Source organism: Cupriavidus sp. 291-E7 (assembly GCF_057798835.1).
In genome coordinates this window covers 114,225-171,291 of sequence record NZ_JBYOJV010000014.1, presented here as the reverse complement: position 1 = coordinate 171,291, position 57,067 = coordinate 114,225, and the positions used below count along the sequence as shown (strand labels likewise).

At 64.8% G+C, this 57,067-nt stretch carries 49 protein-coding genes (2 of these 49 only partly in view); 35 read left to right on the top strand and 14 right to left on the bottom strand.

Translation table 11 applies throughout. The features are described from left to right. The 3 genes from guaB to guaA form a co-directional block, all read left to right on the top strand. Positions 1-1,418: the 3' portion of an IMP dehydrogenase gene (gene guaB / locus AC3FLX_RS23410; protein ID WP_488699713.1), read on the top strand. The gene continues 46 nt to the left of window position 1, outside the view; only the last 1,418 of its 1,464 coding nucleotides appear in the window; its start codon lies off the left edge, out of view; its stop codon occupies positions 1,416-1,418. Between the two features lie 81 nt (positions 1,419-1,499). Continuing rightward, complete coding sequence (locus AC3FLX_RS23405) at positions 1,500-2,174, top strand: hypothetical protein (RefSeq protein ID WP_488699712.1); 675 nt, start codon at positions 1,500-1,502, stop codon at positions 2,172-2,174. Then, complete coding sequence (gene guaA, locus AC3FLX_RS23400; protein WP_488699711.1) at positions 2,149-3,768, top strand: glutamine-hydrolyzing GMP synthase; 1,620 nt, start codon at positions 2,149-2,151, stop codon at positions 3,766-3,768. The genes AC3FLX_RS23405 and guaA overlap by 26 nt, the downstream gene beginning before the upstream one ends. A 92-nt stretch (positions 3,769-3,860) precedes the next feature. On the opposite strand, the gene AC3FLX_RS23395 is transcribed toward guaA, so the two are convergent. Continuing rightward, positions 3,861-5,036 (bottom strand): GGDEF domain-containing protein, encoded by a 1,176-nt coding sequence (locus tag AC3FLX_RS23395; RefSeq protein WP_488699710.1) that lies wholly within the window; start codon positions 5,034-5,036, stop codon positions 3,861-3,863. Positions 5,037-5,308: 272 nt separating this feature from the next. On the opposite strand from AC3FLX_RS23395, the gene AC3FLX_RS23390 reads away from it, so the two are divergent. Continuing rightward, positions 5,309-5,818 (top strand): DUF1993 domain-containing protein, encoded by a 510-nt coding sequence (locus AC3FLX_RS23390; protein ID WP_488699709.1) that lies wholly within the window; start codon positions 5,309-5,311, stop codon positions 5,816-5,818. A gap of 70 nt (positions 5,819-5,888) precedes the next feature. On the opposite strand, the gene AC3FLX_RS23385 is transcribed toward AC3FLX_RS23390, so the two are convergent. Further along, the gene (locus AC3FLX_RS23385) at positions 5,889-7,097 is read right to left on the bottom strand and encodes an MFS transporter (protein WP_488699708.1); all 1,209 of its coding nucleotides are present in this window, start codon (positions 7,095-7,097) and stop codon (positions 5,889-5,891) included. 235 nt (positions 7,098-7,332) lie between these two features. On the opposite strand from AC3FLX_RS23385, the gene queE reads away from it, so the two are divergent. From queE to creD, 8 genes are all read left to right on the top strand, one after another. Beyond that, positions 7,333-7,968, top strand: coding sequence for a 7-carboxy-7-deazaguanine synthase (gene queE, locus AC3FLX_RS23380; RefSeq protein ID WP_488699707.1), 636 nt, complete (start codon positions 7,333-7,335; stop codon positions 7,966-7,968). A 3-nt stretch (positions 7,969-7,971) separates the two neighbouring features. Next, positions 7,972-8,448, top strand: a complete 477-nt coding sequence (locus tag AC3FLX_RS23375; RefSeq protein ID WP_488699706.1) for a 6-pyruvoyl trahydropterin synthase family protein — start codon at positions 7,972-7,974, stop codon at positions 8,446-8,448. A 7-nt stretch (positions 8,449-8,455) separates the two neighbouring features. Further along, positions 8,456-9,007, top strand: coding sequence for a tRNA adenosine(34) deaminase TadA (tadA, locus tag AC3FLX_RS23370; RefSeq protein WP_488699704.1), 552 nt, complete (start codon positions 8,456-8,458; stop codon positions 9,005-9,007). A 45-nt stretch (positions 9,008-9,052) separates the two neighbouring features. Then, positions 9,053-9,973: a muramoyltetrapeptide carboxypeptidase gene (gene ldcA / locus AC3FLX_RS23365; RefSeq protein WP_488699703.1), complete on the top strand. Its 921-nt coding sequence runs from the start codon at positions 9,053-9,055 to the stop codon at positions 9,971-9,973. 159 nt (positions 9,974-10,132) lie between these two features. Continuing rightward, entirely contained in the window at positions 10,133-11,755 is a 1,623-nt protein-coding gene (locus tag AC3FLX_RS23360) for an ABC-F family ATPase (protein ID WP_488699702.1), read from the top strand. Between the two features lie 277 nt (positions 11,756-12,032). After that, positions 12,033-12,734: a two-component system response regulator CreB gene (creB, locus tag AC3FLX_RS23355; RefSeq protein WP_488699701.1), complete on the top strand. Its 702-nt coding sequence runs from the start codon at positions 12,033-12,035 to the stop codon at positions 12,732-12,734. Positions 12,735-12,755: 21 nt separating this feature from the next. Further along, a complete protein-coding gene (gene creC / locus AC3FLX_RS23350) occupies positions 12,756-14,186 on the top strand; it encodes a two-component system sensor histidine kinase CreC (protein ID WP_488699700.1) in 1,431 nt (476 codons plus the stop codon). Between the two features lie 114 nt (positions 14,187-14,300). After that, positions 14,301-15,674, top strand: a complete 1,374-nt coding sequence (creD, locus tag AC3FLX_RS23345; RefSeq protein WP_488699699.1) for a cell envelope integrity protein CreD — start codon at positions 14,301-14,303, stop codon at positions 15,672-15,674. Positions 15,675-15,743: 69 nt separating this feature from the next. Here the strand turns inward: creD and AC3FLX_RS23340 are convergent, their stop codons facing one another. Further along, positions 15,744-16,418: a hypothetical protein gene (locus tag AC3FLX_RS23340; protein WP_488699698.1), complete on the bottom strand. Its 675-nt coding sequence runs from the start codon at positions 16,416-16,418 to the stop codon at positions 15,744-15,746. 200 nt (positions 16,419-16,618) lie between these two features. On the opposite strand from AC3FLX_RS23340, the gene AC3FLX_RS23335 reads away from it, so the two are divergent. The 4 genes from AC3FLX_RS23335 (at position 16,619) to AC3FLX_RS23320 (ending at position 22,115) form a co-directional block, all read left to right on the top strand. Continuing rightward, entirely contained in the window at positions 16,619-18,049 is a 1,431-nt protein-coding gene (locus tag AC3FLX_RS23335) for an aldehyde dehydrogenase family protein (protein ID WP_488699697.1), read from the top strand. Between the two features lie 103 nt (positions 18,050-18,152). Continuing rightward, a complete protein-coding gene (locus AC3FLX_RS23330) occupies positions 18,153-20,618 on the top strand; it encodes a penicillin acylase family protein (RefSeq protein WP_488699739.1) in 2,466 nt (821 codons plus the stop codon). A 67-nt stretch (positions 20,619-20,685) separates the two neighbouring features. Then, positions 20,686-21,405, top strand: coding sequence for a glutamine amidotransferase (locus AC3FLX_RS23325; RefSeq protein WP_488699696.1), 720 nt, complete (start codon positions 20,686-20,688; stop codon positions 21,403-21,405). Beyond that, on the top strand, positions 21,402-22,115 hold the full coding sequence (locus AC3FLX_RS23320) for an MOSC domain-containing protein (protein WP_488699695.1): 714 nt from the start codon (positions 21,402-21,404) through the stop codon (positions 22,113-22,115). The genes AC3FLX_RS23325 and AC3FLX_RS23320 overlap by 4 nt, the downstream gene beginning before the upstream one ends. Before the next feature lie 15 nt (positions 22,116-22,130). On the opposite strand, the gene AC3FLX_RS23315 is transcribed toward AC3FLX_RS23320, so the two are convergent. Then, positions 22,131-22,385 (bottom strand): DUF1289 domain-containing protein, encoded by a 255-nt coding sequence (locus tag AC3FLX_RS23315; protein WP_488699694.1) that lies wholly within the window; start codon positions 22,383-22,385, stop codon positions 22,131-22,133. Positions 22,386-22,575: 190 nt separating this feature from the next. Between AC3FLX_RS23315 and AC3FLX_RS23310 the strand changes: the two genes are divergently transcribed. Continuing rightward, positions 22,576-23,010 (top strand): PaaI family thioesterase, encoded by a 435-nt coding sequence (locus AC3FLX_RS23310; RefSeq protein WP_488699693.1) that lies wholly within the window; start codon positions 22,576-22,578, stop codon positions 23,008-23,010. A 13-nt stretch (positions 23,011-23,023) separates the two neighbouring features. Here the strand turns inward: AC3FLX_RS23310 and AC3FLX_RS23305 are convergent, their stop codons facing one another. The 5 genes from AC3FLX_RS23305 to prpB all read right to left on the bottom strand — a co-directional run bounded on the left by AC3FLX_RS23305 (position 23,024) and on the right by prpB (position 30,463). Next, complete coding sequence (locus AC3FLX_RS23305) at positions 23,024-24,145, bottom strand: asparaginase (RefSeq protein WP_488699692.1); 1,122 nt, start codon at positions 24,143-24,145, stop codon at positions 23,024-23,026. 246 nt (positions 24,146-24,391) lie between these two features. Continuing rightward, positions 24,392-25,585, bottom strand: coding sequence for a 2-methylaconitate cis-trans isomerase PrpF (gene prpF, locus AC3FLX_RS23300; RefSeq protein WP_488699691.1), 1,194 nt, complete (start codon positions 25,583-25,585; stop codon positions 24,392-24,394). A gap of 13 nt (positions 25,586-25,598) precedes the next feature. Continuing rightward, a complete protein-coding gene (gene acnD / locus AC3FLX_RS23295) occupies positions 25,599-28,196 on the bottom strand; it encodes a Fe/S-dependent 2-methylisocitrate dehydratase AcnD (protein ID WP_488699690.1) in 2,598 nt (865 codons plus the stop codon). A gap of 81 nt (positions 28,197-28,277) precedes the next feature. Then, entirely contained in the window at positions 28,278-29,435 is a 1,158-nt protein-coding gene (gene prpC, locus AC3FLX_RS23290; protein WP_488699689.1) for a bifunctional 2-methylcitrate synthase/citrate synthase, read from the bottom strand. Positions 29,436-29,554: 119 nt separating this feature from the next. Continuing rightward, positions 29,555-30,463, bottom strand: coding sequence for a methylisocitrate lyase (prpB, locus tag AC3FLX_RS23285; protein ID WP_488699688.1), 909 nt, complete (start codon positions 30,461-30,463; stop codon positions 29,555-29,557). Positions 30,464-30,832: 369 nt separating this feature from the next. On the opposite strand from prpB, the gene prpR reads away from it, so the two are divergent. Together prpR and AC3FLX_RS23275 are read left to right on the top strand one after the other, a co-directional pair. Further along, positions 30,833-32,755, top strand: coding sequence for a propionate catabolism operon regulatory protein PrpR (gene prpR / locus AC3FLX_RS23280; RefSeq protein ID WP_488699738.1), 1,923 nt, complete (start codon positions 30,833-30,835; stop codon positions 32,753-32,755). A gap of 269 nt (positions 32,756-33,024) precedes the next feature. Further along, a complete protein-coding gene (locus AC3FLX_RS23275; protein ID WP_488699687.1) occupies positions 33,025-34,173 on the top strand; it encodes a Fic family protein in 1,149 nt (382 codons plus the stop codon). Positions 34,174-34,208: 35 nt separating this feature from the next. Here AC3FLX_RS23275 and egtB read toward each other — a convergent pair whose 3' ends face one another. Both egtB and AC3FLX_RS23265 read right to left on the bottom strand, forming a co-directional pair. Continuing rightward, on the bottom strand, positions 34,209-35,504 hold the full coding sequence (egtB, locus tag AC3FLX_RS23270) for an ergothioneine biosynthesis protein EgtB (protein ID WP_488699686.1): 1,296 nt from the start codon (positions 35,502-35,504) through the stop codon (positions 34,209-34,211). A gap of 248 nt (positions 35,505-35,752) precedes the next feature. Then, positions 35,753-36,373, bottom strand: a complete 621-nt coding sequence (locus AC3FLX_RS23265) for an FMN-dependent NADH-azoreductase (RefSeq protein ID WP_488699685.1) — start codon at positions 36,371-36,373, stop codon at positions 35,753-35,755. Between the two features lie 114 nt (positions 36,374-36,487). Here AC3FLX_RS23265 and AC3FLX_RS23260 point away from each other — a divergent pair, with 114 nt between their 5' ends. The 8 genes from AC3FLX_RS23260 (at position 36,488) to AC3FLX_RS23225 (ending at position 47,194) form a co-directional block, all read left to right on the top strand. Continuing rightward, positions 36,488-37,483 (top strand): LysR substrate-binding domain-containing protein, encoded by a 996-nt coding sequence (locus AC3FLX_RS23260; RefSeq protein ID WP_488699684.1) that lies wholly within the window; start codon positions 36,488-36,490, stop codon positions 37,481-37,483. Positions 37,484-37,595: 112 nt separating this feature from the next. Next, complete coding sequence (locus tag AC3FLX_RS23255; protein WP_488699683.1) at positions 37,596-38,009, top strand: DoxX family protein; 414 nt, start codon at positions 37,596-37,598, stop codon at positions 38,007-38,009. Between the two features lie 10 nt (positions 38,010-38,019). Beyond that, positions 38,020-38,628, top strand: a complete 609-nt coding sequence (locus AC3FLX_RS23250; protein ID WP_488699682.1) for a DUF4136 domain-containing protein — start codon at positions 38,020-38,022, stop codon at positions 38,626-38,628. 98 nt (positions 38,629-38,726) lie between these two features. Then, positions 38,727-42,017 (top strand): FtsK/SpoIIIE family DNA translocase, encoded by a 3,291-nt coding sequence (locus tag AC3FLX_RS23245; protein ID WP_488699681.1) that lies wholly within the window; start codon positions 38,727-38,729, stop codon positions 42,015-42,017. Positions 42,018-42,039: 22 nt separating this feature from the next. After that, positions 42,040-42,396, top strand: coding sequence for a cupin domain-containing protein (locus AC3FLX_RS23240; protein ID WP_488699680.1), 357 nt, complete (start codon positions 42,040-42,042; stop codon positions 42,394-42,396). A 127-nt stretch (positions 42,397-42,523) separates the two neighbouring features. Further along, the gene (locus AC3FLX_RS23235; RefSeq protein ID WP_488699737.1) at positions 42,524-44,035 is read left to right on the top strand and encodes an ABC transporter permease/substrate-binding protein; all 1,512 of its coding nucleotides are present in this window, start codon (positions 42,524-42,526) and stop codon (positions 44,033-44,035) included. 67 nt (positions 44,036-44,102) lie between these two features. Continuing rightward, positions 44,103-45,359: a cytochrome c gene (locus tag AC3FLX_RS23230; protein ID WP_488699736.1), complete on the top strand. Its 1,257-nt coding sequence runs from the start codon at positions 44,103-44,105 to the stop codon at positions 45,357-45,359. Then, on the top strand, positions 45,356-47,194 hold the full coding sequence (locus AC3FLX_RS23225) for an NAD(P)/FAD-dependent oxidoreductase (RefSeq protein ID WP_488699679.1): 1,839 nt from the start codon (positions 45,356-45,358) through the stop codon (positions 47,192-47,194). Before AC3FLX_RS23230 ends, AC3FLX_RS23225 begins: the two co-directional genes overlap by 4 nt. Positions 47,195-47,315: 121 nt before the next feature. Here the strand turns inward: AC3FLX_RS23225 and AC3FLX_RS23220 are convergent, their stop codons facing one another. Beyond that, entirely contained in the window at positions 47,316-47,756 is a 441-nt protein-coding gene (locus AC3FLX_RS23220) for a MarR family winged helix-turn-helix transcriptional regulator (protein WP_488699735.1), read from the bottom strand. A gap of 454 nt (positions 47,757-48,210) precedes the next feature. On the opposite strand from AC3FLX_RS23220, the gene AC3FLX_RS23215 reads away from it, so the two are divergent. Together AC3FLX_RS23215 and AC3FLX_RS23210 are read left to right on the top strand one after the other, a co-directional pair. Then, entirely contained in the window at positions 48,211-49,008 is a 798-nt protein-coding gene (locus tag AC3FLX_RS23215) for a hypothetical protein (protein WP_488699678.1), read from the top strand. Beyond that, positions 49,005-50,222, top strand: coding sequence for a BamA/TamA family outer membrane protein (locus AC3FLX_RS23210; RefSeq protein ID WP_488699677.1), 1,218 nt, complete (start codon positions 49,005-49,007; stop codon positions 50,220-50,222). Before AC3FLX_RS23215 ends, AC3FLX_RS23210 begins: the two co-directional genes overlap by 4 nt. Positions 50,223-50,239: 17 nt before the next feature. Here the strand turns inward: AC3FLX_RS23210 and AC3FLX_RS23205 are convergent, their stop codons facing one another. Next, positions 50,240-50,782: a carboxymuconolactone decarboxylase family protein gene (locus tag AC3FLX_RS23205; protein ID WP_488699676.1), complete on the bottom strand. Its 543-nt coding sequence runs from the start codon at positions 50,780-50,782 to the stop codon at positions 50,240-50,242. 154 nt (positions 50,783-50,936) lie between these two features. Between AC3FLX_RS23205 and AC3FLX_RS23200 the strand changes: the two genes are divergently transcribed. The 6 genes from AC3FLX_RS23200 (at position 50,937) to AC3FLX_RS23175 (ending at position 55,929) form a co-directional block, all read left to right on the top strand. After that, complete coding sequence (locus tag AC3FLX_RS23200) at positions 50,937-51,896, top strand: helix-turn-helix domain-containing protein (RefSeq protein ID WP_488699675.1); 960 nt, start codon at positions 50,937-50,939, stop codon at positions 51,894-51,896. Then, the gene (locus AC3FLX_RS23195) at positions 51,893-52,831 is read left to right on the top strand and encodes a LysR family transcriptional regulator (RefSeq protein ID WP_488699674.1); all 939 of its coding nucleotides are present in this window, start codon (positions 51,893-51,895) and stop codon (positions 52,829-52,831) included. Before AC3FLX_RS23200 ends, AC3FLX_RS23195 begins: the two co-directional genes overlap by 4 nt. A gap of 107 nt (positions 52,832-52,938) precedes the next feature. After that, entirely contained in the window at positions 52,939-53,373 is a 435-nt protein-coding gene (locus AC3FLX_RS23190) for a CidA/LrgA family protein (RefSeq protein WP_488699673.1), read from the top strand. Positions 53,374-53,376: 3 nt separating this feature from the next. Beyond that, positions 53,377-54,066 carry an LrgB family protein gene (locus tag AC3FLX_RS23185; RefSeq protein ID WP_488699672.1) on the top strand — a complete coding sequence of 230 codons (690 nt, stop codon included), beginning with the start codon at positions 53,377-53,379 and terminating at the stop codon, positions 54,064-54,066. 117 nt (positions 54,067-54,183) lie between these two features. Then, the gene (gene ku, locus AC3FLX_RS23180) at positions 54,184-55,095 is read left to right on the top strand and encodes a non-homologous end joining protein Ku (RefSeq protein WP_488699671.1); all 912 of its coding nucleotides are present in this window, start codon (positions 54,184-54,186) and stop codon (positions 55,093-55,095) included. Between the two features lie 3 nt (positions 55,096-55,098). Further along, the gene (locus AC3FLX_RS23175; protein ID WP_488699670.1) at positions 55,099-55,929 is read left to right on the top strand and encodes a tetratricopeptide repeat protein; all 831 of its coding nucleotides are present in this window, start codon (positions 55,099-55,101) and stop codon (positions 55,927-55,929) included. 38 nt (positions 55,930-55,967) lie between these two features. On the opposite strand, the gene AC3FLX_RS23170 is transcribed toward AC3FLX_RS23175, so the two are convergent. Beyond that, on the bottom strand, positions 55,968-57,067 hold the 3' portion of the coding sequence (locus AC3FLX_RS23170; RefSeq protein WP_488699669.1) for an Nramp family divalent metal transporter. It continues 196 nt past the right edge of the window; the window shows 1,100 of its 1,296 coding nt (coding positions 197-1,296); its start codon lies beyond the right edge, outside the window; the stop codon is at positions 55,968-55,970.

The following is a 57,067-nucleotide window of genomic DNA, read 5'->3' as shown; positions in this document are numbered from 1 at the left end:
TCCCGGCCTATTCGGCCGTCCTGCCCCGGGATGTTTCCCTCCGCACCAGCCTGACCCGTTCGATCGAACTCAATATTCCGCTGCTGTCCGCTGCTATGGATACAGTGACGGAAGCCCGCTTGGCCATTGCAATGGCGCAGGCAGGCGGTATCGGTATCGTCCACAAGAACCTGAAGCCCGCCGACCAGGCGCGTGAAGTGGCGCGCGTGAAGCGCTACGAGTCGGGTGTACTGCGTGATCCGATCACCATTTCGCCGGACATGAAAGTGCGCGATGTGATCGCGCTGTCGCAGCAGCACGGCATTTCGGGCTTCCCGGTGCTCGAAGGCAAGACGGTAGTCGGCATCATCACCAATCGTGACCTGCGTTTCGAGGAAGAACTCGACGCACCGGTGCGCGCCAAGATGACCCCGCGCGAAAAGCTCGTGACCGTGGCCGAAGGCGCGCCGCTGGACGAAGCCAAACGCCTGATGAACCGCCACCGCCTGGAGCGTGTGCTGGTGGTCAACGGCGCGTTCGAACTGCGTGGCCTGATCACGGTGAAGGACATCCAGAAGGCCGTGGATAACCCGCTGGCCAGCAAGGATGCTCACGGCCAACTGCGCGTAGGCGCCGCGGTGGGTGTTGGTCCGGACAATGACGAGCGCGTGGAACTGCTGGTCAAGGCCGGCGTCGACGTGATCGTGGTCGATACGGCGCATGGCCACAGCCAGGGCGTGCTGGATCGCGTTCGCTGGGTCAAGCAGAACTTCCCGCAGGTACAGGTGATCGGCGGCAACATCGCCACCGGCGCCGCCGCGCTGGCCCTGGTCGAACATGGCGCCGACGGCGTCAAGGTCGGCATCGGCCCCGGTTCGATCTGCACCACGCGTATCGTCGCGGGTGTGGGCGTGCCCCAGATTACGGCCGTGTCGAACGTGGCCGAAGCGCTCAAGGGCACTGGCGTGCCGCTGATCGCCGATGGCGGCGTCCGCTACTCGGGCGACGTGGCCAAGGCGCTGGCCGCTGGCGCGCACACCGTCATGATGGGCGGCATGTTCTCGGGTACCGAGGAAGCCCCGGGCGAAGTGTTCCTGTTCCAGGGCCGCTCGTTCAAGAGCTACCGCGGCATGGGTTCGGTCGGTGCGATGAAGGATGGCGCCGCGGATCGTTACTTCCAGGAAGACAACACCGCCAACGTCGACAAGCTCGTGCCGGAAGGCATCGAGGGCCGCGTGGCGTACAAGGGTCCGGTGCAGGCGATCATTCACCAGCTGACCGGCGGTATCCGTGCCTCGATGGGCTATTGCGGTGCCAGCTCGATTCCGCAGTGGCATGACACGGCCGAGTTCGTGCAGATTACCGCCGCCGGCATGCGCGAATCGCACGTCCACGATGTGCAGATCACCAAGGAAGCGCCGAACTACCATATCGATTGATTTCGAAATGGTCGGTACCACGGCCGCGCCGGTTCCGTTTAGCAACGGGGCGGCGCGGCCGCGTCGTAACAAGGAGCGCCCATGAAGGTTTTGCTTCGAGCCGTGCTGTTCTTCGATGCCGTGCTCGATCTGCTGCTTGGCCTGCTGCTGCTGATGTCGCCGTTCACCACGCTGTACGCCGCGCTGCAAGTGCCGGTGCCGGAGCCGGCGCTGTTCGGCCAGTTGCTGGGCGTGGCAACGCTGGGCATGTCGTGGCTGCTGTTCACGGCCACGTTCAATGGACATATGACGGTGCCCGTGGCCCGCGTCGCCGGATTGATGAACCTGGCCAGCGCGATACTGGTTGCGGCCTGGACGCTGTTCCTGGACATGCCCGTCCAGGCGGCCGGCAAGGTCTGGTTGCTGACGCTGGCCGCGATGCTGCTGTTCTTTGCCATCGTGCAGATCCCGTCGGCAAAGAAGGTGCGGCTGCGCGAACGCGCACTGGCCGAACAGGCAAGGGCTGACCGCGAAGCGCGTGAAGCCGGTGTCTACAATTCGAATAACGTAACTGACGTAAGCGACGTGACGGACGTTGGCGAAAGCGGCACTGGCCGCCCGGTCCGCCCGGCTACGTCCCCCGCATCCCCCGAATACCGGCGCGAGCCGGTCATCACGCCGCCGCCTGGCTATGGCCCGGGCACGGAGGTGATGCCCGAACCCGATCCGGACGCACTGCCCACTGCCAATCATGCACGACAAAATCCTCATTCTTGATTTCGGTTCGCAAGTCACGCAGCTGATCGCGCGCCGCGTTCGCGAAGCACACGTCTACTGCGAGATCCATCCGAACGACGTTACTGACGAATTCGTGCGCGAGTACGCGCCGAAGGGCGTCATCCTGTCCGGCAGCCATGCCAGCACCTACGAGGACCACCAGCTGCGCGCCCCGCAGGCCGTGTGGGATCTCGGCGTGCCCGTGCTGGGCATCTGCTACGGCATGCAGACGATGGCCGTGCAACTGGGCGGCAAGGTGGAGTGGAGCGATTCGCGCGAATTCGGCTATGCCGAAGTGCGGGCCCACGGCCACACGAACCTGCTGAAGGGTATCGAGGACTTCTCCACGCCCGAAGGCCACGGCATGCTCAAGGTCTGGATGAGCCACGGTGACAAGGTCACCGCGCTGCCGGACGGCTTCAAGCTGATGGCCTCCACGCCGAGCTGCCCGATCGCCGGCATGGCCGACGAGGCCCGCGGCTACTACGCCGTGCAGTTCCACCCGGAAGTCACGCACACGTCGAAGGGCCGCGAGATGCTCGAGCGCTTCGTGCTGGAGATCTGCGGCACCAAGGCTGACTGGGTCATGCGCGACCACATCGCCGAAGCCGTGGCAAAGATCCGCGAGCAGGTGGGCGATGAAGAGGTGATCCTGGGTCTGTCTGGCGGTGTCGATTCGTCGGTGGCCGCGGCGCTGATCCATCGCGCCATCGGCGACCAGCTGACCTGCGTGTTCGTCGACCACGGCCTGCTGCGTCTGGACGAAGGCAAGATGGTGATGGAGATGTTCGCGGGCCGCCTGCATGCGAAGGTCGTTCACATCGACGCTTCGGAGCAGTTCCTTGGCCATCTGACGGGCGTTACCGACCCGGAGCAGAAGCGCAAGATCATTGGCCGCGAATTCGTGGAAGTTTTCCAGGCCGAGGCGAAGAAGCTGACCAACGCCAAGTGGCTGGCGCAGGGCACGATCTACCCGGACGTGGTGGAATCGGGCGGCACCAAGACCAAGAAGGCGACCACGATCAAGAGCCACCACAACGTGGGCGGCCTGCCGGAAACGCTGGGTCTGAAGCTGCTGGAACCGCTGCGCGACCTGTTCAAGGACGAAGTGCGCGAGTTGGGCGTGGCGCTGGGCCTGCCGCCGGAAATGGTCTACCGCCATCCGTTCCCTGGCCCGGGCCTGGGCGTGCGTATCCTGGGCGAAGTCAAGCGCGACTATGCAGACCTGCTGCGCCGCGCCGACGCGATCTTTATCGAGGAACTGCGCAAGACCATCGCCACGGAGCAGGATGCTGCCGCCGGCATGTGCGAGCCGCATCAGGTTGGCAAGAGCTGGTACGACCTGACGAGCCAGGCTTTTGCGGTGTTCCTGCCGGTGAAGTCGGTGGGCGTGATGGGCGATGGCCGCACGTACGACTACGTGGTGGCGCTGCGTGCCGTGCAAACGACGGACTTCATGACCGCACACTGGGCACACCTGCCGTATTCGCTGCTGGGCCGCTGCTCGAACCGCATCATCAATGAGGTGCGTGGCCTGAATCGCGTGGTGTACGACGTGTCGGGCAAGCCGCCTGCCACGATCGAGTGGGAATAATCGAACGCCCGATGTCGTTCACATGCAAGGCGCCCCTGGGGCGCCTTGTTTTTTGCCCGTGGCAGTCGACCACGGCGCATGACGGCTGAACGTCAAGCGACCACCGCCGGCGCTTCAGCGGCCGTTACCTCCAGCCGGTTGCCCCCCAACGCCTTGGCGCGATACAGCGCCCGATCCGCCGCGGCAAGCCCGTCGCCCAGGGTAGGCACGCCATCCTCATACTGGGCCAGGCCGATACTGACCGTCGCCGGAATGCCGACACTGCCGATCCGGCTGGAGATATTCTCGGCAAATTGTCGTGCCACGGTTTCCCCGAGGGTCTTGGCCCGGCTGGCGTCGTCGCCGGAAAGCAGGGCAGCGAATTCCTCCCCGCCGATCCGTGCAAGCAACGTCTCGGGCCCCATCACGCGCCGGGCGATGGCCGCGAACGACTTCAGTACCTCGTCACCCGTCTGATGACCGTAGCGGTCGTTGATGGCCTTGAACTGGTCGAGGTCGAAAGCCAGCACGGCAATCGGCCCGCGTCGCGCGTCGGCGCCGAGGATGCGATTGCCTTGTTCGAAAAACCACCGGCGGTTGCCAAGGCGTGTCAGGTAATCGGTCTGCGATTCCTTCAGCAGCTGACCGTGGGTTTCCTCCCGAATCAGCTTCAGGATGGTCATCGGCAGGATCACCGAATACAGCACGCCCTCGTACATCGTGATCTTGCTGGCCATCGACTGGATCGCCGGCCCATACGCGCTCACGATCGACGGCAGGATGAAGGCACGGCCGACATAGAGCAGCGCGTGGATCCCGGTGACAGCCACGACGATATGCCGCGCGAAGAACGGCTTCATGGCATCACAGCGCAGCATTTCGCGCGTTGTCATGGCGCTGACGAGTGCGATCGGGAACGCGCTGATGTGGTTCCAGACCAGGTCCTGCCAACGAGCGCCGGATACGGCCCATACCAATGCCATGCCAGCGATCACGACGGCGGCACTGACGCGATACCGCCTGCCGCTTAGTGCGGCAACGCCGTTAAGAACCAGGAAGTAGCCACAGAGCATGACCAGGTTGCAGATCGCCGAGCCGATTGCGCCCGGCACGGCGCGGCGGAACAACACGCCCGCACAAGCGAGCGCCAGCGTGGTAAATCCCGCTGCGAGTATGCGCAGCGCCTTGCTGTGCCTGGGGTTGGCACGATGCTCCCAGAACATCATGCCGGCACTGGCAAGTAGAGTTCCGATCGCAAGTAGGTAAAGGGTGAGGAGATCGACGTACATCCAAATGTAAAGACAATGCGCCGATGCATCGGATCGGCTGTCGAATTCTACGTTGGAATTACGGTAGGTCGAAGGTGGTTTCAAAGATCTGCCGATGGCGTCCCGGTGCCTTTTTCAGCAGGCTTGGCGCTGCCAACGCCTTGCCAAGCAGTCCAGACCGTTCCGGTCTATGCTCTCGGCTGCGACACCGGCAGGCGTTATCGCATGGCTATCAGGCGCCGCCGGACGACGCAGACGCGCAAGACATTCCACGACCCATCCAAGGAACCCTCATGGCCCTCTCGATGTACGACGTATCGATCCCGGTGTTCATCCGGGCGTTGACGAACCTGTCCGCCATTCTCGAAAAAGGCGCGGCTCATGCGAAAGGCCAGGGCACGGACGCCGCGGAGCTGATCCAGACGCGACTGATCGCCGATATGGATCCCCTGTCTGCCCAGATCCAGCGTGCCAGCGATTCGGCCAAGGGTTGCGCTGCGCGACTGGCAGGCGTCGATATTCCCTCGTACCCGGATACCGAAGCGACGTTTCCCGAGTTGCAGGAACGGATCACCAAGACGATCGGCTTTCTGAAGGCGATCCGTCCCGAACAGCTCGAAGGCAGCGAAACGCGCGTGGTCGAACTGAAGCTGCGTGGCGGCCCGGTGACGTTCGATGGCAAGAGCTATCTGCTCGGGTTTGCGCTGCCGAACTTCTACTTCCACGTGACGACCGCGTACGACATCCTGCGCCATAAGGGCGTGCAGATCGGCAAGCTGGACTACCTGGGCGTGCCGCGCTGATTGACGCACTTGCCGCGATACAAAAACGGGCCAATCGGCCTGTTTTTTCATGCTGCGCGCACCGGCGGATTTAGTGCTGGAGGGCGCTGGCAGGCATGCCGCCAGCACGAACATCGATGCCCGCGGCGCGATCGAGCCGGCCGCTCAGTTCGGTCAGACCCCATGCCACCAGCACGACCAGGGCGCCAATCCACGGCGTCTGCATCAGGCCGAAGTGCTCGACGATGAGACCCCCCGCCCAGGCGGCACCGGCGATGCCGAGGTTGAACGCGGCAATGTTGAGGCCCGATGCCACGTCGATGGCCTGTGGCGTGTGATGCTCGGCCTGCTTCACGACGTAGACCTGCAGGCCGGGCACGTTACCGAAGGCAACGGCACCCCAGGCCAGGACGGTGGCCACCACCAGCCAGCGATGCGGCGCGGTGAACGTCAGTACGAACAGCACGGCGGCCAGCAGCAGGAAGACGATGCGCAACGCGGCAATCGGTCCGTGCCGGTCCGCCAGGCGGCCACCCCAGATATTGCCGATGGCCACCGACACCCCATAAACCAGCATCACCAGGCTGACGGCGCCAGCGCTGAAGCCAGAGACGTCTTGCAGGATCGGCGCCAGGAACGTGAAGGGAATGAACGAGCCGCCGTAGCCGATGGCCGTCTTTGCGTACACCAGCAACAGCCGGGGTTCGGCCAGCACTCGCGCCTGCTGCAACAGCGAAGCCGGTGCCTTGTGCGGGATCGATGACGGCACGAACAGCAGGCTCCCGACGAAGGCGATCACGCCCAGCGCGGAGACGGCCAGGAACGTTTCACGCCAGCCGAAATGCTGGCCGATGAAAGTACCCAGCGGCACGCCGGTGACCAGTGCGACGGTCAGGCCGGTGAACATGATCGCGATGGCGCTGGCGGCCTTGTCCCTGGGCACCAGGCTCGTGGCGATCGTCGATCCGATCGAGAAGAACACACCATGCGCCAGGCCGGTCAGCACGCGGGCAGCCACCAGTGATTCGTAGCTCGGTGCCTGCCAGGCCAGCAGGTTGCCGGCGGTGAACAGTGCCATCAGCGACAGCAGCAATGCCTTGCGTGGCAGGCGTCCGGTCAGGGCGGTCAGTACTGGTGCGCCAATCGCCACGCCCAGTGCGTAGAGACTGACGAGCAGTCCCGCGGACGGCACGCTGATGTGCAGGTCGGCGGCAATGGTGGGAATCAGGCCGACGATCACGAATTCGGTTGTTCCGATGGCAAAGGCGCTGATTGTGAGCGCCAGCAGGGCAATGGGCATGAGATGCTCCGGTATTCAGATTGGAGCGCAGTGTGCCAGTGCATTTGTTGCCGAAAAAGCGCGTGATGAACAGAAGATATTTGATTAAAAATCAAGAGATGGCGGGTGGTCGGCCCTGAAGTCGGGGTCTTAGCGGAAACCCTAGGTTCTTGATACAATCGCCGGTTGCTCACGCCTCGGCTATTGCCTATTTTTTGAGCAGGAACTTCCCACGCATCACAAACGTCGCATACGCATGACTTACGCCGTCAAGGAAATCTTCTATACGCTGCAGGGCGAAGGCGCCAACGCCGGCCGCGCCGCGGTGTTCTGCCGTTTCTCGGGTTGCAACCTGTGGACCGGCCGTGAGGAAGATCGTGCCCGCGCGGTATGCCAGTTCTGCGATACGGATTTCGTGGGCACCGACGGCACGCGCGGCGGCAAATACAAGACGGCCGACGAGCTGGCGGCCGTGGTCGCGTCCGAATGGCCGCAAGGCGCTGGCGGCAAGCCGCTGGTGGTGTGCACGGGCGGTGAGCCGCTGCTGCAGCTCGATGGGCCGCTGATCGACGCGCTGCATGCGCAAGGCTTCGAGATCGCCATCGAGACCAATGGCACGATCGCGGTGCCCGACGGTATCGACTGGGTTTGCGTGAGCCCGAAGATGGGCTCGGAGCTCGTGGTGAAGAAGGGCGACGAACTCAAGGTTGTGATTCCGCAGGAAGGCCAGGACTTTGCGGCATACGAGCAACTGGATTTCCAATATTTCCTGGTGCAGGCAATGGACGGCCCGCTGGCGCGGCAGAATACGGCCGCGGCGGTTGATTTCTGCCAGCGGCATCCGCGCTGGCGCCTGTCGCTGCAGACCCACAAGCTGCTGGGCATTCGCTGACACATGAGCAAACAAGTTTCCATCACGCGCCGGCTGGAATTCGACGCCGGCCACCGCATCCCCAGCCACGGCGGCCAGTGCCGCAACATCCACGGCCATCGTTATCGCCTGGATTTGACGCTGTCCGGCGAAGTCCTGCGTCAGGAAGGCGCCTCCGACGACGGCATGATCCTTGACTTCGGCGACATCAAATCGCTGGCCAACGAGCATCTGGTGTCGAAGTGGGACCATGCGTTCCTGATCTACCGTGGCGATACCGCGCTGCTGAACTTCCTGCAGTCGATGGATAACCACAAGACCGTGGTCATCGATAGCATCCCGACCGTCGAAAATCTGGCGCAGGAAGCGTTCGACATCCTTGCGCCCGTGTTCAAGGACTGCTTCGGCCATCACCTTCAGCTGACGAAGCTCGTGTTGTTCGAAACGCCGAACTGCTGGGCCGAAGTCAGCGCGCCGCTGTCGCTGCCGGCGCAGGACTGATCCACCCATGTCCGGCACGCCGATGTTCGACGACGATGCCGCGCGCGACCGCTTCTACATGACGGCCGCGCTGGAAGAAGCGCGCCTGGCCGAAGCGGCCGGCGAGGTGCCCGTCGGCGCGGTGGTGGTCTGGAACGACCAGATCATCGCGCGCGGCCATAACCTGCCGATCCGCTCCGTCGATCCGTCCGCGCATGCGGAAATGCAGGCGTTACGCGCGGCCGCGAAGATACTGGGCAACTACCGCATGCCCGAGTGCGAGCTATACGTGACGCTGGAGCCGTGCGCCATGTGCAGCGGCGCCATTCTTCATGCCCGGCTCAAGCACGTGGTGTTTGGCGCCACCGACCCGAAGACCGGCGCCGCCGGCAGCGTGGTCGACCTCTTCGCGCAGGCCACGCTCAATCACCAGACCACACTGACACGTGGCGTGCTGGCCGACGAATGCGGACAGATGCTGCGCGATTTCTTTGGCGCCCGCCGCCGCGCACAGAAGGCTGCGCAGAAGGCCGCAAGGGAAGAGCAGGGCACGCCGCCCTCGCCACCGCCAGCCGATTAGGCGAGAATCAGTGCTTCCGAGTCGACGCATAGATCCATCCGAAGCATGAGCCAGCCCATCGAAGTCCGCCTGATTGCCTCTTCCGGTTACCCGCACGACGTGGCCATTGCCGCGCGCGGCTGCGCCTGGCTCAAGCATCACGGTTACCACGTCGGCAATCCAGACGTCCTGGCGCGCCGCTATCTGCGTTTCGGCGGCACCGATGCGGAACGGCTGGCCGACCTGCATGCCATCGGCACGGGTCCCTCCCGTGAGCTGACCCTCGCGGTGCGCGGTGGCTACGGATTGGCCCGGCTGCTCGACAAGATCGATTTCACGCGCATTGCCGACCAGGCCCGCGCCAGCGGCACGCCGATCGTCGGCCATAGTGATTTCACGGCGTTCCAGCTGGCCTATCTGGCTGCCACTGGCGGTGTGACGTTTGCCGGCCCCATGCTCCTGGCTGACTTTGGCGAGGAACACGTCGATCCGTTCATGTGGGAGCACTTCGAGGCCATCCTGCGCAATCCGGCTTACCGGATCGAGGTGGCGGCGCCGCAGACGGGCGTTTCCGGGGCGGTGGAGGGCGTGCTCTGGGGTGGCAACCTGGCCATGCTCTGCAGCCTGCTCGGCACGCCGTACATGCCCAGGGTGGATGGCGGCATCCTGTTCCTGGAAGACATCAACGAGCCGCCGTACCGCGTGGAACGCATGCTGCTGCAACTGCTGCAGGCGGGCGTGCTGGCGACGCAGCAGGCCATCGTGCTCGGTGATTTCTCGAACTACCGTACCACCGACTACGACAACGGCTACAACATGGACGCCGTATTCGACTATATGCGCGACCTGCTGCGCATTCCGGTGCTGACGGGCCTGCCATTCGGCCACTGCCCGCGCAAGCTGACGCTGCCCGTGGGCGCGCAGGCGCGGCTGGAATCCAGTGGCGACGGCTTCACGCTGGCATTGTCGGGATACCCCACGCTCTAACGGTACACGGCTGACGGAGGCTCCCGCGAGTGGTAAAATCGCGGGTTATTTCCTCATTTTCGCTGCGCCGGGCACGCCAATCAGGTGCGTGCCGCGAAAAACCGGCCGCCAGCAGGTGGTGCCCACAGGGCGCTCCCACATTCCAGACAAGGTTCAGACGTGCTTTCTACCGCAAACATCACCATGCAGTTCGGCCCCAAGCCGTTGTTCGAGAACATCTCGGTCAAGTTCGGCGAGGGCAACCGCTACGGCCTGATCGGCGCGAACGGATGCGGCAAGTCCACCTTCATGAAGATTCTGGGTGCCGATCTGGAACAGTCGGCGGGCACCGTCATGCTGGAGCCGGGCATCCGCCTGGGCAAGCTGCGCCAGGACCAGTTCGCGTATGAAGACAACCGCGTGCTCGACGTGGTGATGATGGGCCACACCGAAATGTGGGCCGCCGCCAGCGAGCGTGACGCCATCTACGCGAACCCCGAGGCCACCGACGAGGATTACATGAAGGCGGCCGACCTCGAAGCCAAGTACGCTGAGTACGACGGCTACACGGCCGAAGCGCGTGCCGGCGAGCTGCTGCTGGGCGTCGGTATCCCGACCGACCAGCACCAGGGTCCGATGAGCGATATCGCGCCGGGCTGGAAGCTGCGTGTGCTGCTGGCGCAGGCGCTGTTCTCGAATCCGGACGTCCTGCTGCTGGACGAGCCGACCAACAACCTGGACATCAACACGATCCGCTGGCTGGAAGACGTGCTCAACGAGCGCAACTCCACCATGATCATCATCTCCCACGACCGCCACTTCCTGAACTCCGTGTGCACGCACATGGCCGACATGGACTACGGCACGCTGAAGGTCTACCCGGGCAACTACGACGACTACATGCAGGCGTCGATGCAGGCGCGCGAGCGCCAGATGGCCGCCAACGCGCGCGCCAAGGAACGCATCACCGAACTGCAGGACTTCGTGCGCCGCTTCTCGGCCAACAAGTCGAAGGCCCGCCAGGCCACGTCGCGCGCCAAGCAGATCGACAAGATCAAGGTCGAGGACATCAAGCCGTCCTCGCGCCAGAACCCGTTCGTGCGTTTCGAGTTCGAAAAGAAGCTGCACAACCTGGCCGTGGAAGCCGACAGCGTCACCAAGACGTACGACCGCAAGATCATCAACAACCTGTCGATGGCGGTGCAGGCCGGCGAGCGCGTGGCGATCATCGGCGAGAACGGCGCGGGCAAGACCACGCTGCTGCGCAGCCTGCTGAACAACGTGGTGGAAACCGGCGTGCAGCGCGGCGTGGAAGTGGACCGTGGCACGATCAAGTGGGCGGAAAACGCCAACGTTGGCTACATGCCGCAGGACACGTACGAGGAATTCCCGAAGGACGTGAACGTGATGGACTGGATGAGCCAGTGGACGCAGGCCGGCGACGACGACCAGTCGCTGCGCGGCACGCTGGGCCGTCTGCTGTTCTCGGCCGACGACATCAAGAAGAACGTCAAGGTGCTGTCCGGCGGTGAGAAGGGCCGCATGATCTGGGGCAAGCTGATGCTGGGCCGCCATAACGTGCTGGCAATGGACGAGCCGACCAACCACATGGACATGGAGTCGATCGAATCGCTGCAGATCGCACTGGACAAGTTCCCCGGCACGCTGATCTTCGTCTCGCACGACCGTGAACTGATCAACGGCCTGGCGACGCGCGTGATCGAAGTGCGCACCGACGGCACGATCACCGACTATCTGGGTACGTACGACGAGTACCTGGCTTCGCAAGGCATCGAAGCCTGATCGGTTGTGGTTTATCCCCTTTCCCGCGCTAGCGGGAGAGGGGAGTATCTCCCGCATCCCGCGTCCCGCCCCCCGTCTTCCCTTCACACCCGCCTCACCGTCCCTTCACTGATCGCCGCGATACTGGCCGCTCCATGCCACCGGAGCCCGACCATGAGACGCCTTCGCCCGATCGACATCCAGGCATTTCTTCGCCGCGTCCGCCAGTTACTGGATGTGCCCGAACCGCAGCGCGATGGCGGATAATACGCAGCGCCAACTCAGCCGTGCCGCGTCCATGAAACAACCGTCCATTCTGGTGGTGGAAGACGAGTCCGCCATTGCCGACACTATCCTCTATGCCCTGCGTACCGACGGCATGCAGGCCGAGCATTGCGTGCTCGGGGGCGACGCCCTGTCGCGGCTGCGTACGCAACGGCCCGATCTGGTGGTGCTCGACGTGGGTCTGCCAGACATCAACGGCTTCGAGGTTTGCCGTACCCTGCGCACGTTTTCAGACGTTCCGGTGATATTCCTGACCGCGCGCCACGAGGAAATCGACCGCATCGTTGGGCTGGAAATCGGTGCCGACGACTACGTGGTCAAACCGTTTTCGCCAAGGGAACTGGCAGCGCGGGTGAGGGTGATTTTGCGGCGCGCCCGCGCGGGTGCGACGACGTCCGCTGAGTCCGTGGCGGTGCCAGCCACGCCCGCGACCGGCTTCCATCACGATGCCGATGGCGCGCGGCTGTCCTATCAGGGCAAATGGCTGGAACTGACCCGTTACGAATATCGGTTGCTGGCGCTGCTGGTGCAGCATCCGGGGCGCATTTACGCCAGGGCGCAACTGATGGATCTGGTCTGGCACGATGCGCTCGATACCGTCGACCGCACGGTCGACACGCATATCAAGACCCTGCGCGCGAAGCTGCGCGAGGTGGACCCAGTGGGCGACCCGATCCGCACGCATCGCGGCATGGGTTATTCGCTCGAAGCCTGAGCGATCTGACGCCCGCCATCCATGCACATCGGTCTGCGCATCTTCTTTGGGTTTTTCCTGGTGGTCGGGCTGGCCGCCTTCCTGACGCTGCGCGTGTTTGTCCAGGAGGTCAAGCCGGGCGTGCGCCAGGCGATGGAGGATACGCTGGTGGACACCGCCAACGTTCTGGCCGTGCTGGCCGCCGACGATTTCAAGAGTGGCCATCTAGCGGACGGTAACTTCGCCCGGCGGCTCGCGCGTCTGCAGGACAGCCCCGTCGACGCCAGCGTCTGGGGCATGCACAAGGGCGCGATCGGGTACCGCATCTACATCACCGACGACCGTGGCATCGTGCGCTTCGACTCCACCGGCGAGGCGCTGGGGGCCGATTATTCGCGCTGGAACGACGTCTACCGGACGTTGCAGGGCAAATATGGCGCGCGTAGTACGCGTTCGGACCCCAATGATGAAAACAGCACGGTGATGTATGTGGCGGCGCCTATCCGCGATGGCGACCGCATCGTCGGCGTGCTGACCGTGGCCAAGCCCAATCAGACGGTCGCGCCGTTCATCGCGCGCAGCCAGGGCAAGATCCTGACCTACGGCCTGCTGCTGATTGGCGGCGCGGCAGTGATTGGCGTGGTCTGCACCTTGTGGCTCGTTTTCGGCCTGCGCAAGTTGCAGCGCTATGCGCGATCGGTGGCGGCTGGCGAGCGCGCGGAGATGCCGCTGCGTGGCGCCAGCGAGCTGGCCGAACTGGGTCGCGCGGTGGAGACCATGCGGCTGCGGCTGGAAGACAAGCAGTACGTGGAGCACTACATCCACACGCTCACGCACGAGATGAAAAGCCCGCTCGCGGCTATCGGCGGCGCGGCGGAACTGTTGCAGGAAGACATGCCCGCGGCGGATCGCCAGCGCTTTGTCGGCAATATCCGTGGCCAGGCGCAACGGCTTGACGAGTTGATTCGCAAGCTGCTGACACTGGCCGAGGTCGAGCAGCGCCAGCAACTGGAAAAGCGCGAGCCGGTGCGGATTGCCGACGAGATCGGCAATCTGGTCGCGGACCTGGAGCCGCGTGCTCGTCAGCGCGGGGTGACGCTGCACTGGCAGCCGCCATCGGCGGCATCGTGCGTGGTGAAGGGCGACGTGTTCCTGTTGCGGCAGGCGATTGTCAACCTGCTGGAGAACGCGCTGGATTTCGCGCCGTCCGGCACGGTGATCGACGTGGGCCTGGCGCGGTCGGGCGACAGGATCGCCGTGACCGTCGAGGATCACGGGCCAGGTATTCCCGATTTTGCGAGCGCGCGGGTGTTCGAGCGTTTCTACTCGCTGCCACGACCCGGCGGCGATCGCAGCACCGGGCTGGGGCTTTGCCTTGTCAGGGAGGTCGCGCTGTTGCACCACGGAGCGGCCAGCGTTGGCAATCGGGCGGGCGGTGGCGCCCGTGCCGAACTCGTGCTGCCGGCTGCCTGACGGCCGCCTCACTGACGGTCGCCTCACGATCGCTTCACCGTCACTTCATGCCGGCCACGCGCGCCGCACACAGTCGGACCCGAGTCTTGCCGCATCTCCACTCGCAAGACTGTCATGAACAAGGCCCTGTTTTACCGAATCGTCATCATTGCCGGCGTGATCCTGATGCTGTGGATCGCCCTGCAGATGGTGCTTGGTATCGTCCGTGAGCGCAGCCAGTACCGCGACGGCGCCGAACGCAGCATCTGGCAAAGCTATGCCGGCCCGCAGACGCTGAGCGGCCCGATCATTGTCGTGCCGTACAAGGAAGTGCTCGCCGTGGCGGACGCCGTACCGCCGCGGAACCGCGAGGAAAGCCGGCGCTTGCTGGCGTTTCCGAAGACGCTGCAGGTCCAGGCGCAATTGACGCCCGGCGAACGCTACCGGGGCATTCACAAGGCAATCGTTTATGAAACGGCCACCCAGTGGTCTGGCACGATCGCGCTGCCGGACCTGAAGTCCGCCGATGACATGCCCAAGTCTCCCGGCCACGTCCGCTTTGAGATGGGGCAGCCCTATGTGGTGCTTGGCGTGGGCGACATGCGCGGCCTGATCTCGCAGCCCGTGCTGCAACTGGGCGGCAAATCCATTCCGCTGGAGCAGGGCACCCGGCTCGAAAGCCTGCCGCAGGGTTTGCATGCGCGGATCGACGCAAGCGGCGCGGCGGGCAAGCCGCTGGATGCGCGCGTCGTTCCGTTCAGCCTGACGCTGTCGGTGCTGGGCGCGAGGTCGATGGCGCTGGCGCCCGTGGCGGACCACAACCAGTTCACGATGCGCTCGCCGTGGCCGCATCCGAGTTTCGACGGTGACTTCCTGCCGCGCCAACGTACCGTGAAAAACGATGGCTTTGTCGCGGAGTGGTCCGTTACCGCGTTCAATACCCGTGTGCGCGACCAGCTGGCCGGCAATCCCGGGCCGGGCAATCTGCTGACAATGCAGGCGGCGTCCGTCACGCTGATGGAGCCCGTCAACATCTATGTCAAAGCCGAGCGCGCCGTGAAATACGGGCTGCTGTTCGTGCTGCTGACGTTCGCCGGTCTCTATATGTTCGAACTCGTCAAGACGCTGCGCATCCATCCGGTGCAGTACCTGCTGGCGGGGCTGGCACTGGCGCTGTTCTTCCTGCTGCTGGTGAGCCTTTCGGAACATGCGCCATTCCTGGTCGCGTACCTGACGGCCAGCGCTGGTTGCATCGGACTGCTGGGCTTCTACCTGACATTCGTGCTGCGCAGCTGGCAACGGGGCGCGGGCTTTGCGGCACTGCTGACGGCGCTGTACGGCGCGCTCTACGGCCTGCTGGTGTCCGAGGACAACGCGCTGGTGCTGGGATCGCTGCTGCTGTTCGTTATGCTGGCCTGCATCATGGCCATCACGCGCAAGGTGGATTGGTACACGGTGGGGAATGCTGTGGGAAATGCGGCGCAGTCGAATGAGGAGTCGGCTGTCTAGCGGTGCGGTCGGCGGGTTTTCTTCCCTGTCCCGTGGCCGGGACAGGGGCAAGACTGGGCTTCCAGGCGTCTACCGGGCCGGTGCCACGCCCATTTCCGCCAGCAGGTCGTCGAGCTGGTCGATGATCGCGTGGGCGGTGATTTCGCCCTTGGCTTTCTGCAGCGCGGCGCCAAGCGTGTCGCGCAGCGCGGCCAGTTCCACCACTGTGGCGGCCTTTTCCACCTTGACCTGCAGCACGTAGCCGCGCAGCCCCAGGTGGTTGCCGATTACGTCGGTATAGAAGTGATAGAGCCGCTGGTAGCCGTCCGCGCCGGCAGAGGCCGGTGCGGTGCCCGAAGCGGCCGGCGCCAGGGCGGGCGCGATCGTGGTATCGGCCAGGACGTCCCGGTCATCGACCCGATCATCGATACCTTTGCCGCCCGCCGAGTTGAAGCCCGAATACGCGGCAAACAGGTTGGTGTCGGTTGGCTTGGCCGGCTTGGCCGTCGCGGCCGGCCGGGCGGCGGCGGGTGCCGATACCGGCTTGGCGGGGTCGGCCTGCGGCTCGATCATGCCAAGCGCCAGCAGCGTATCGAATGCCTCCTCGGCCACGCCCAGACCCGCCACTTGCGCCAGCAATGCCGATTTGGTCCGTTCCCCATTCACGATCAGCAATAGCGCGCGCACCTTTTGGTCCAGCTTGCGCGCGCGCGTGCGGATTTCCTCCTGACCAGCCTCCGTCTTGTGATAGATCGGATCGACCATGTCTCGCTCCTTTGTTATGGATCGGCCGCCCGCGGCGAGGCCCTCGGGTCAGTTGTTGCGCGGCCGATTATCGCCATCTTGTTGTCCGGACCGGCGCGCGGCGAAAGAAAAGCGAATCCGCAAACCGGCCTACAATGTGGTGCACCATAAAAGTAACAAAGAATTGCACTCCGCCGATCCACCTGATGAGGGCTGTGGCCATGCAACAACGAGACAAACTATTTATCAATGGCAAGTGGGTGACGCCCCACGGTACGGGCAGTATCGAAGTCATCCATTCCGCCACCGAAGCGGTGATGGGTACGATTCCCGAGGGACATGCCCGCGACGCCGAGGACGCCATCTCCGCCGCACGGGCGGCATTTGATGGCTGGGCCGCGACGCCGGCCGCCGAGCGCGCCGTCTATATCCGCAAGATCGCAGAAGGACTGAAAGACCGCACCGAAGAACTGGCGCAACTGATTGCCGGCGAAGTCGGCATGCCGATCAAGCTCGCGCGCGCCATCCAGGTGGGCGGGCCGGTGTACAACTGGGGCCAGGCTGCCGCGCTGCTGGAAGCCTTCAAGTTCGAGGAGCAGGTCGGCAATTCGCTGGTCGTGCGCGAGCCGGTGGGCGTGGTGGCGGCGATCACGCCGTGGAACTATCCGCTGAACCAGATCACGCTGAAGGTCGCCCCCGCGCTGGCGGCGGGCTGCACCGTGGTGCTCAAGCCGTCGGAAGTGGCGCCGCTCAACGCCTTTGTGCTGGCGGAAGTGATCGAGGCTGCCGGGTTGCCTCCCGGCGTGTTCAATCTGGTGACCGGCTATGGCCCGGTAGTGGGCGAGGTGCTGGCCAGCCATCCGGAAGTCGACATGGTGTCGTTTACGGGATCGACCCGTGCCGGTAAGCGTGTGTCGGAGCTGGCCGCGCAGTCGGTCAAGCGGGTGGCGCTGGAACTTGGTGGAAAGTCGGCCTCGGTGATCCTGGACGACGCCGACCTGCCGGTGGCGGTCAAGGGCACGATCAGCGCCTGCTTCCTGAATTCGGGCCAGACCTGCTCGGCGCACACCCGCATGCTGGTGCCGCGCAGCCGCTACGACGAGGTCAAGGCCATTGCGGCCAAGGTCGTGGAAGGCTTTGCCGTGGGCGATCCGCTGGCCGACACCACGCGCCTGGGACCGCTGATTTCCGCCGTGCAGAAGGAGCGCGTGACCGGTTATATCCGTCGCGGTCTGGAGGAGGGCGCCGAACTGGTGGCCGGTGGCCCCGATACCCCGGCCGGTTTCGACCGGGGCTTCTTTGTGAAACCGACGGTGCTCGGTAACGTCGATCCCAAGGCGACCGTCGCGCAGGAGGAAATCTTCGGCCCGGTGCTGTCCGTGATCTGCTACGACACCGAGGACGACGCGATCCGTATTGCCAACGACAGCGTCTACGGGCTGGGCGGCGGCGTGTGGTCGGGGGATGAAGCGCGCGCGATCCGCGTGGCGCGCCGCATCCGCACCGGCCAGGTCGATATCAACGGTGGCCCGTTCAACATGAATGCGCCGTTCGGCGGCTTCAAGCAGTCTGGCAACGGCCGGGAAGGCGGCAAATTCGGGCTGGAGGAGTTCCTCGAATACAAGTCACTGCAGTTGAAGAAGCCCGCCTGACCGGGCTTACAGTCTGAGTCGCAGCAATGCCCGGCTAGCCCGGGCATTCTTGTCTGCGCGGAAATCTGCCATGCTTGCGTTTTTCCACGGGGGGAACGTTCCGATGCGCTGGTTCAAACGGCTGGGCTGGATGGTGTTTGCCGTGATGGTCATTGGCCTGACGGGCGCCATCGGCGGCTATATCTGGTATCGCCAGGCATCGCAGCCCGATACGGCCGGCACGCTGCAGCTGCCGGGCATGCGTGATCGCGTGGTGGTGGTGCGTGACCGGAATGCCGTGCCGCACATCCAGGCGGCCAATGCACTGGACGCCTACTATGCGCTTGGCTACGTCCATGCGCAGGACAGGCTCTGGCAGATGCAGATGAACAAGCGCATCGTTGCCGGGCGGCTGGCCGAGATACTCGGCCCGAGCGCGCTCGAAACGGATCGCTTCCTGCGCACGCTCGGTGTGCGCCGCAATGCCGAAGCGATATTCGCCCGGACTTCGCCCGAAATCCGGGCCGTGCTCCAGGCCTATGCGGATGGCGTGAATGCGTTCATCGATACACGCAAGGTGGCGCTGCCTCCCGAATTCCTGATTCTCGGCACCCGGCCCGAGCACTGGGACCCGGTCGATACGCTGGGATGGCAGACCATGATGGCCTGGGACCTCGGCGGCAACTGGACGCAGGAAGTGCTGCGGATGGGGCTGGCCCAGCAGCTGCCGACCGCCCGCATTGCCGAAATCCTGGCGCCGTATCCGGGTGATAAGCCGCTGCGCACGATGGACTATGCGAGCTTCTATCGCCAGCTCGCACCGGTGGCCACGGCCCTGGCACAGGTGGTGGAGCACGCGCCATCGGGCTATGTGGAAGGGATGGGTTCGAACAACTGGGTGGTGTCGGGCGCCCATACGCGCAGCGGCAAGCCGCTGCTGGCCAACGATCCGCACCTTGGGCTGCAGGCGCCCGCGCTGTGGTATTTCGCCCATCTGCAGGCGCCGGGTCTGGATCTGACGGGCGCCACGCTGCCCGGTGCGCCGCTGGTGGTGCTGGGTCATAACAAGCGGATCGCCTGGGGTTTCACCAATACCGCCCCCGATGTGCAGGATCTCTATATCGAGCGGATCGACCCGGCGCATCCCACGCGCTACCAGACGCCCGATGGCTGGGCCGAATTCGAGACGCGCACGGAGGTGATTGCGGTCAAAGGCGAGCCCGACGTCACGATCAATGTCCGGTCCACGCGGCATGGCCCGGTGATGTCCGATGTGGCCGATCCGATCAGTGCGGCGGCCAAGCCACTGGGCGCCCAGTACGTGGTGGCTTTTCAGTGGACGGCGCTGCGCCCGGATGACAGGACGTTCCAGGCCAGCCTGAAGATCGGCACGGCTACGGACTGGAAGAGTTTTGTGGCGGCACTGCGCGATTTCCACTCGCCGCAGCAGAACATGGTCTATGCCGACGTCGACGGCAATATCGGATACATCGCGCCGGGCCTGGTGCCGGTGCGTCGCGCCGATAACGACCTGATGGGACTGGCGCCGGCGCCGGGCTGGGATGCGCGCTACGACTGGCAGGGGTTTATTCCGTTCGAGCAGCTGCCGCAGCGGTTCAACCCGGCGTCGGGCATGATCGTGACCGCCAACCAGAAGATCGTCGACGATAATTATCCGTTCTTCATCACCAGCGAATGGGCCGCGCCGTATCGTGCCCAGCGCATCCAGACGCTGCTGGAGTCCGAGCCGCATCACACGCTGGACACGTTTGGCGTCATCCAGAAAGACGTGGTGTCGCTGGCCGTGCGCGATGCGCTGCCCTTGCTGCTGGCCGCGCCGGTAGCCAGCGATGCGGCACGCCCGGAGCGCGAACGCCGTCTGTTCGATGCGCTGCGCAAATGGGACGGCACGATGGCGGCCGATCGCGCCGAGCCGCTGGTGGTAACCGCATGGCTGCGCGAACTGTCGCGGCTGCTGTTCGAGGACAAGGTTGGTGATCCGCTGTTCGGCAAACTCTGGGAGCAGCGGAACGTCCAGATGCCGATGCTCAATGTCATGCGCGATCCGAAGGGGCTAGGAGCGTTCTGGTGCGATAACTCCCGCACTACCGCGCGCGAGACCTGTGCCGCGACGATCGGGCTGGCGTGGCAGCGCGCCATTGCCGACCTCGATGCGCGCTACGGTAACGACGCCGATAAATGGCGATGGGGCAAGGCCCACACGGCCCGCTCGGAGCACAAGCCGTTCGGCAAGGTGCCGTATCTGTCCAGCCTGTTCAATGTGCGCGTGCGCACGGGTGGGGACACCTATACGGTCGACGTCGGGCGCCACAGCCTGCGCGATGAGAAGGCGCCGTTCGAAAGCACCCATGCCGCCAGCCTGCGTGCAATCTATGACCTGGCTGACTTGTCCGATTCCCGCTTCATGTCGTCGACCGGGCAGTCCGGCAATGCGCTGTCGCCGCACTATCGGGACTGGACCGACAAATGGGCGGCGGTGCAGTTCATTACGATTGGGTCGCATCGCCGCAATCCTGGTGGCGATAGCTTCGACACGCTCGTGCTGCAGCCCGCCAAAGACAAAAAATGATGCAGTGCGGTATCTTATGGGGCCCTGAGCTGTACCCAGCGAAATTCTCTTGCAGGAGTACCAATCGATGAGCGAACCCCGGCGCCAGTTACGGACCGACGTGATCCAGCACGTCGCTTTCGAGCATGCGGGCGTGATAGCCGATGTGGCCCGCGACCGTGGCCATGACATCCGCATCTACCAGGCAGGCGTGGATGATTTGACGCTCGTGCAGACCGATCCGGCCGACCTGCTGGTGGTGCTGGGCGGTCCGATTGGTGTCTACGAAACCGAAGCCTATCCGTGGCTCGAAGCCGAAATCAACGTGATCCGGCAACGCCTTGAGGCGGAATTGCCGACGCTCGGCGCATGCCTGGGCGCGCAGTTGATCGCGGCCGCATCGGGTGCCCGTGTCTACCCCGGCACGCGCGAGATTGGCTGGGCGCCGATCCAGCCGACGGAAGCCGGCCGTCGTTCGCCTCTGGCGCAACTGGCCAACGCGGACTGGGAGGTCTTGCACTGGCATGGCGATACGTTCGACCTGCCGGAGGGTGCTGAATTGCTGGCCTCCACATCGGCAACGCCGAATCAGGCCTTTGCAATTGGCAAGCATGTGCTGGCGCTGCAGTTTCATCCCGAGGTCAAGGCCAGCGATATCGAAACCTGGCTGATCGGGCATACCGTGGAACTGGCCAAGGCCGGCATCGACCCGCGCGTCATCCGGCGCCGCACGGCCGAGATCGGCGCTACCGTGGCCAGCGCCGGCGAGTTGATGTTTGCGCGATGGATGGAGGAAGCAGGGCTGTGAGCACAGGCACGGACATCGACATCCGGATCGACACACTGCTGGCAGGCAGGATTCAGCCGTTCGGGCCAAAAGGCGTGCCAAGCGGCATCGACAAACGCGCGGTGGAAGGTGTGGTGCGCGTGACGATGGTTGGCCTGGCGATCGATGAGCAGGGCGACCCGAAACACCACGGTGGACCGGAAAAGGCGCTGCACCACTATCCGCTGGATCACTACGCGGGCTGGCGCGGCGAGCTGATGGAGCAGGGCGGACATCCCGATCTGCTGGACCGCGCCGGCGCTTTTGGCGAAAACCTGAGTACCACGGGTTTGACGGAAGCGGACGTCTGTATTGGCGATCGATATCGGCTGGGCACGGCACTGGTCGAGGTGTCACAGGCGCGCCAGCCGTGCTGGAAACTGAATCACCGCTTCGGGTTTGCCGGTATGTCGCGCGCGGTGCAGGGCAGCGGACGCACCGGCTGGTACTACCGCGTGATCGAGGAAGGCGAAGTGGCGGCGGGCGACCGGCTGCGCCTGGTGGCGCGCCCCTATCCGCAATGGAGCCTGCAGCGGTTGCTGCATGTGCTCTACGTGGATCGTCTCAATTTCGAAGCACTGGCCGAGATGGCCGGGCTGCCGTGCCTGGCCGAAAGCTGGCGCAAGCTGGCTCGCCAGCGCGTGGCCAACAGCGCGGTCGAGGATATGGAGAAGCGGCTGGCCGGCGGTTGAGGCTGGCCCGCCCATTCACTCCTGCCGGAACCGCCAGGCCGTGCCTTCGCGCGTGATCCGTTCCCAGATCACCTGTTTTTCTTCTTCGCTGTAAAACACCCAGTTGCTGACCTCGAATGCGGTGCGACCGCAGCCCTGGCATACCTCGTCGAACAGCGTCGAGCAGATGCCGATGCAGGGGCTGTCCGGCCGGTCGCTCAGACGAGACTCTGCCTCGTCCTGGGCGGACGCGGCTTGCGGGATGAGCGATTCGGGAGCGTGGTCAGACATGAAACGGGGGCTTCGGTAACTGGCCGCACATTATAAACGGCTGGCCTGGTCGTTTCCGGCACATGGGATTTACCCCTGACGTCATTGTGGTGCGCTTGACGGACGCCTACGCTGTACGGGTTGTGATCCGACTCTTGGTCGTCGATCGGCGCTCCGTCGATCAACGACCGCTTTCATGGAGACACCCGCTATGTCCGCCCAATCGCTTGATCCCCGCAATGCGGCCATGCTTGAGTCGGTGCTGATCGGCTCGCCGGTCGCCCGTGCGCTTGGCATTCGATTCGATGTGGTCAAGGTCGATCACGTGGAATTGCTGCTGCCATTCAGCATGCAGAACATCACCGTTGGCGACATGGTGCACGGTGGCGTGATCGCCACGCTGATCGATGTGGCGGGTGCGGCGGCGGCGTTTACAGCAGTGAACCTGGAGGTCGTGAAGGGCGGGGCGACGGGTTCGCTGTCGATTCAGTATCTGGCGCCCGCGCAATCCGCCAACCTGCGAGCCGTTGCCGACGTGGTGCGCCGTGGCAAGCGCCAGGTTGTGACCGAGGTGTCGGTCTTTGCGGAGAAAGACGCGGAGGCCGTGCTCGCCGCCAAGGCGTTGATGAGCACGGCCCTGCTCTAGGACGTTGCCGGTATCAATACTTCCAGAAGATCTGCTGCAGCGCCTTCGGGTCGTTGGTCTTGGTCAGCGCCAGCGCCATCAGGATGCGAGCCTTCTGCGGCAGTTGGTCGTCCGTCACGATCCAGTTGTACTTGTCGTCCGGCTGCTCGGCATTACGCACGACGATGCCGCTGCCGGTGCGCGAGGCACGCACGATCTGCACACCCTTGGCCTGCGCGGCCTTGAGCGGTTCGACCATGTAGTCGCCCACGCTGCCGTTGCCGGTGGCCGCGTAGACGATGGCCTTGGCGCCATTCTTCACGGCGGCTTCGACGCTGGCCGGGTTCACGTTGCCGTAGGCGTAGACCACGGCCACTTCGGGCAGCTTGTCGATCTTGTCGATGTCGAACTCGGTCTGCAACGTGTGCGGGCGAGCCAGCGTGCGGAAGAACAGCGTGCGGCCTTCCACCACGTAACCCAGCGGGCCGAACGGCGAGCGGAACGTCTCGGTCTTGAACGTGTTGGTCTTGGTCACGTCGCGGCCGGACTGGATTTCATCGTTGAGCACCACCAGCGTGCCCTTGCCCTTCGATACCGGATTGGACGCCACCAGCACGGCGTCGTAGAGATTCAGCGCGCCGTCGGCGCCCAGCGCGGTGCCCGGACGCATGGAGCCGACCACCACGACGGGCTTGTCGCTCTTGAGCGTCAGGTTCAGGAAGTATGCGGTTTCCTCGATGGTGTCGGTGCCGTGCGTGATGACGATGCCGTCCACGTCGGGCTGCTTGAGCAGTTCCGACACGCGCTTGCCCAGCTTGAGCAGGCGTTCGTTATTGAAGCTCTCCGAGCCGATCTGGAAAATCTGCTCGCCCTTGACGTTGGCGACCTTCGAGATTTCAGGGACGGAGGCGATGATCTTGTCGACCGGCACCACGGCGGACTGGTAGGCCGCGGTGTTGGTAGCGGATGCACCGGCGCCGGCAATGGTGCCGCCCGTGCCGATGATGACGATGTTGGCCTTGCGTGCTTCAGCCGTGGTGCCGGCCGGTGCAGTGGAGCTGGCGGACGGTGCGAGCTGCGCGTGTGCGACGCCGGTCAGCAGGGTAGCGGACAACAGCAGGGCGGACAGCGGGGTGAGCTTGGCAAAACGTTGCATGATTTCTCCTCTTGTTGGCGTCTGGCGAGTGTCTTTTGGAAACACGCGTGCGCCGCTTGTGTTTGGTTCACGGAGCCGTCGGGTGATGCGCGACGGAGCGTGCACTATAACCATGCAACGGCGTTGCGTCGACAACCTCCACAAAACTCTCACAACCCTGAAACGTATGCCAGATAAGACAAAGCGGCATTCTCCGCCAAGGAAGAATGCCGCTCGGTAACGACAAACTGAAGGATGTGCGATGCGTCAGAAGCTGTCGCCCGGTACCCGCACCCAGCCTTCCATCAGCACACGCGCGCTGCGGCTCATGATCGCTTTTTGCACGGTCCATTGACCGTCCACCTGCGCTGCCTGCGCGCCAACGCGCAGCGTGCCGGACGGATGCCCGAAGCGCACCGCCTCGCGCTCGCCGCCGCCAGCGGCAAGGTTGACCAGCGTGCCCGGCACTGCCGCAGCGGTGCCGATCGCCACGGCCGCCGTGCCCATCATCGCGTGGTGCAGCTTGCCCATCGACAGCGCGCGCACCAGCAGATCGACACCACCCGCGTCGACGGTCTTGCCGCTCGACGCCGTATAGGTCGACGGCTTGGCCACGAACGCCACCTTGGGGGTGTGCTGGCGCGTCTTTGCCTCGTCGATGTCCTTGATCAGACCCATGCGCTTGGCGCCGTAGGCCCGGATCGTCTCGAACATCGCCAGTGCCTTCGCGTCGCCGTTGATCGCGTCCTGCAGCTCGGTGCCGGTATAACCAATGGCTTCGGCGTTGACGAAGATCGTTGGAATGCCCGCATTGATCATCGTCGCCTTGAGCGTGCCGATGCCCGGCACTTCGAGGTCGTCGACGAGGTTGCCAGTCGGAAACATCGCGCCGCCGCCGTCGTCGCCTTCCTCGGCGGCAGGGTCCATGAATTCGAGCTGGACTTCGGCCGCCGGAAACGTCACGCCATCAAGCTCGAAGTCGCCGGTTTCCTGCACCGCGCCATTGGTGACCGGCACGTGCGAAATGATCGTCTTGCCGATATTGGCTTGCCAGATCTTCACGGTCACGGTGCCGTTTTCAGGAATCCGCGATGCATCGATAAAGCCGTTGCTGATCGCGAACGGGCCGACGGCCGCCGACAGGTTGCCGCAGTTGCCACTCCAGTCGACGAACGGCTGGTCGATCGACACCTGACCGAACAGGTAATCGACGTCGTGGTCCGGACGCGAACTCTTCGAGATGATCACCGTCTTGCTGGTGCTCGACGTGGCCGCGCCCATGCCGTCGATCTGCTTGCCGTAGGGATCGGGGCTGCCGATCACGCGCATCAGCAGGCGGTCGCGCGCCTGGCCGGGAACCTGCGCCGAAGCGGGCAGGTCCTGCAGGCGGAAGAACACACCCTTGCTGGTGCCGCCACGCATATACGTGGCCGGAATCTTGATTTGGGGTAAGTGAGCCATTCTGGTTTCCTAATCAGGCTGCCGCGCGCGACGATTCCAGGAAATCCTGGGCAAAGCGCTGCAGCACGCCGCCGGCTTCGTAGATCGATACTTCCTCATCGCTGTCCAGACGGCACAGCACGGGAACTTCGACCTTCTCGCCGTTCTTGCGATGAATGACCAGCGTCAGTTCCGCGCGCGGGCGGCGTTCGCCGACCACGTCGAACGTCTCGGCGCCATCGATGCCCAGCGTCAGGCGGTTGGTGCCGGGGAGGAATTCCACCGGCAGCACGCCCATGCCGATCAGGTTGGTGCGGTGGATGCGCTCGAAGCCTTCGGCCACGATGGCTTCCACGCCGGCCAGGCGCACGCCCTTGGCGGCCCAGTCGCGCGACGAACCCTGGCCGTAATCGGCACCGGCCACCACGATCAGCGGCTGCTTGCGGCCCATGTAGGTCTCGATGGCTTCCCACATGCGCACGACCTTGCCTTCTGGTTCGATGCGCGCCAACGATCCCTTCTTGACCGAGCCATCGACCACGGCCATTTCGTTCATCAGCGTCGGATTGGCGAACGTGGCGCGCTGGGCGGTCAGGTGATCGCCGCGGTGCGTGGCGTACGAGTTGAAGTCTTCTTCCGGCAGGCCCATCTTCGCCAGGTACTCGCCAGCCGCGCTGTTCGGCAGGATGGCGTTCGACGGCGACAGGTGGTCCGTGGTGATGTTGTCACCCAGCACCGCCAGCGCCCGCATGCCGCGCAGCGTGCGCTCGCCGGCCAGCGCGCCTTCCCAATACGGCGGACGGCGGATGTACGTGCTCTGCGGACGCCAGTCGTACAGCGGGTCGATCGACGTATCGTTCTCGGCGTGCAGCGCGAACATCGGCTCGTAGACCTTGCGGAACTGCTCGGGCTTCACGCTCTGCTTCACGATTGCGTCGATCTCGTCGTCGCTCGGCCAGATGTCTTTCAGGTACACGGGCTTGCCGCTGGCGTCCGTACCCAGCGCGTCCTGCTCGATGTCGAAGCGGATCGTGCCGGCGATGGCGTAGGCCACCACCAGCGGCGGCGAAGCCAGGAATGCCTGCTTGGCGTACGGGTGGATACGGCCATCAAAGTTGCGGTTGCCGGACAGCACAGCCGTGGCGTACAGGTCGCGGTCGATGATCTCCTGCTGGATCTTCGGATCGAGCGCGCCCGACATGCCGTTGCAGGTCGTGCAGGCAAAAGCCACGATGCCAAAACCGAGCTTTTCCAGATCGGGCAACAGGTTGGCTTCTTCCAGATAGAGTTCAACGGCCTTCGATCCCGGCGCCAGCGACGACTTGACCCACGGCTTGCGCGTCAGGCCGCGTGCGTTGGCGTTGCGGGCCAGCAGCGCGGCGGCAATCACGTTGCGCGGGTTGCTGGTGTTCGTGCAGCTCGTGATGGCGGCGATGATGACGGCGCCATCGGGCATCTGGCCCGGCGTTTCTTCCCACTTGCCGGCGATGCCGCGTGCCGCCAGGTCGGACGTCGGCAGCCGCTTGTGCGGATTCGACGGGCCTGCCATGTTGCGCACCACCGACGACAGATCGAACGACAGCACGCGCTCGTATTCGGCCGTCTTCAGCGCGTCGGCCCACAGGCCGGCGGTCCTGGCATAGGTTTCAACCAGTTGCACCTGGGCTTCGTCGCGGCCGGTCAGGCGCAGGTATTCGGTGGTCTGCTCGTCGATGAAGAACATGGCCGCCGTGGCACCATACTCGGGCGCCATGTTCGAGATCGTGGCGCGGTCGCCCAGCGTCAGGCTCGAAGCCCCTTCGCCACGGAATTCGAGGTAGGCGCCAACGACCTTTTCCTTGCGCAGGAATTCGGTCAGGGCCAGCACGATGTCGGTGGCTGTGATGCCGGGCTGGCGGCGCCCGGTCAGTTCCACGCCGACGATGTCCGGCAGGCGCATCCATGACGCGCGGCCCAGCATCACGTTCTCGGCCTCCAGGCCGCCCACGCCGATGGCGATCACGCCCAGCGCGTCCACGTGCGGCGTATGGCTGTCGGTGCCGACGCAGGTATCGGGGTAGGCCACGCCGTGGTCGGCATGGATCACGGGCGACATCTTCTCCAGATTGATCTGGTGCATGATGCCGTTGCCCGGCGGGATCACGTCGACGTTGCGGAACGCCTTCTTGGTCCAGTTGATGAAATCGAAACGGTCTTCGTTGCGGCGATCTTCGATGGCGCGGTTCTTGGCGAACGCATCGGGATCAAAGCCGCCGCATTCCACGGCCAGCGAGTGGTCGACGATCAACTGCACCGGCACCACGGGGTTCACCTTGGCCGGATCGCCACCTTGGTCGGCGATGGCATCGCGCAGGCCGGCAAGGTCCACCAGCGCGGTCTGGCCCAGGATGTCATGGCAGACCACGCGGGCCGGGAACCACGGGAAATCGAGGTCACGGCGGCGTTCGATGAGCTGCTTCAGCGAATCGGTCAGCGTGGCGGGGTCGCATCGGCGCACCAGGTTTTCGGCCAGTACGCGCGATGTGTACGGCAGCTTGTCCCAGGCGCCCGGGGAGATGTCATTGACGGCTGCGCGGGCATCGAAATAGTCGAGCTTCGTGCTGGGCAGCGGCTTGCGGTATGCGGTATTCATGGCGGCGTGAGGACTGGCGTGCCTGCTGTCCGCCCGTGAAAGGCTGGGCGAGACAGCGGCACTGTTGCTTTTGCTTGAGGATCAGGCGCGCTTTTCGATCGGCACGAACTTCAGGTTCTCCGGGCCGGTATAGTTGGCCGTCGGACGGATGATCTTGTTGTCGATCCGTTGCTCGATCACGTGCGCCGCCCAGCCCGACGTGCGGGCAATCACGAACAGCGGCGTGAACATCGCGGTGGGCACACCCATCATGTGGTAGCTCACGGCGCTGAACCAGTCGAGGTTCGGGAACATCTTCTTGGCGTCGGCCATCACCGTTTCAAGGCGCTCGGCGATGTTGAACATCTTCAGCGAACCGGCGTCCTTCGACAGCTTGCGGGCCACTTCCTTGATCACCACATTACGCGGATCGGAGATGGTGTACACAGGGTGGCCGAAACCGATCACCACTTCCTTGTTTTCCACGCGCTGACGGATGTCGGCCTCGGCTTCGTCCGGGGTGTCGTAGCGCTTCTGGATCTCGAACGCCACTTCATTGGCGCCGCCGTGCTTCGGACCGCGCAGCGCGCCGATGCCGCCGCAGATGGCCGAATACATGTCGGAACCGGTGCCGGCCACCACGCGGCAGGCAAACGTCGACGCATTGAACTCGTGCTCCGCGTACAGGATCAGCGACGTCTGCATCGCGCGTTCCCAGAGCTTGGACGGGGCTTCGCCGTGCAGCAGGTGCAGGAAGTGGGCGGCGATCGAGTCGTCGTCGGTTTCCACCTCGATGCGGCGGCCGTTGTGGCTGTAGTGGTACCAGTACAGCAGCATCGAACCCAGGCTTGCCATCAGGCGGTCGGCGATGTCGCGCGCGCCCGGGGTGTTGTGATCGTCCTTTTCCGGCAGTACCGTGCCCAGCACCGACACGCCCGTGCGCATCACGTCCATCGGGTGGGCGCTGGCCGGCACCCATTCCAGGGCGGCCTTCACGTTGGCGGGCAGACCGCGCAGGGCCTTGAGCTTGGTCTTGTAGGCGGCCAGTTCGGACTTGTTCGGCAGCTTGCCGTGCACCAGCAGGTGGGCGATTTCCTCGAATTCGCACGTGTCGGCGATGTCGAGGATGTCGTAGCCGCGATAGTGGAGATCGTTCCCGCTACGGCCAACGGTGCACAGCGCGGTGTTGCCGGCGGCAACGCCCGACAGGGCAACGGATTTCTTGGGCTTCGGCGTGGCCAGCGGTTGGGCTTCGGACATCTGGGTCTCCTTGATTCGATTTCGATTGTTTGGGGTGCGTGCAGTCATGGTGGGTTGTCCTATTGCATCGCAAAAGACCGCATCGCAAAGAATAGCGCGAACGTGGGCGCGATCGTCGGTTACCGGGCCTTGCCTTGGGTGAACAGGGCGTCTAGCTTCTGCTCGTAGGCATGGTAGTCGATCCGTTCGTAGAGTTCGGCGCGCGTTTGCATGGTGTCCACCACGTTCTTCTGAGTGCCGTCACGGCGGATGGCCGCAAAGACGTTTTCGGCGGCCTTGTTGGCGGCACGGAATGCCGACAACGGATACAGCGCCATCGCCACGCCCACGCCGCGCAGGTCGTCCAGCGTGAAATACGGCGTGGCGCCGAACTCGGTCAGGTTGGCCAGCACCGGCACCTTCACGGCATCGACGAACTTGGCATACATGTCCAGGTCGGTCATGGCTTCCGGGAAGATGGCGTCGGCGCCGGCTTCCGCGCAGGCCACGGCGCGCTCGATGGCGGCGTCCAGGCCTTCCACGGCCAGCGCGTCGGTGCGGGCCATGATCACGAAGTTTTCATCGGTGCGCGCATCGACCGCGGCCTTGATGCGATCGACCATTTCGTCGCGGCCGACGATCTCCTTGTTCGGCCGATGGCCGCAGCGCTTGGCGCCGACCTGGTCTTCGATATGCATGGCAGCCGCGCCGAACTTGATCAGCGAGCGCGTGGTGCGGGCCACATTGAAAGCCGACGAACCGAAACCGGTGTCGACGTCCACCAGCAGTGGCGTGTCGCAGACATCGGTGATGCGGCGGATGTCGGTCAGCACATCGTCCAGGTTCGAGATGCCCAGGTCGGGCAGGCCCAGCGAACCCGCGGCCACGCCACCGCCGGACAGGTAGATCGCGCGGTAGCCGGCACGCTTGGCCAGCAGCGCATGGTTGGCGTTGATCGTGCCCGGAATCTGCAGCGGGGTTTCGTCGATCAGGGCCTGGCGGAAGCGGGCACCCGCGGAGCGGGCGAGTTCGTTGGCGGAAAAAGTCATGGCGTGGTTCTCTTGTTGGTTCAAACCTGCTTCGGGGGCAGGGCGGGCATTAAGCGCAAGGGGTGTGCCAGCGTGTCCGACGGTGGTCCGGCGATGCCGTTGGCGTCATTCCGGTAGGCAGAAACCCTTACGGTTCAGTGGGTTAGGTGATGTTTTCGAGGCTGCGAAGGGATGATCGGGCGCCGCTGGCATCACGCTATCGTTGCATGGCTGGATTTCATGAATTTCAAAGTTGAAATGCATGACACGGGGGCGCACAATGCGCGTAACTGAATCCCGCGTCAGGCCGCCATGTCATCGCTGCCCACTCCCATTCCGCTGAATCCCGCCACACCGGCCGCTGCCGGCGCCCGTCCGCGCATCTGGGCGATGGGGATCAGCCGCCTGTCACGCGCGTTCGCTGACCTGATTCCGGCCTATGCCGCGCGTGCGGAGTTTCGTATCGTAGGGCGGGCCTTCGAGGCGGCTGCCAGCGCGATCAACCGCGAGGCGCGCGAGAGTCGCGTCGATGTGGTGGTCGCGGGCGGTTCCAACGGGGCATACCTGCGTCAGCATGTGGACGTGCCGGTCGTGCTGGTCAAGGTCACGGGCTTCGATGTCATGAGCGCGCTGGCCACCGCGCGACGAATTTCGCCGAAGGTGGCGCTGGTCACGCACGCGTCCACGTACGCCGAGGTCGACGATTTCGTCGGAGCCTTTGGCCTTGACATTCCGCGCTACACCTACCTGACCGAGGACGATGCCACGGCGCGCGTGCGCGCACTCAAGGAGGAAGGCATTCGCGTGGTGGTGGGGCCGGGCATGGTGACCGACCTGGCCGACAAGTACGGGCTGGTGGGCGTGTTCCTGTATTCGGGCAATGCGGTGCGGCTGGCACTGGAAGACGCCATCGAGGCCGCGCGGCTGCGCCGTATCGAATCCACACGACGTGACTACGTCAATGCCATCCTGGCTCACCTCAATGAAGGGGTGGCCGCCGTCGATGCGGAAGGGCGCGTTCAGGCTTTCAACCCGGCGATGGAACGCTTTCTGGGCACGCCGGCTGGCGTGGCGGTGGGGCGCAAGCTGTCCACGCTGGCGCCGGGTCTGTCGCTCGACGGCGTGATGCAAAGCGGCACGCGCGAGCTGGAGGCAATCCACAGGCTGGGCGACCGGATGGTGGTGGTGAACCGTATTCCAATTGTTGGCGAGGCCGGCACGTCCGGTGCGGTGCTGACGATCCAGGACGCCAATGCCATCCATCGCGCGGACCGCAACCTGCGCTCGCGCACGCGTGCCCGCGCGGCGGGCGTGCGCTACAGCCTCGACGATCTGGCCGGCGATTCTCCGGCGATGAGCGATCTGCGCGCGCTGGCCCGACGGTACGCCGTGGTGGACTCGACGGTGCTGGTCAGCGGCGAGAGTGGTACCGGCAAGGAGGTGCTGGCCCAGGGCATGCACGATGCCAGCCCGCGCCGCGCATTTCCGTTCGTTGCGGTCAATTGCGCGGCATTCCCCGAAACGTTGCTTGAATCGGAGCTGTTTGGTTATGAAGAGGGCGCTTTCACCGGCGCCCGGCGTGGTGGCAAGGCTGGCCTGTTCGAGTCGGCGCACAACGGCACGCTGTTCCTGGACGAAGTGGGCGACATGCCGCCGGCGCTGCAGACCCGGCTGCTGCGCGTGCTGCAGGAAAAGCAGGTGCTGCCGATCGGCGGCATCGAAGCAGTCCCGGTCAACGTGCGTGTGATTGCCGCCACCCACCGCGACCTGGCCGCGCTCGTGCGCGCGGGCACCTTCCGTCAGGATCTGTACTACCGGCTCAATATCCTGCGGATCGAAATGCCACCGCTGCGCGACCGGGCCGCCGATCTGGCCGCCTTGGCAACGTTGCTGTACCGGCGCGCGCAGGAGCGGCTGGGCATCGAATCCCCGCAGGCTTTGCCCGATACCGTCCGCGCAAGGCTTTCCCTATATACGTGGCCCGGCAATATTCGTGAACTGGAGAACGTGACGGAGCGCATCGCCGTACTGGTCGCCGGGGCAGAGCTGGCCCCCGCCGCGCTGCAACGCGAATTGCAGGCGGCCGTGCCGGAGTTGTTTTCCGGGCACGACGCAGCCGTGATGCCGCCGGCTGTCATCGATGCGGCCGAGCTTGGCACCAATGGCGCCCGATCCCTGGCCGGGGTGGCAAAGGCGAGCCAGGCCGAGCATATCCGCCGCGTGCTGGCCGAGTGTGGCGGCAACCGCGCCGCTGCCTGCGCGCAGCTTGGCATCAGCGCCACCACGCTGTGGCGTCGCTTGCGGGAAGGTTGAAATCCGAGCGGGGTTTCTATCAGCGGAAGGTTGTTGGCTATAACGCAATTAACTGCCAAGATTTTTTGCGGCCAAGGAGGGGCCGTACCGGCCCACCAAAAGGCTGGCTTCAGGGATAGAGGGCAGAGGTCCCCATCCTGCTGGGTTTAATCTCAGAAGTGCCGATATGAGTACTTATAGGCTGGCTTGCGGTGTTTGACACCCTTAATCACCGCATCCGATGCGGTGATTAATTTGCCTTTGCGGAGAATGCCATCCATAATCGCCGCATGAATCGCGGTGAATATACCTATATCTGGCAAGCTCCCGACTGGCCGGTCTGGCGGTATGACCTGAGCACGTTGGCGACAGTCATGTCCGAGGTCAGCCGGGCTCAGGGCATGCTACTGGGCAGGCTGGCGGACCTCGGCATGGGCCTGCGCGATCAGACCTGTCTTGCGGCGCTGACTGACGATGTGGTCAAGACCAGCGAAATCGAGGGCGAACATCTCAATGTCCATTCGGTACGCTCGTCCATCGCCCGAAGGCTCGGTGTCGATATCGGCGCGCTGGCGCCGGTAGACCGCCATGTCGACGGGGTGGTCGAACTGGTGATCGACGCCACCGCCAACAGCCAGACCCCGGTCACCAGGGCGCGGCTGTTCGGCTGGCACGCGGCGCTCTTTCCGACCGGCTACTCTGGCCTGTCCCGGATCAACGTTGCCCAATGGCGCGACGACTCCGCGGGCCCCATGCAGGTGGTTTCCGGCCCTATGTACCGGCAGCGCGTCCATTTCCAGGCGCCACCGGCCGCGCGTCTCGCCGCCGAGACCGAGCGATTCATCGATTGGGTCAACGCGGCACCCACTGAGCCGCCGTTGGTCCGTGCCGGACTCGCTCATTTGTGGTTCGTCACGCTGCACCCGTTTGATGATGGTAATGGCCGTATCGCGCGGGCGATCGGCGACCTGATGCTGGCGCGGGCCGATGGCAGCTCGCAGCGTTTCTACAGCCTGTCAGCCCAGATCCAGCGTGAGCGCAATGCGTATTACGACATCCTCGAACGCACGCAGAAGGATTCAATGGATGTCACGCCCTGGCTGGCATGGTTTTTCGAGACGCTGCTCCGCGCCGTGCAGCAGGCGCTGGTCACACTCGACGACGTACTGGTCAAGGCGCGCTTCTGGCACCACTGGGGCATGCAGGCGCTCAATGCTCGGCAGGTGAAGGTGCTGAACCGGATGCTGGACGGCTTCGACGGCAAGCTCACCACCAGCAAATGGGCGGCCCTTGCCAAATGCTCGGCGGACACGGCACTGCGGGATATCAACGATCTGCTGGAACGCGGCGCCCTGCGCAAGTCGGCAGGGGGTGGGCGCAGCACCAGCTATGAAATCAACGATGCGCCTTCCGGCGTGGCCAGCCTCGAACGACGCTGAGATTCCCGCTGCGCAGCCGGCAACGATTGCTGGCTTCAGGCGTCGTCAGCCAGCCTGACGCCGGTGAATTGCCACCGCTGATGCGGGTAGAAGAAGTTGCGGTAGGTGGCGCGGATATGCGATTCCGGCGTGATGCAGGACCCGCCGCGCAGCACCATCTGGCTGCTCATGAATTTTCCGTTGTACTCGCCTACGGCCCCAGCGCTCGGGCGGAAGCCGGGGTAGGGCAGGAAGGCGCTGGCCGTCCATTCCCAGACGTCGCCAAACATCTGCCGCAGTACGCCCGATGTGTTCTGGCGATCGGGCTGTGGCCGGAGCGAGCGGCCTTCGACGAAGTTGCCGGTGGCGGGCAGATTGCGCGTGGCGTGCTCCCATTCCGCTTCGGTCGGCAGGCGCCGTTCGGCCCAGCGGGCGAAGGCATCGGCTTCAAAGAAACTCACATGCGTAACCGCGCTTTCCGGGTCCACCGGCTGCATGCCGCGCAGCGTCATGTGCCACCAGGTGCCGTCCCGGTCTTCCCAGTAGAGCGGCGCTTCGATGCGGTTGTCGCATACCCAGCGCCAGCCATCGGACAGCCACAATCCCGCGGTCTGATACCCGCCGTCCTCAATGAATTCGAACCATTGCCGGTTGCTTACCGGATGCGAACACAGCGTGTAGGGCTGCAGCAGCACTTGATGGCGCGGCCCTTCGCAATCGAAGGCAAAGCCGTCGCCGTCATGCCCAATCGAGACGATGCCGCCGGGTATCGCAATCCAGTCCGGCGCGGGCCGGGGATCCGCCACAACGGGAACGGTCAGCGCTGGCGCAAAGGCGGGTCGCAGCGGGTTCTGCGCGAACAGATGCAGGATGTCGGTCAGCAGCAGTTCCTGGTGTTGCTGTTCGTGATGCAGGCCGAGCGTGATCAACGCGGCTTCGTCGTCGGTCTGCGCGGTCATCAGCAGCGACAGCATGGTGTCGTCCACCGCCTCGCGATAGGCAAGCACCTCATCGAGCGAGGGCCGCGTCAGCAGACCGCGACGCGGGCGGGGATGGCGCGCGCCAACGGCTTCGTAATAGGAGTTGAACAGGTAGCGGTACTGCGGGTCCACGGGTTCGTAGTCGGCGATCCGGGCGGCGAGCACGAATTCCTCGAAGAACCACGTGGTATGTGCCAGGTGCCACTTGGCCGGGCTGGCATCGTCCATCGACTGCACGGTCGCATCGGCGTCGGACAGATCAGCCACCAGCGCCTCCGTTGCCGCGCGGACGTGGCGGTACTGGCTGAGCAGCGCGGGTTCGTGCGGCGGATGACTGGCGGTGGCAGGCAGCAGAGCTGAAGCGGCGGTCATGCAGACTCCCGGATGGCGAACGCAGGTTGGGCTGGCAAAGTCGAATCATCATAGACCCATCTGCGCCGTGGGGCGAGCCGGCCGGCTTCCGCGCCAGGCGTAGGTCAACGCCTACAGCCGGGGCAAACAAAAAAAGACAGGTACCCCACTGGGGATACCTGTCTCAGGCAGCATCCGGCGCCAGGGGAGGCGTGACGCCGGGTACTTCACGGAGGCGGGGATACGGCTACGGCGGGAGGCCGGATGACTCAGGCGGCCGCGCGCAGTGCGTCGTTGAGCGCCGCGATTTCCGTCTTGGCCGTGCTCAGACCGGCTTCGCGGGCTTCCGGGCCCATTGCCAGGCCGTGGGCACGCACGTAAGTGATATCGGTGATGCCCAGGAATCGCAGCACCACATCGACCGTGACTTCATGCAGGTCCAGCGCCGCGCCGTCCTGGCGCACGCCGCCGCGCGACGACACCACAATGGCCTTCTTGCCCTTGGCCAGGCCTTCGGGGCCGTTTTCGGTATAGCGGAACGTGCGGCCGGCTTGCGCGATGCGATCGATCCAGGCCTTGAGCTGGCTCGGGATGCCAAAGTTGTATTGCGGTGCGCCAATCACCAGGACGTCGGCGGCCAGGAATTCGGCCAGGTACGCTTCGGTAATGTCCAGTTCAGCTTGCTGGGTGGCGTTCAGGCCGTCCTTCGGACCGCCCAGTACGGGAAGCAGATGGTTGCCGAGGTGGGCCGGCGATTCACGGTCCAGGTCACGCACGGTGACGTTGGCTTGCGGGTTCTTGGCCACGAGGTCGGCAACGACGCTGGCGGTCAGGTTACGCGATACGGAGTTGTCGCCCAGTACGCTCGAATCGATCTGCAGGATGTTCATTGTCTGGCTCCACTAAGTTCGGTTGGGATGGCTGAAAGATATAGGCTGGCCATTGATGCCGCTAGTGAGGCAAAATGCAAATGATTGTTCTATAGATGCAACGGAGCGCTGACCATGCAGGATCTCAACGATTTGTCGCTGTTCGCCCAGGTGGTGCAGCACGGCAGTTTCTCAGCGGCAAGCCGTGCCACCGGGGTGCCCAAGTCGCGCCTGTCGCGCCGGATCGCCCAGCTGGAGCGCGATCTGGGCGTGCAACTGTTGCGCCGTACCACGCGGCAGGTGCGCGTAACGCCATTGGGGGAGTCTTACTACGCTCGGTGCCGGGAGATGCTGCAAGCGGCCGAGGCGGCGCGCGAAGTGATCGAACAGGCGCGCGAGCAGCCGGGTGGATGTCTTCGCGTCAGTTGTCCCGTGGCCATCGTCCAGATCCTGCTCGCGCCGAACATCGGCCATTTCATGCGCGCCAATCCCGGCATCCAGCTTGAAATCGAGGCCACCAACCGGCGTGTCGATGTCATTGCCGAGGGATACGACCTGGCACTGCGCGTGCGCAACGTACTGGACGATTCCAGCCTGGCCGTGCGCACGTTCGGCAAGAGCGACCTGAAGCTCGTGGCCAGTCCGACGCTGCTGGATAGTATCGGTCGCCCACGCACGCCGCAGGCGCTGGAAGGCATGCCTGGGGTTGGGCAGAAGCCCCACGAGGGGCGCCACGTCTGGACGCTGTTCGACAAGTCCGGCGAGCCGGTCAACATTGGCTACGATCCGCGCCTGGTTTCCGACGAGTTCGCCATTTTGCGCGAGGCTGCCATCGCCGGGGTGGGCGTGGCGATGCTGCCGCGCATGTATTGCCGCGACGATATCGAGCGCGGCGATCTGGAAGTGGTGCTGCCCCAATGGGACCTGCCGATGGGCGTGCTGCACGCGGTATTCCCGTCCAGGCAGGGCGTTACGCCGGCGTTGCGCCGTTTCCTCGATTTTCTGGCCGAAGTCTTGCCGGAGCACGCGCGCAAGGTGGGCATGATGACGATGGGCGGAGTGCCCATGCATGCCGCGCCGCCGACCGAGCCGCCCATGCGGACGAGCGCGCCGCCGCCGGACGCGAACTGACCCAGGACGCGGCGTGAGCGGGCAATGCTGCGCCTTTACCTTCACGCTGGCACGATCTAAGGTAGTTGTGCAGGTCACATGTGCCTGAATCCAACTGCAAGGAGCCAACGCGATGAGTCGCACGCAAGGAACGCAGGACCTGGGCAAAGCCATTCTCCGCATCGTACTGGGCGTACTGATTCTGTTGCACGGCATCGCAAAGCTGATGTCCGGTCCGGCCTTTGTCACGCAAACGGTGACGCAGGCGGGGCTGCCGGCCGCGCTGGCCTATGGCGTCTATATCGGCGAGATCGTGGCGCCGATTCTTCTCATCATTGGCCTGTGGTCGCGCCTGGGCGCGCTGATCATCGCCATCAACATGCTGTTTGCGCTTGGGCTGGTGCACATGAAACAGCTTGGCGAGATGGCGCCCACGGGCGGCTGGGCGCTGGAACTGCAGGGGATGTACCTGGCCGGCGCGCTGGCCCTGGTGTTTCTTGGCGCGGGGCGGTTCAGCGTGGGTGGCATCGACGGGAAGTGGAACTAAGGAGACTGTGATGGCAGGCCTGATTTCTTCACGCGTGCCAACGCATGCGGCCGGCGCGGTGCTGGCCGCGCTGGCGCTGGCAGGATGCGCCACCGGCCCGGATATCCGTACCGACTACAACCACAGCACCGATTTTTCGCAATACCGGACGTTCGCGTTCGTGCCGCGCCCCGGGACGGACCGGCAAGGCTATGAAAGCCTGACGACCCAGTATCTGAAGGAGGCCGTCGAGCGCGAGATGACCTCGCGCGGTTATGAGTTCGTGCCACGGCAGCCCGATCTGCTGATCAACTTCAACATGCAGTTCCAGCAGAAGATCGTCAGCAGTCCGGCACCGATGCCGCCGCCGGGATACATGGGGTATTACGCCTATCGCGGCGGCCTCTATGCGCCGTGGCCCGGTTATGGCTTCTATAGCGATACGTACGCCTATACGGAAGGCACGCTGAACATCGACCTTGTCGATGCACGTAAGAACCAACTGGTCTGGGAAGGTGTCGCGCAGGGCGATGCCAGCGAGCCGGAACGGCAAAACAGCAAGTTGGTCATCGAGCAGGTGGTGGGAATGATCTTCGCCAAATATCCATTCCGCGCCGGCCTGGGAGCGCCCAGCCAATAACGCGCACCAAAAGCGTAAGTTTTTACTCGCGGCGGCCTTGCCGCGCAGCCAGACCCGCTACAATCGCTGCCCGTGGTTTTGAATGTGTCATATCGAAAATGGGTCTGGGCTGGTTCGGATTGTCGACCTTCTGGCTGTTGCCGCTTGTCTGGCGAACGGTGGGCCGTGTGCTTGCCGGCGATCGCCGCTTGTTCGGCCGCGGCTCGCTGCGTGTATGGATGGGTACGGTGCTGGTGCTGGGCGCCAGCGCCACGCTGGAAGCGCTGACCGGCGGCGAGGGTGAGGGCGCGACGGCCGGCGGCGCCGTAGGCCACGCATTGGCCGGCACGGTGTCCGGCATGCTGGGATGGACCGGCGCATTGCTGATGATGCTCGCCGTGCTGGGCCTGGCCGCTCCGATGGTCTTCGGCGAAACCTGGCGCAGCCTGTTCCTGCTGCGCAAGCCGCGCATCGACGCCGACGAGGCGCCTGCCCCGGTCCGCCAGGACACCCGCGCGGATTCTCGCGCCGAGCACCGTAACGAATACCGTAACGAATACCGCAACGACAGCGCGCCTGCGCAACCGGCGGCACGCGAACCGGCGGAGCGCTGGGAGACCACGTCGCTTCCGGCGCAGACTTCAGGCGGATGGCAGGCACCGCGCCACAAGGGTATCGAAGCCGTGTCGGCGCGCCGCCAGCCGGCCTGGCAGCCGCCGCCGCGCACGCGCCAGTCGCCGCCGCAGCCGGGCGAGATCTGGCTGCATCATGCCGAGGCACCGGGCGCCGTGAAGCGTGAACCGGCTGCCGCGCCCGCACGGCCGGCACCCAAGCCAGAAACTCCCGCCCAGCAGAAGCCGCAGGCAAAGCCGGCAACGGCCACGCAGCCTGCCCGGCCAGCGCCTCAGGCGACCGTGGTCAGCAGCCCGTTCCGCAATCCGGCGCTTGGGCTGCGCTCGGCGGTCACGACGCTGCCCGAGTCGATGACGAAGCCTGCCGGTGTCGCCGCCGGTGTCGCCGCCAGCGCGGCAGCCGTTCAGGCGGTTTCGGATACGGATGTGGCCGTTGTAGAGGCAGAGGCGCCGCCGGTGACAGAGACCGCCGTGGATACGCAGGGCGTATCGCGCGCGACTGAAATCGTCGCCGATCTCGGAATGATCGCGGCTGCGGCCAGCGCTGAAGACGTGGCCGAAGAGACGTCCTCGCGGACGAGCGTTGAAGCGCCAGTCACGATGGCATCGATCCGCGACGAGGCGATGGCCCTGCTCGCCGAATTGCGCGTGCTGGCTGGCAGGCCGATGGATGCCCCAGGCGCAGTGACGTTGGCGGACCTGCATTCACAGGACGTCGTCCAGGCGCTCGACGCACCGACCGAGGCTGTGCCGGCGTTTGACGCGCAGCCTGTCGAAGCAGCAATGCCGTCGGAACCGCTGGTTTCGGAGATCGAGGCGCCGGTGACTGAAGCCGCCGCCGAAATCGCAGCCGCAGTCGCAGCCGAAGCTGGACCCGAATCCGAAGCCGAATCCGAAGCCGAATCCGAAGCCGAATCCGAAGCCGAATCCGAAGCCGCAACCTTCACGATTTCGTCGGCATCGGAAGCCATCGACGCAGCCGTGGCCGCGTCGATCTCGGAAGCGGAGGCTGAAGAGGAGGCCGCCGCTGAGGCCGAAATGCCGGCCACGCCTGAACCCGAAACCGTGACGCCGCAGGCCGTCGATGTGGCCAATATTTCCGGTTCGGTCGCCATTGCCGCGGAAGACCCGGCGCCAGTCGAAGACGCCAATGCCTTCGTCCAACCCACGCCGAAGCCGCGCATCGTGCTGCAGGCCGTGGTGGGCAAGACCGTGCCGCTGGCACCGGCCCAGCCCGCCCAGCCCGTGCCTGCCGTGGTTGCCCCGGCGCCGCCCGCGCCGCGCGTGGCGGTCGACTACCGATTGCCGGCCGTCGGCCTGCTGGAAGCCGCCAACGACAACGCCGAACAGATCTCCGAGGAGCGCCTGCAGCAGACCGGCGAACTGATCGCGCAGCGTCTGGCCGAATTCAAAGTGCCGGTGTCGGTGGTGGGTGCCAGTGCCGGCCCGGTCATTACCCGCTTCGAGGTGGATCCGGCGGTGGGTGTGCGCGGCGCGCAGGTGGTGGGCCTGATGAAGGATCTGGCCCGCGCGCTGGGCGTGACGTCGATCCGCGTGGTCGAAACCATTCCGGGCAAGACCTGCATGGGGCTGGAACTGCCCAATGCAAAGCGCCAGATGATCCGCTTGTCGGAAATCGTCAGCGGCAACGCGTTCGATGCCCACGCGTCCAAGCTCGTGCTGGCGATGGGCAAGGACATCACGGGCAACCCGGTGGTGACCGATCTGGCCCGCGCGCCGCACCTGCTGGTGGCCGGTACGACCGGCTCGGGCAAGTCGGTGGCGGTCAACGCCATGATTCTGTCGATGCTTTACAAGGCCACGCCGGAAGACGTGCGCCTGATCATGATCGACCCGAAGATGCTGGAGCTGTCGGTCTACGAGGGCATTCCTCACCTGCTGGCTCCGGTAGTCACCGATATGAAGCAGGCCGCTCACGCGCTGAACTGGTGTGTGGGTGAAATGGAAAAGCGCTACCGGCTGATGTCGGCGCTGGGCGTGCGCAACCTGGCTGGCTACAACCAGAAGATCCGCGCCGCGGAGGCCGCGGAGCAGAAGGTGCCGAACCCGTTCTCGCTGACGCCGGATGCGCCGGAGCCGCTGTCGACGCTGCCGCTGATCGTGGTCGTCATCGACGAACTGGCCGACCTGATGATGGTGGCCGGCAAGAAGATCGAAGAGCTGATCGCCCGGCTGGCGCAGAAGGCGCGCGCGGCCGGTATCCACCTGATCCTGGCCACGCAGCGGCCGTCGGTGGATGTGATCACGGGCCTGATCAAGGCCAATATTCCAACGCGCGTGGCGTTCCAGGTATCGTCCAAAATCGACTCGCGCACGATCCTGGACCAGATGGGCGCCGAAAGCCTGCTGGGGCAGGGCGACATGCTGTTCCTGCCGCCGGGCACCGGCTATCCGCAGCGCGTGCACGGCGCCTTTGTTGCCGACGACGAAGTGCATCGCGTGGTGGAGCACTGGAAGCAGTTTGGCGAACCCGACTATGACGAGGCCATCCTGGCTGGCGATGCGCCGGAAGGGGCCGCCGACCTGTTCGGCGAAGGCGGCGGCACGGATGGCGAGGCAGATCCGCTTTACGACGAAGCCGCGCAGTTCGTGCTGACGTCGCGCCGCGCATCGATCTCGGCCGTCCAGCGGCAGTTGCGCATCGGCTACAACCGCGCGGCGCGCCTGATCGAACAGATGGAAGCGGCGGGCCTGGTTTCGCCGATGGGCCGCAACGGCACGCGCGAGGTTATCGCGCCCGGTGGCCCAGCCGACTGACGCGCCTGCCAAGGAAACCGCCATGCACGCTACCCAAGGCAACCTGCTCGGCGACGTACCGGTCCATGCCGACGGAGAGGTATTCACCGATCTACTGAGGTGGCAAGCCACAGGCCAGGTGCGCATCGAGCGGATCGTCTCGAACGGCCAGGCCAGCCCGCCCGGATTCTGGTACGACAGCGACGATGACGAGTGGGTGCTGGTGATCAGCGGCAGCGCGGCCGTGGAGATCGACGGTGGCGACACCCGCACGCTCGGCGCGGGAGACTGGCTGCAGCTGCCGGCGCATTGCCGGCATCGCGTGGCATGGACCGACGCGGCGCAGCCGACGGTCTGGCTGGCGGTTCATGTGACCCCAGCCCCGGCGGCGAGCGAATAGCGCCACTCCCGCCGGCGGGAGAAGGCAGCGAGACTTACGGGGGCAACCCACGCAACCGTGCTTGTATGGCCCTCGTATGGCCTTATGATGTCGGGACAACCTACCCGGAGACTCCGGCTTGTCCCCCATGCCCCGGCTGCTCGTTGTCTGGTTTTCCTTTGCCTGCCTGCTTGGTCCGGCGGCCAGCGCCGCCCACGCCGCGGACACGCTGCGCATTGGCTCGAAGCGGTTCACCGAGTCGTACATCCTTGGCGAAATCCTGACGCAAGCCGCGGCCTCCCATGCGGACGCCCAACACCTGCCGGGCCTTGGCAACACCGCCATCGTCTTCGAGGCGCTCAAGGCCGGTTCCATTGACGCCTACCCCGACTACACCGGCACCCTCGCCAGTGAAATCCTGAAGCTGCCGGGTGCCTCAACCACGCTCGAACAGATCAATGCCGCGCTGGCGCCGATGGGTCTGGGCGCCGCCGTCCCACTGGGATTCGACAACACTTACGCGATTGCCGTCGCCGATGCGCGCGCGGGAGAGCTGCGCACGCTGGCCGACCTGGCACGCCAGCCACGCCTGCGACTGGGCCTTTCGCATGAATTCCTGGGCCGTACCGATGGCTGGCCGGCGCTGCGGCAGCGCTACGGCCTGCCGCAGAAGCCGGTCGGCATCGATCACGGCATTGCCTACGAAGCGTTGGCAAATGGCCAGATCGATGCCACCGATATCTACTCGACCGACGCCAAGATCCGCAAATTCCATCTGCGCGTCCTTGAGGACAACCTGCACGTTTTTCCGCGCTACGACGCCGTGATCGTCTACCGGCTCGATGTGCCGCGTCGCTTTCCGGCCGCATGGCAGGCGATACAGCAACTGCAGGGGCGCATCACCGTGGCCGACATGATCGATATGAACGCGGCGGCGGAGATCGATGGCGAATCGTTCGCTGCCATCGGCCGCCGCTTTCTTGCGGGCACGATTGGCGCGCCCGGCGCCCAATCCGCTGGCGGGCGCGGGCATGGCCTGCTCGCCGTGCTGTCGGGCGCCGAAACCTGGCGCCTGACCGTCCGGCATCTGACGCTGGTGGGCGGGGCGGTTGGCGCGGCCGTTCTGGTGGGCGTGCCGCTCGGCATCGTGGCCGCGCGCCGGCGCCGCCTGGGTCAGGTGCTGCTGGCGCTGGTGGGTGTGTTGCAGACGGTGCCGTCGCTGGCGCTGCTGGCGATGCTGATTCCATTGCTCGGCCGGATCGGTGTCTGGCCAGCCATGATCGCGCTGTTTCTCTATGCGCTGCTGCCGATCGTGCGGAACGCCTGCACGGGCCTGCAGGAAATCTCGCAGGGGATGCGCGATGCCGCCCGGGCGCTCGGTTTTCGTCCGATGCAGGTGCTGCGCTATGTGGAGGTGCCGCTGGCCATGCCTGTGCTGCTTGCCGGGGTGAAGACGGCGGCCATCATTAGTGTGGGGACGGCCACGATTGCCGCCTTTGTGGGCGCCGGCGGCTACGGCGAGCGCATCGTCACCGGCCTGGCGCTCAACGATTCGACATTGCTGCTGGCGGGCGCCATTCCGGCCGCGCTGCTGGCGCTGCTGATGCAGGGGGCATTCGGTGGTGTGGAATGGTGGACGCGCCGTCGGCGTGCGTCTTGAAGCCAACCTGTCTGTGATAGTGACTGCGATGCGTGGATTAATAAGACTCGGATTCCAGCTGCTGACGATGGCCATCCTGCCGATGGCTTCCGCGGCTTATGGCGCGGCGCCCGCATCGGCGGACCAGATCGCGCGCGGGCGCTATCTGGCGCGCATCGCCAACTGCGTGGCGTGCCATACCGCCGAGGGCGGCGTGCCGCTGGCCGGCGGCCTGCCATTGGAGACCGGTGCTGGCACCGTGTACTCCACCAATATCACGCCCGACCCGGAAACCGGGCTGGGCCGTTATTCACTCGACGATTTCGACCGCGCCATCCGCCAGGGCCAGGCGCGGGACGGAAAGCGGCTATATCCGGCCATGCCGTACACGTCGTACGCGAAGATGACCCGTGACGATGTAGCGGCGCTCTATGCATGGATGCGCAGCGAGGTGAAACCGGTCCGGCAGGCCAACCGGGAGACGGCGCTGCGCTGGCCTTACAGCATGCGTTCGCTGCTGGTGGCATGGAACTGGCTGAATCTGAACAGCGACCCCGTGCGCGCCGATGCGGCGCAGGGCGAAGCCTGGCGTCGCGGGGCTTACCTCGTCCAGGCCGTGGCGCATTGTGGCGCGTGCCACACGCCGCGCGGCATGCTGTATGGCGAAAAGGGCCGTGACGAGCGCAGCCGTCATTTTCTGTCCGGCGCCACGGTTGAAGGGTGGTCCGCCACCAACCTCACCGGCGATGCGCTGACCGGGCTAGGCGCATGGTCGAAAGCGGATCTGGTGGAATACCTGCACACGGGCCGCAATGCCCATGCCACGTCGTTCGGCCCGATGTCGACGGTCATCGCCACGTCGACGCAATTCATGAACGCCGGCGACCTCGATGCCGTGGCCACATACCTGAAGTCGATTCCCGGCGCCCGCGGGGAAATGAAGCCGTTCCGCTATGACCCCGCGACCGCCATGCAACTGGAGCAGGGCCGTTTCGATATGCCGGGGGCCCGCCAGTACGCGACCTTTTGCATGCCATGCCACCAAAGCAGCGGCAAGGGATTCGCCCGCGTATTTCCTCCGCTGGCGGGTAATCCGACGGTTGTCGATCCGAACCCCGCCTCGCTGGTCAACCTGCTGCTCGACGGCGCGGTGACGGCGCGCGTCGATACCGCACCCACCGACTATCACATGCCTGGCTACGGCTGGACGATGGAAGACCAGGAGCTGGCCAACCTGCTGACGTTTATCCGAAGCAGCTGGGGCAACCGGGCCGCACCGGTAACCCCGGAATCCGTGAGCGGGCGTCGCCGTGCAATGGGCATGAACGCCCCCGAGACACCATGACCATTTCGCGCAGAGACTTCCTGAACGGTACGGCCCTGACCATCGCGGCCGGCATCGCGCCCGCCAGCCTGCTGGCCGCCAGTCCGCCGGCCGGCAACTATCCGCCCGCGCTGACCGGCCTGCGCGGCAACCACGCGGGCACCTTCACGCTGGCCCACAGCCTGGCGCGCGAGGGCGCCACGTATCCGGGAGTGCTGGCCAAGGAGGCCTACGATCTGGTGGTGGTGGGCGGCGGCATCAGCGGCCTGGCCGCGGCGTGGTTTTACCAGCGCCGGTTTGGCGCGGGCCGACGCATTCTGATACTCGACAATCACGATGACTTCGGCGGCCATGCCAAGCGCAACGAGTTCACGGTGCGCGGCCGCAGACTGATCACTTACGGCGGCAGCGCCGAGATGCCGCCTTCGGCCAGCGACAATGCAGCGGTGAAGTCGTTGCTGTCCGGGCTGGGCATCGCACCCACCGCTCAGGCGCGGGCGCTGCCAGGCGAGGACTATCAACGCCGGGGCTTGGGTCGCGCGGTGTTTTTCGATGCCGAGCATTTTGGGCGCGACCACTGGATGCGCGGTGATCCATTTGGCGCGGTCATCGATGATCGGCAGCGAGGTGCGCCAGCATCGCTCGACGGATTGCAGGATTTTCTGGCGAGCGCGCCGGTTTCAGCCGCCGATCGCCAGGCCTTGCTGAAGCTGGCCCAGGGGCAATTCGATTTTCTGGCGGGCATGCCCGCTGAAGCGCGCCGCAGCTACCTCCAGACGACGCGCTACGCGGCATTTCTGCGTGACAAGGCCGGTTTTGGCCTTGGTGGCCTGCGCTTCCTGCGTGGCCGCAGCCAGGACGCGTATGCTCTGGATGCCGACGGGATCTCGGTGGCCCAGGCCATTGCGATCGGGCTGCCGGCAGGGGCGGGCATGCCGGCGCCGGCGATCGATGCCCGGCTCGGAAAGTCCCCCGCGTCGCGCCTCTGGTTTCCGGATGGCAATGCCACGCTGGCGCGCGCATTGGTCGGCCAGTTGGTGCCCGATGTGGTGTCGGCCGGGCGCGGCGGTTCTCTGCAGGATGCCCGCTTCGACTATGGCAAGCTCGACCAGGAAGGCAAGCCGGTGCGGATTCGGCTCAACAGCACGGCCATCGCCATTGAGCCGGATGTGCGCATCACACGGGTGACTTACGGCTGGCAGGGCAATCTGCAGCGCGTGGAGGCCCAGCACGTGATCGTGGCCGGCTACGGCATGATGGTGCCGTTCATCCTGCCGGCGTTACCGGCGGCGTCCGGGACGGCGTTGAGGTCGGCAGTCAAGGCGCCGCTGGTCTACACCAAAGTGGCGCTCGACAACTGGCGGGCGTTCGACGAATTGAAGACCTGGCGCATTCACGCACCCACGATGGCGTATTCCGATGCCTGGCTGGAGCCGACTGCCGGGAGCCGCGACGATCCCGTCGTGCTCCACATGCTGTATGTGCCCACCGTGCCCGACAGCGGGATGCAGGCACGCGAGCGCTTTCGCGCGGGCCGTGCCTTCCTGCTTGGTACACCGTTCGATGTGTTGGAACGCGATATACGCGCGCAGCTCGACCGCATGCTGGCTCGCGGCGGATTTCAGGGCGTACGGGATATCCAAGGCATTACCGTCAACCGCTGGGCACACGGGTACAGCTATATGCCGTCGTCACTGACTCCCGACGATGCTGGCCTGCAGGCCGCACTGGAACAGGCCGGGCGTGGCGTGGGCAATATCCGTATTGCGGGCAGCGATGCGGCGGGCAGTCCGTCGGTGACAGCGGCCATCGACCAGGCATATCGCTCGGTCTCGCTGTTGTCGGGGTCGGTCTAGGGACGGGCCATTTCCCAACGGCTCCGGGCGGGGTGGTATCGGCAGGTTTTGACCGGAAAACCAGGGCTCGACGGCCAGGCGGGGCGCTTGCCGCAACGGCCTGCCGTCGATCGAATTTCCTTCAGCCTCCGCTGACAAATTTCTGCAGCAGCCGGCGGAATTCGTCGAATTCCTCCACGCTAAATTCCTGTAGCCGGTGGTTAAGCACCTCCGGGGCAATCACCGGGATCTCCGAAGCAATGGTTCTGCCTTTCTGGGTCAGGACCAGGTTCACCACGCGGCGATCGTCGATGCTGCGGCTGCGTTCAAGCAGACCTTTTTCCTCGAGCTTGTCGAGCATCCTGGTCATCAGTCCGCTGTCGATGCCCAGCAACTTGCTGATTTCGAACGGGGTGCTGGCCATTCCGCGTGTCAGCGACAGCAGGATACCCATTTGCTGCCCGTTGATATCAAGCGGGCGCAGTGCCGAGTCCATCTCCGTCAGAAGGCTGTTGCGCGCCTTGTTCAGGTGAAAGCCGATGCTCTGGGTCAGCTGGAAATTGTCTGGTGTGTAGTGCTTCACCGTGGTTTTCCTCACGTTGCGCCTATAGAAAAGCGGATCGGCCAAGGACCGATCCACTCACTCTGATCGAATGCAGTACTTCATCCATTCGTCAGAAGGTAGTCTGGCAAATTCGCTACAAAATGGGAATTCAATTTTATTGTCTTCCGATTTAGATGAAATGAAGTGCCCGAAACTGCACCATAGGATTAAGGCGACCCAAATGGGTGAGATTTAAGATAATCCGCCGCGCGGGTTATCGAGTGATTCGAAAAAATATAAATCGTGATACGGGCGGCGCAATGTAAAGGCGTCCAGCGCGCCGGAAAATCGCCCGGAGGCTCGAAAGTACTTAACGCGACAGGCGAGAAAGTTCATCACGTAGCGATGCGCAGCGCACGAGACAGTCCGGTACATTGCCGCAATGGGCTTGATATGCCACAAAGGCCCGGCAGCCGATCAAGGAGTGTATGTAATGCGAGCGCGCAGTGCTCTGAAAATCGCCGGATTCTGTATTGCCTGGGGTGCATTGCTGGAAGCAGCGATGGCACAGGACAGTGCCGATCTGGCCAACAAAAGCAACAATCCACTGAATGTCGCGCCCTCGTTTAATATCCAGAATTTCTACGCGCCGCGCCTTTATGGCAGCAATGCGCATACCAACGACCTGCTGTTGCGGCCGACGATACCGGTAGCTCCCGGCAGCCTCATCGGCGTGCCACAGATATTTCGCGGCACGGTTCCGATCAGTACCCGCCCCAAGGCCGATGGCACATACGAAACCGGCTTGGGCGATATCAATCTGTTCGACATCTTCCTGCTGCGTAGCGAAGGCCTGCAGATCGGCGCCGGGCCATTGCTGACGATACCTACAGCCACGGACCCGAGCCTCGGCACCGGTAAATGGCAGGCCGGCGTGGCCGCCGTGGTGGTCGATCCCAAGCCGGCCCGGCTGCTGGGCATGCTGGTGCAATGGCAGCATTCGTTTGCCGGCCAGAGCGGCCGCCCGACCGTCCAGTCACTGACCGCCCAGCCCTTCATGATCTACAACCTGCCGCGCGGCTGGTATGTGCGGTCGACCGGGACGTGGACTTTTGACCTGCAGCACGGCACCTACTACGTGCCTGTCGGCCTTGGCGCCGGTAAGGCGTGGAAAGAAGGCCACACGATCTTCAATGCCTTTGTCGAGCCTCAGTATTCGATACTGCATCGCGGCACTGGCGTCCCGCAGTGGACGATCTTTGCGGGGCTCAACATGACCTTCGGAAAATGACACGAACCTGGCGCGCTCTGGTGACGATGGTCTGGCTGGTGGCGCTGCCCGCCGTGGCGCAGGCAGAGCCAGACGCGCCCGCCGATAGGGCCGCCGATAGGGCCGCCGATACCGCCGCCGGTCCAGTGTCGCCCGGCACGCCGGCGCCCAAGCCTAAGCTGTCGTTCTTCGACCCGGAGGACGGCATGCTCGACATGAGCGACTTCCTGCTGCACCACAAGGGCGCCTTGCCGGTGCCGACGATCATCACCGAACCAGCCGTGGGCTATGGCTTCGGGCTGGGTCTGGCGTTTTTTTCGGAATCGATGGCCGAGGCCGCGCAGCACGCCAGGGAATCGGGCAAGGGACCGGCGCCGCCGAACATTACGGCAGTGGGTGGGGCTTACACGGAAAACGGCACATGGGCAGCCGGTGCCGCGCATTTCCATACATGGGGCGGTGACCGCATCCGCTATCTGGGCGCCATCGGCAAGGTCAATGCCAATCTCGATTACTTCGGCGCACTGAACCAGCCGCGTGCCTATTCGCTGGACGGCTTTGTGCTGGTGCAGCAGTTACTCTTCCGCGTCGCCGATTCGCATTGGTATATCGGTCCGCGCTATGTCTACGCCGATACCTCGGCCACTTTCAAGTTTGGCACGTCGCCCAATGAGCTTGCGCCGCTGGAAAAGGACCAGCGCATCGGCAAGGGCGGCATCGTCATCGACTACGACTCGCGCGACAACATCTTCTATCCGAACAAGGGCATTTACGCGGAATTTGAAGCGCAGTTCGCGCGCGGTGGCCTGGGCAGCACCCAGAGCTTCAACATGTACAACGCACGCGGCTTCACGTGGCTGCCGTTGTCGCGCAAGTGGATTCTCGGCCTGCGCGCCGATACGAAATTCTCAAGCGGCGACGTGCCGTTCTACGCGCAACCGTATGTGGACCTGCGCGGCGTGCAGAAGGGCCGCTATCAGGACCGCAATGCGGTGGTTGCCGAGGCGGAACTGCGCTGGGATGTGACGCCGCGCTGGTCGGTGCTGGCGTTTACCGGTACCGGCAAGGCATATGGCCGCTGGCATGACTTCTCGGACGCCACCACGGTCTTCAGCGTCGGGGGCGGTTTCCGCTACATGATCGCGCGTAAGCTGGGCCTGTCGATGGGGCTCGACGTGGCGCATAGCAAGGGCCAGAACGCGTTCTATATCCAGGTCGGCAGCGCCTGGCACTAGGCGCCGCCTGACCCGGCTTACACCACGGCGGGGAAGTCGAGCGTGGTGTCGTTGACGCGGTTGATCATGTTGGTGAACAGGATCGCGCTGATGGCCTGGATGGCTTCAACGATCTGCGTGTCGGTGTAGCCCACGGCACGTACCGCTTCCACGCTGGCAACCGGCACCGTGCCACTGGTGCCGACCAGTTCCACGGCAAAGCGCGTCAGCGCATCGATCTTCGCATCTTCCGGAAAGCTGCCACGGCGTAGCTGCTGCGTCTGTTCCACGCTGAGGCCGGCCATCTTGGTCGCCGTCAGCGTATGGGCAGCCAGACAGTAGTCACAACCACTATGTTCGCTGACGGCCAGGTTGATCGCCTCAAGCTCCTTTGCGGACAGCGCGCCTTGCTTCAGCACGGCATTGGTCTGCAGGGCCTGGGCCAGCACCGCCGGTGCGTTGCTGCCGATGGTGGCATAAGCGTTGGGCACCTTGCCAACGGCCTTGCGGATGGCGCCAAACAGTTCCGCGGTCTGGCCAGTGGCTTCGGGGACGGCGATCGTGTGCAGACGGGTGGTCATGATATTGCTCCTTCGGATATCCAATCGGTACAGGGTTGATGTCGGTGGCCACGTTCGATGTGCGGCGCTTCCTTGGACTTAATGGTAGGTGCGCTGGAGATCCGGATGGATTAGAATCCGCTCAACTTTTTGCCCGATCGTCTCACTCCAACCGATGGACAGTCTTAGCGAACTGGTGCGCCTGCTGGCGCCGTCCGGCACCGTCGACCTGCATTGCCGTGTAGCTGGCGCGTGGTCAGCCCATAACGCGCAGGCGGCGCCCGGTCACGTGCCATACCACGCCATCCTGGACGGCCAGGCGGATGTGGCGATGGGCGCCGACAACCTTCGCGTGGCGGCGGGCGATGTATTGCTGTTTCCGCACGGCGCGGCGCACACGCTGTCCGGTGTGCACGGCGGCAAGTCCCGCCCTGCGGAATCCCGCCATTTCAACGGCGTGGTGACCGAAATCACGGTGCCAGGCGCCGCCGCGCCGCTCGATATCCTTTGCGGGACATTCATGCTCGGCAGTTCCGCCGATGTGTTGCTGCGCGCGCTGCCGGAGATGCTCTGCGTCAGGACGGCGGGCGGGGGCGATGCCGGCCTGAACTGGCTGCGCGGCCTGATCGGCATGATGCATGTGGAGGCGGACGCCCCAGGGCCGGGCAGTACGGCGATCATCGCCGATCTGTCCACCGCGCTGTTCACCGTGCTGCTGCGCACGCTGATCTCCCAGGGATTGGTTTCGCATGGCGTCATGGCGTTGATGGCCGATGCCCGGCTGGCGCGCGCCGTGGATGCCGTTGTGCAGCATCCCGAAAAACCGTGGACGGTGGATAGCCTGGCCGAGGTGTGCAATGTCTCGCGCGCGACGCTGGCCCGCCGCTTCGCGCAACTGGGCATCACGCCGCTGGAACTGGTTACCACGCTGCGCATGGAGCGCGCCGCACGGCTGCTGCGCAAGGATGGACTCTCGGCGGCGGCCGTGGCGGAACAGTGCGGCTACGCATCGCAGGCGGCGTTTGGCCGGGTGTTTACGCAGCATTTCGGCGTGGGCCCGGGGGCGTATCGCCGCCAGCAGCGCGAACTGCGCAGCGCCCGTGGCGCGGCCACGCCCACGGAGGGTGCCGCATGAGCAAGGCAAAGTCCGCCTCACGCGCGACCGTGCGCGCCAATGACAACTGGGACGACTACCGCTACTTTCTGGCAGTGGCGCGCGGCGGCACGTTGTCGGCCGCCGCCGCACAGCTTGGCACGGAGCACACGACCGTCGCGCGGCATATTCAGGCGCTGGAAAAGGTCTTGAACACACGCCTGTTCCACAAGAGCCATGTCGGCTACGGATTGACGTCCGCCGGCGAACGGCTGCTGGCCACGGCCGAGGCCATTGAAAGCGCGCTGCTGGCATCGAAGGCCGCCGCCGCTGGCGAACAGGACATCGCCGGAATCGTGCGCGTGGGCGCGCCGGACGGCTTCGGCAGCATGTTCCTGGCGCCGCGCATCCACATGCTGACGGCTCAGCATCCCCGGCTCGAAGTGGAAATTTTCGCGGCCGCGCGCCTGTTCAGCCTGACCCGGCGCGAGGCCGATATCGCCATCGGACTGTCCGGGGCCGATCATCTGCGCGTGGCATCGCGCCGGCTGACCGACTACCGCATGTTCGTCTATGGCACCAAGGCATATCTCAAGCAGGCGCCTCGGATTCGCACCAGGCAGGATCTGCTGGCGCATCCGTTCATCGGCTACGTCGAAGAACACCTGTTCTCGCCGGAGCTGAGTTTTGCCAGCGCGATTGGCGTCGATTATCACGCGCGCGTGCGGAGTACAAACCTGCTGACCCAGGTGCACGCCACGCTGGCGGGACAGTGCCTGTGCATCATCCCGGCCTATGTGGCCGCGGCATTTCCGTCGCTGGTGCCGGTGCTGGCGGACGAGGTGGAAGTGATACGGACCTTCCATATGCACGTGCACGAGGACCACTGGAAGGCGGCGCACGTGCGGGCCGTGGCGACATTCATCGCGGAGCAGGTCGACGCCAACGTCGAGCTGTTCATGACGGGCGCATCGTAGCGGCTGCCTGGTTGTGCATTAATGCACAACCGATGCGGATTTTCGGCATGTCGTTGTGCGGATATCAAGCGAATAATGGCGACGTTTTCCTCACGAAAGCCGCTACCGTGTCCGCCGCCCCTGCATCCGCCGCTGTTTCCTTCCGTCCGCGCCGCCTGTTGCGCACTGCCGCCCAGGTGGGCGCGCTGCTGGCCATCTGGTTCGCCGCGGACTGGCTGACCCGCGCGCTGGGCTGGTCGATGTCTCCGGGCGTGGTCGGACTGCTGGCCGTGCTGGGCCTGCTGCTTTCGGGCAAGGCTGAAGTGGGCTGGGTCAAGGACGGGGCGGACTGGCTGCTCGGCGAACTGGTGCTGTTCTTTATTCCGTGCGTGGTCGCCGTGGTGAACTACTTGCCGCTGTTCCGTTCGGAAGGGGTGCAGCTGACCATCGCGGTCACGGTCGGCACGATCCTGGTCATGGCCGCCACGGCACTGGCCGTCCACGCGGGATGCCGGCTGGAGCGGCGCCTTGCGCGGCTGCGCGGTGCGCCCGAGCAGGAGTAAGCAATGGTGTCGTTCCTGTGCCTGGCCTGGACCATCGCGCTCTATTTCGCGATCAAGCCGTTCTATCGGCGCAATCCCCGTATCTGGCTGTCGCCGGCAATCGTCGTGCCCGTGCTGTCGATCGCGGTGCTGCTGCTGGCCGACATTCCCTATACCGCCTACGTGGCCGATACGCGCTGGATGGTCTGGCTGCTCGGGCCGGCGACGATTGCCTTCGCCGTGCCGATCTACGAGCATCGCGGCATCGTGCGGCGCCATTGGCTGGCGCTGGCGTTTGGCGTGGTGGCGGGCATGCTCGTCGCAATGATCAGCGCACGCCTGCTGGCGGAAGCCTTTCACTTCAGCAACGAGATATCGCGCAGCCTTATGGCGCGCTCAGTTTCCACGCCCTTTGCCGTGGCGGTGGTGTCCCATACTGGCGGATCGGCGGACCTGGTGTCGCTGTTCACCGTGATGACCGGGTTGGTCGGCATGATGGTCGGCGATACGGTGCTGGCGCTGCTTCGGCTGCGCTCGCCCGTGGCGCAGGGCGCGTCCCTCGGTGCCGCGGCCCACGGTTTTGGCACCGCGCGGGCACGCCAGCGGCACACGGAGGAAGGCGTGGTCGCCAGCCTGACGATGGTGCTGGCCGGCGTGCTGATGGTGATCGCAGGCCCCGCGCTGACCGGTTGGATCACTTCGGTGATTGGCTGATGCCCTCGCTGTAGGACGTGTCTGACACCGCACGTCGGGGCAGACCGCTGGCGCCACGCGCCTTGCGAACTACACTGGCTGGACGATGACCTGTTCCACCCGCGGGAGGATGTCGCTATGGCCGCACGTTCCATTGCTTCGCTATCGATCAGCTTCGGGCTGGTTTCCATCCCGGTCAAGGTCTACTCGGCCACCGAAAGCAAGGCCGCGATCAGCTTCAACCTGCTGCACAAGGGCTGCGGATCGCGCTTGAGGCAGCAGTACATCTGCATAAAGGAAGACGTGGTGGTGGACCGTGCCGATATGGTCAAGGGCTACGAGTTCGAAAAGGACCGGTATGTGACCTTTACGCCGGAAGAACTCAAGACGCTGGAGGACGCGGCCGAGCAGACCATCGACATTGTGTCGTTCATGCCGGTGGGCGCCATTGATCCGATCTACTTCGACAAGGCGTATTACCTTGGCCCGGACAAGCGAGGCGCCAAGCCGTACAACCTGCTGGCCGAGGCGATGCGCGAAACCGGTACCTGCGCGCTGGCCAAGTGGGCCTGGAAGGGCAAACAGTACATGGTGCAGATTCGGGTGGGTGACGACGGGTTGATCCTGCAGCAGCTGCTCTACGCGGATGAAGTACGCGACATGGCGGATCTGCACGTCGAGCGCACCGATGTTGCGCCAGCGGAACTCAAGTTGGCCCAGCAGTTGATCGAGCAGAACGCGGTCGAAGGCTACGACGCCAGTGCCTATGTCGATGAGGAAAAGGCGCGCATCCTGGAGCAGATCGATAAGAGGATCGCCGGCAAGAAGATCACCGTGGCTGCGGAGTCGCCGCCGCCTTCGGGTGGCGAGGTCATCGACCTCATGGAAGCGCTGCGCAAGAGCATCGGATCCAACAAGCGGCAACCCGCCGCCAAGACGACGGGTAAGGCAGCGGCCAAGTCCAGCGCCGCCGAACCGCCGGCCCGCAAGACGGCACGGCGCGCTGCCGCAGCACCCGCCGAGGCACCAAAGCGGGCGGCGCGCAAGTAAGCGATGCAAGCCTATTCAATGCGCGATGTCCAGGCGTTGCTGGGCATTTCGCGTACCGTCGTCACAGCGCTGATCGCCGCCGGCGTGATCGCCCCCCGGCGCGGCGCGCGTCACGAATTCCGCTTCAGCTTTCAGGACGTGGTGCTGCTGCGCACGGCACAGTCGCTGCGTGAAGCGGGCATTCCGACCCGCCACGTCACGCGCTCGCTGCGCCGTTTGCAAGGCCTGGGCGAGGGCCGTCCGCCCACCGGTCTGCGCGTGACCGCCGTGGGCGGCGACGTCGCGGTGCAGGATCGACGTGGCAGATGGCATGTGGATTCCGGGCAGTTCGTGCTCGATTTCGACGAGGCGACGCCGCCCCAGGTGGCCGCGGAAGTGGTCGACCTGCGGCGCGCGCCCGAGCACCCGGCGCGGGATGACATCGATCCTGCGGGCTGGTTCGAACGGGGCGTTGCGCTGGAGCGGGTTGCGCCGGGCGATGCGGAAGCCGCGTATCGGCAGGCCGTTGCGCAGGCGCCCGATTTTCTCGATGCCTGGCTTAACCTGGGCTGCCTGCTCTGCGATCAGGGCCGTCTGCCAGAAGCCATCGCGCAGTACCGCACGGCGCTGGGTGGTCTGCCGCATCAACCGTTGATCCATTTCAACCTTGGCGTCGCTTTGGAAGACGCTGGTGCGATGCGTGAGGCGCTACAGAGTTACCACGCCTGCATCGAGCTGGCGCCGGATTTTGCCGACGCCCACTACAACGCCGCGCGACTGCACGAGGCACTTGGCGACCCGCATCGCGCCATCCGGCATTACAACCAGTATCGCAAGCTGGAGCCAGTGTTGTAGCCGGCACAGGGCCGTGGTCCATCCTTGATTGAGCCTGCTCAGGCCAGCGCGGTTTGCCAGAGCAGCGCGACGTTGAGCAGGATGATCAGGGCGGCCGAAGCGCCGGCTAGCACCAGCGGCACGCCTCGCACGCGCCACGCACCCATCAATCGGCGATCGGCGCCGAACAGGATCAGCGGCACCACCGCCAGCGGCAACGTTAGACTCAGCACAACCTGGCTGGCCACCAGCAGGCTGGCCGAGCCGTGCTCGCCGAAAGCCCATACCGCGGCCATCGCGGGCACGATCGCCACGGCGCGTGTCAGCAGCGCGCGCCGCATGCGCGACATCTTCAGATCGAGGAAACCTTCCATCACGGCCTGACCGGCCAGCGTACCGGTCAGCGTCGAATTGAGTCCGCATGCCAGCAGCGCAACGGCGAACAGCAGGCTGGCCAGATCGGAGTGCAGCAACGGTGCGAGCAGGCGATGGGCGTCGGCAAGGTCCTCGACATCGGTCAGCCCGTTCGCGTGGAACGTCGAGGCCGCGAGGATCAGCAGCGCGGCATTGATCAGGAAGGCAAAGCTGAGCGAGCCGAATGTGTCCAGATTCATGCCACGTAGGACGTCCACAAACGAGCGGCGGCGCGCGGGGCGGCTACCCGGTGGCGGCGTGAAGCGGCGCACCAGTGACGAATGCAGGTAGAGATTGTGTGGCATGACCGTGGCACCGACGATACCGGCCGCCAGCCACAGCATGCCTGCGTCGCGCACCAGGTCGGCCGACGGCGCCATGCCGCCGAGCACGGCGGCCCATTCCGGCTGCGCCATCGCCAGTTGAGCCACGAAGCACAGCGCCACCAGCAGGATCAGCCCGGCGACCATCGCTTCCATCGTGCGCTGTCCATAGCGCTGCACGGCCAGCATGGCGATGGTGACCACGGCGGCAATCAGCACGCCAACCCACAGCTTGACGTGGAACAGCAGTTGCAGGGCCACCGCGCTGCCAACGACCTCGGCCACGTCGCAGGCAATGATGGCGATCTCGCTGGCTATCCACAAGGCAATCGTTACGCGCCGCGGAAAACGTTCACGGCACAGCTGGGCAAGGTCGCGCCCGGTCACCACGCCCACTCGCGCGGCAATCCACTGCAACAACA

Excerpts from the sequence above, each read along its gene's own strand:
- AC3FLX_RS23305 (WP_488699692.1), bottom strand. The coding sequence starts at position 24,145 with ATGCAACGTTTTGCCAAGCTCACCCCGCTGTCCGCCCTGCTGTTGTCC.
- AC3FLX_RS23340 (WP_488699698.1), bottom strand. The coding sequence starts at position 16,418 with ATGGTCGATCCGATCTATCACAAGACGGAGGCTGGTCAGGAGGAAATC.
- creD (WP_488699699.1), top strand. The coding sequence starts at position 14,301 with ATGAACAAGGCCCTGTTTTACCGAATCGTCATCATTGCCGGCGTGATC.
- prpC (WP_488699689.1), bottom strand. The coding sequence starts at position 29,435 with ATGTCCGAAGCCCAACCGCTGGCCACGCCGAAGCCCAAGAAATCCGTT.
- AC3FLX_RS23235 (WP_488699737.1), top strand. The coding sequence starts at position 42,524 with ATGCCCCGGCTGCTCGTTGTCTGGTTTTCCTTTGCCTGCCTGCTTGGT.
- AC3FLX_RS23405 (WP_488699712.1), top strand. The coding sequence starts at position 1,500 with ATGAAGGTTTTGCTTCGAGCCGTGCTGTTCTTCGATGCCGTGCTCGAT.
- queE (WP_488699707.1), top strand. The coding sequence starts at position 7,333 with ATGACTTACGCCGTCAAGGAAATCTTCTATACGCTGCAGGGCGAAGGC.
- AC3FLX_RS23275 (WP_488699687.1), top strand. The coding sequence starts at position 33,025 with ATGAATCGCGGTGAATATACCTATATCTGGCAAGCTCCCGACTGGCCG.
- ldcA (WP_488699703.1), top strand. The coding sequence starts at position 9,053 with ATGAGCCAGCCCATCGAAGTCCGCCTGATTGCCTCTTCCGGTTACCCG.
- AC3FLX_RS23250 (WP_488699682.1), top strand. The coding sequence starts at position 38,020 with ATGGCAGGCCTGATTTCTTCACGCGTGCCAACGCATGCGGCCGGCGCG.
- AC3FLX_RS23260 (WP_488699684.1), top strand. The coding sequence starts at position 36,488 with ATGCAGGATCTCAACGATTTGTCGCTGTTCGCCCAGGTGGTGCAGCAC.
- AC3FLX_RS23335 (WP_488699697.1), top strand. The coding sequence starts at position 16,619 with ATGCAACAACGAGACAAACTATTTATCAATGGCAAGTGGGTGACGCCC.
- acnD (WP_488699690.1), bottom strand. The coding sequence starts at position 28,196 with ATGAATACCGCATACCGCAAGCCGCTGCCCAGCACGAAGCTCGACTAT.
- creB (WP_488699701.1), top strand. The coding sequence starts at position 12,033 with ATGAAACAACCGTCCATTCTGGTGGTGGAAGACGAGTCCGCCATTGCC.
- AC3FLX_RS23195 (WP_488699674.1), top strand. The coding sequence starts at position 51,893 with ATGAGCAAGGCAAAGTCCGCCTCACGCGCGACCGTGCGCGCCAATGAC.
- AC3FLX_RS23200 (WP_488699675.1), top strand. The coding sequence starts at position 50,937 with ATGGACAGTCTTAGCGAACTGGTGCGCCTGCTGGCGCCGTCCGGCACC.
- AC3FLX_RS23390 (WP_488699709.1), top strand. The coding sequence starts at position 5,309 with ATGGCCCTCTCGATGTACGACGTATCGATCCCGGTGTTCATCCGGGCG.
- egtB (WP_488699686.1), bottom strand. The coding sequence starts at position 35,504 with ATGACCGCCGCTTCAGCTCTGCTGCCTGCCACCGCCAGTCATCCGCCG.
- AC3FLX_RS23245 (WP_488699681.1), top strand. The coding sequence starts at position 38,727 with ATGGGTCTGGGCTGGTTCGGATTGTCGACCTTCTGGCTGTTGCCGCTT.
- prpR (WP_488699738.1), top strand. The coding sequence starts at position 30,833 with ATGGGGATCAGCCGCCTGTCACGCGCGTTCGCTGACCTGATTCCGGCC.
- AC3FLX_RS23185 (WP_488699672.1), top strand. The coding sequence starts at position 53,377 with ATGGTGTCGTTCCTGTGCCTGGCCTGGACCATCGCGCTCTATTTCGCG.
- guaA (WP_488699711.1), top strand. The coding sequence starts at position 2,149 with ATGCACGACAAAATCCTCATTCTTGATTTCGGTTCGCAAGTCACGCAG.
- AC3FLX_RS23310 (WP_488699693.1), top strand. The coding sequence starts at position 22,576 with ATGTCCGCCCAATCGCTTGATCCCCGCAATGCGGCCATGCTTGAGTCG.
- AC3FLX_RS23230 (WP_488699736.1), top strand. The coding sequence starts at position 44,103 with ATGGCCATCCTGCCGATGGCTTCCGCGGCTTATGGCGCGGCGCCCGCA.
- tadA (WP_488699704.1), top strand. The coding sequence starts at position 8,456 with ATGTCCGGCACGCCGATGTTCGACGACGATGCCGCGCGCGACCGCTTC.
- AC3FLX_RS23240 (WP_488699680.1), top strand. The coding sequence starts at position 42,040 with ATGCACGCTACCCAAGGCAACCTGCTCGGCGACGTACCGGTCCATGCC.
- AC3FLX_RS23175 (WP_488699670.1), top strand. The coding sequence starts at position 55,099 with ATGCAAGCCTATTCAATGCGCGATGTCCAGGCGTTGCTGGGCATTTCG.
- AC3FLX_RS23315 (WP_488699694.1), bottom strand. The coding sequence starts at position 22,385 with ATGTCTGACCACGCTCCCGAATCGCTCATCCCGCAAGCCGCGTCCGCC.
- prpB (WP_488699688.1), bottom strand. The coding sequence starts at position 30,463 with ATGACTTTTTCCGCCAACGAACTCGCCCGCTCCGCGGGTGCCCGCTTC.
- creC (WP_488699700.1), top strand. The coding sequence starts at position 12,756 with ATGCACATCGGTCTGCGCATCTTCTTTGGGTTTTTCCTGGTGGTCGGG.
- AC3FLX_RS23225 (WP_488699679.1), top strand. The coding sequence starts at position 45,356 with ATGACCATTTCGCGCAGAGACTTCCTGAACGGTACGGCCCTGACCATC.
- AC3FLX_RS23395 (WP_488699710.1), bottom strand. The coding sequence starts at position 5,036 with ATGTACGTCGATCTCCTCACCCTTTACCTACTTGCGATCGGAACTCTA.
- AC3FLX_RS23215 (WP_488699678.1), top strand. The coding sequence starts at position 48,211 with ATGCGAGCGCGCAGTGCTCTGAAAATCGCCGGATTCTGTATTGCCTGG.
- AC3FLX_RS23330 (WP_488699739.1), top strand. The coding sequence starts at position 18,153 with ATGCGCTGGTTCAAACGGCTGGGCTGGATGGTGTTTGCCGTGATGGTC.
- AC3FLX_RS23205 (WP_488699676.1), bottom strand. The coding sequence starts at position 50,782 with ATGACCACCCGTCTGCACACGATCGCCGTCCCCGAAGCCACTGGCCAG.
- AC3FLX_RS23325 (WP_488699696.1), top strand. The coding sequence starts at position 20,686 with ATGAGCGAACCCCGGCGCCAGTTACGGACCGACGTGATCCAGCACGTC.
- AC3FLX_RS23255 (WP_488699683.1), top strand. The coding sequence starts at position 37,596 with ATGAGTCGCACGCAAGGAACGCAGGACCTGGGCAAAGCCATTCTCCGC.
- AC3FLX_RS23265 (WP_488699685.1), bottom strand. The coding sequence starts at position 36,373 with ATGAACATCCTGCAGATCGATTCGAGCGTACTGGGCGACAACTCCGTA.
- AC3FLX_RS23385 (WP_488699708.1), bottom strand. The coding sequence starts at position 7,097 with ATGCCCATTGCCCTGCTGGCGCTCACAATCAGCGCCTTTGCCATCGGA.
- AC3FLX_RS23210 (WP_488699677.1), top strand. The coding sequence starts at position 49,005 with ATGACACGAACCTGGCGCGCTCTGGTGACGATGGTCTGGCTGGTGGCG.
- AC3FLX_RS23375 (WP_488699706.1), top strand. The coding sequence starts at position 7,972 with ATGAGCAAACAAGTTTCCATCACGCGCCGGCTGGAATTCGACGCCGGC.
- prpF (WP_488699691.1), bottom strand. The coding sequence starts at position 25,585 with ATGGCTCACTTACCCCAAATCAAGATTCCGGCCACGTATATGCGTGGC.
- ku (WP_488699671.1), top strand. The coding sequence starts at position 54,184 with ATGGCCGCACGTTCCATTGCTTCGCTATCGATCAGCTTCGGGCTGGTT.